This window comes from Rhizobium sp. BK060, assembly GCF_014193145.1.
Classification (GTDB): domain Bacteria; phylum Pseudomonadota; class Alphaproteobacteria; order Rhizobiales; family Rhizobiaceae; genus Rhizobium.
In genome coordinates, this window is record NZ_JACHYW010000025.1 from 1 (window position 1) to 56,576 (window position 56,576).

Annotated in this window: 55 protein-coding genes and 1 pseudogene (1 of these 56 running past the window's edge); 34 read left to right on the forward strand and 22 right to left on the reverse strand. The window is 60.0% G+C overall.

Going from position 1 to position 56,576, the window contains the following annotated elements:
* Positions 1-185: 185 nt before the first annotated feature.
* From FHT71_RS23585 to FHT71_RS23595, 3 genes and pseudogenes are all read left to right on the forward strand, one after another.
* A pseudogene (locus FHT71_RS23585) lies at positions 186-341 on the forward strand (polysaccharide deacetylase family protein); the annotation flags it as partial.
* A gap of 96 nt (positions 342-437) precedes the next feature.
* Complete coding sequence (locus FHT71_RS23590) at positions 438-1,364, forward strand: Gfo/Idh/MocA family oxidoreductase (protein ID WP_183722268.1); 927 nt, start codon at positions 438-440, stop codon at positions 1,362-1,364.
* 61 nt (positions 1,365-1,425) lie between these two features.
* Positions 1,426-1,974: a GrpB family protein gene (locus FHT71_RS23595; RefSeq protein WP_132591818.1), complete on the forward strand. Its 549-nt coding sequence runs from the start codon at positions 1,426-1,428 to the stop codon at positions 1,972-1,974.
* 3 nt (positions 1,975-1,977) lie between these two features.
* Here FHT71_RS23595 and FHT71_RS23600 read toward each other — a convergent pair whose 3' ends face one another.
* Positions 1,978-2,427, reverse strand: a complete 450-nt coding sequence (locus FHT71_RS23600) for a DNA polymerase III subunit chi (protein ID WP_132591816.1) — start codon at positions 2,425-2,427, stop codon at positions 1,978-1,980.
* Positions 2,424-3,917, reverse strand: a complete 1,494-nt coding sequence (locus FHT71_RS23605) for a leucyl aminopeptidase (RefSeq protein WP_183722271.1) — start codon at positions 3,915-3,917, stop codon at positions 2,424-2,426. Before FHT71_RS23605 ends, FHT71_RS23600 begins: the two co-directional genes overlap by 4 nt.
* Before the next feature lie 190 nt (positions 3,918-4,107).
* Here FHT71_RS23605 and FHT71_RS23610 point away from each other — a divergent pair, with 190 nt between their 5' ends.
* The 7 genes from FHT71_RS23610 to rsmA all read left to right on the forward strand — a co-directional run bounded on the left by FHT71_RS23610 (position 4,108) and on the right by rsmA (position 12,592).
* Positions 4,108-4,878 (forward strand): phosphatase PAP2 family protein, encoded by a 771-nt coding sequence (locus FHT71_RS23610; protein ID WP_183722337.1) that lies wholly within the window; start codon positions 4,108-4,110, stop codon positions 4,876-4,878.
* Positions 4,879-4,975: 97 nt separating this feature from the next.
* Positions 4,976-6,154: an LPS export ABC transporter permease LptF gene (gene lptF, locus FHT71_RS23615; RefSeq protein ID WP_132591812.1), complete on the forward strand. Its 1,179-nt coding sequence runs from the start codon at positions 4,976-4,978 to the stop codon at positions 6,152-6,154.
* Positions 6,151-7,239 carry an LPS export ABC transporter permease LptG gene (gene lptG / locus FHT71_RS23620; RefSeq protein WP_183722274.1) on the forward strand — a complete coding sequence of 363 codons (1,089 nt, stop codon included), beginning with the start codon at positions 6,151-6,153 and terminating at the stop codon, positions 7,237-7,239. The genes lptF and lptG overlap by 4 nt, the downstream gene beginning before the upstream one ends.
* Entirely contained in the window at positions 7,239-9,596 is a 2,358-nt protein-coding gene (locus FHT71_RS23625; RefSeq protein ID WP_007800945.1) for an LPS-assembly protein LptD, read from the forward strand. Before lptG ends, FHT71_RS23625 begins: the two co-directional genes overlap by 1 nt.
* A 187-nt stretch (positions 9,597-9,783) precedes the next feature.
* Complete coding sequence (locus FHT71_RS23630) at positions 9,784-10,734, forward strand: peptidylprolyl isomerase (protein WP_183722277.1); 951 nt, start codon at positions 9,784-9,786, stop codon at positions 10,732-10,734.
* A 5-nt stretch (positions 10,735-10,739) separates the two neighbouring features.
* Entirely contained in the window at positions 10,740-11,765 is a 1,026-nt protein-coding gene (pdxA, locus tag FHT71_RS23635; RefSeq protein WP_132591806.1) for a 4-hydroxythreonine-4-phosphate dehydrogenase PdxA, read from the forward strand.
* A complete protein-coding gene (gene rsmA / locus FHT71_RS23640) occupies positions 11,765-12,592 on the forward strand; it encodes a 16S rRNA (adenine(1518)-N(6)/adenine(1519)-N(6))-dimethyltransferase RsmA (protein ID WP_132591804.1) in 828 nt (275 codons plus the stop codon). Before pdxA ends, rsmA begins: the two co-directional genes overlap by 1 nt.
* 109 nt (positions 12,593-12,701) lie before the next feature.
* Here the strand turns inward: rsmA and gmk are convergent, their stop codons facing one another.
* The 7 genes from gmk to fabD form a co-directional block, all read right to left on the reverse strand.
* Complete coding sequence (gmk, locus tag FHT71_RS23645; RefSeq protein ID WP_007800937.1) at positions 12,702-13,367, reverse strand: guanylate kinase; 666 nt, start codon at positions 13,365-13,367, stop codon at positions 12,702-12,704.
* Positions 13,368-13,370: 3 nt separating this feature from the next.
* Positions 13,371-14,258 (reverse strand): YicC/YloC family endoribonuclease, encoded by an 888-nt coding sequence (locus FHT71_RS23650; protein ID WP_132591802.1) that lies wholly within the window; start codon positions 14,256-14,258, stop codon positions 13,371-13,373.
* Between the two features lie 15 nt (positions 14,259-14,273).
* A complete protein-coding gene (gene mltG, locus FHT71_RS23655; RefSeq protein WP_007800933.1) occupies positions 14,274-15,509 on the reverse strand; it encodes an endolytic transglycosylase MltG in 1,236 nt (411 codons plus the stop codon).
* Positions 15,510-15,626: 117 nt separating this feature from the next.
* Positions 15,627-16,889, reverse strand: a complete 1,263-nt coding sequence (fabF, locus tag FHT71_RS23660) for a beta-ketoacyl-ACP synthase II (RefSeq protein WP_037084008.1) — start codon at positions 16,887-16,889, stop codon at positions 15,627-15,629.
* Positions 16,890-16,982: 93 nt separating this feature from the next.
* On the reverse strand, positions 16,983-17,219 hold the full coding sequence (locus FHT71_RS23665; protein WP_003547058.1) for an acyl carrier protein: 237 nt from the start codon (positions 17,217-17,219) through the stop codon (positions 16,983-16,985).
* A gap of 290 nt (positions 17,220-17,509) precedes the next feature.
* A complete protein-coding gene (fabG, locus tag FHT71_RS23670; protein ID WP_132591800.1) occupies positions 17,510-18,247 on the reverse strand; it encodes a 3-oxoacyl-[acyl-carrier-protein] reductase in 738 nt (245 codons plus the stop codon).
* Positions 18,248-18,276: 29 nt separating this feature from the next.
* On the reverse strand, positions 18,277-19,221 hold the full coding sequence (gene fabD, locus FHT71_RS23675) for an ACP S-malonyltransferase (protein WP_132591798.1): 945 nt from the start codon (positions 19,219-19,221) through the stop codon (positions 18,277-18,279).
* A gap of 206 nt (positions 19,222-19,427) precedes the next feature.
* Between fabD and FHT71_RS23680 the strand changes: the two genes are divergently transcribed.
* From FHT71_RS23680 to rplI, 6 genes are all read left to right on the forward strand, one after another.
* Positions 19,428-20,471 (forward strand): aldo/keto reductase, encoded by a 1,044-nt coding sequence (locus FHT71_RS23680; protein ID WP_132591794.1) that lies wholly within the window; start codon positions 19,428-19,430, stop codon positions 20,469-20,471.
* A gap of 193 nt (positions 20,472-20,664) precedes the next feature.
* On the forward strand, positions 20,665-22,440 hold the full coding sequence (locus FHT71_RS23685; protein ID WP_132591792.1) for an adenylate/guanylate cyclase domain-containing protein: 1,776 nt from the start codon (positions 20,665-20,667) through the stop codon (positions 22,438-22,440).
* Positions 22,441-22,695: 255 nt separating this feature from the next.
* Positions 22,696-23,154 carry a 30S ribosomal protein S6 gene (gene rpsF, locus FHT71_RS23690; protein WP_007800921.1) on the forward strand — a complete coding sequence of 153 codons (459 nt, stop codon included), beginning with the start codon at positions 22,696-22,698 and terminating at the stop codon, positions 23,152-23,154.
* A gap of 12 nt (positions 23,155-23,166) precedes the next feature.
* Positions 23,167-23,415 (forward strand): 30S ribosomal protein S18, encoded by a 249-nt coding sequence (rpsR, locus tag FHT71_RS23695; protein WP_004680498.1) that lies wholly within the window; start codon positions 23,167-23,169, stop codon positions 23,413-23,415.
* Positions 23,416-23,571: 156 nt separating this feature from the next.
* Positions 23,572-24,555, forward strand: coding sequence for a hypothetical protein (locus tag FHT71_RS23700; protein ID WP_007800918.1), 984 nt, complete (start codon positions 23,572-23,574; stop codon positions 24,553-24,555).
* Between the two features lie 21 nt (positions 24,556-24,576).
* Positions 24,577-25,152: a 50S ribosomal protein L9 gene (gene rplI / locus FHT71_RS23705; RefSeq protein ID WP_007800916.1), complete on the forward strand. Its 576-nt coding sequence runs from the start codon at positions 24,577-24,579 to the stop codon at positions 25,150-25,152.
* 60 nt (positions 25,153-25,212) lie between these two features.
* On the opposite strand, the gene FHT71_RS23710 is transcribed toward rplI, so the two are convergent.
* Genes FHT71_RS23710 through FHT71_RS23720 form a run of 3 tightly spaced genes read right to left on the reverse strand, consistent with a single transcriptional unit; the run spans position 25,213 to position 28,429 of the window.
* A complete protein-coding gene (locus FHT71_RS23710) occupies positions 25,213-26,277 on the reverse strand; it encodes an HlyD family secretion protein (RefSeq protein WP_132591788.1) in 1,065 nt (354 codons plus the stop codon).
* A 15-nt stretch (positions 26,278-26,292) separates the two neighbouring features.
* Entirely contained in the window at positions 26,293-27,975 is a 1,683-nt protein-coding gene (locus FHT71_RS23715) for an MFS transporter (protein ID WP_183722280.1), read from the reverse strand.
* Between the two features lie 10 nt (positions 27,976-27,985).
* A complete protein-coding gene (locus FHT71_RS23720; protein ID WP_007800909.1) occupies positions 27,986-28,429 on the reverse strand; it encodes a MarR family transcriptional regulator in 444 nt (147 codons plus the stop codon).
* Positions 28,430-28,770: 341 nt separating this feature from the next.
* Here FHT71_RS23720 and FHT71_RS23725 point away from each other — a divergent pair, with 341 nt between their 5' ends.
* A complete protein-coding gene (locus tag FHT71_RS23725) occupies positions 28,771-30,267 on the forward strand; it encodes a replicative DNA helicase (RefSeq protein WP_007800907.1) in 1,497 nt (498 codons plus the stop codon).
* Between the two features lie 31 nt (positions 30,268-30,298).
* Here the strand turns inward: FHT71_RS23725 and FHT71_RS23730 are convergent, their stop codons facing one another.
* The 3 genes from FHT71_RS23730 to FHT71_RS23740 form a co-directional block, all read right to left on the reverse strand.
* A complete protein-coding gene (locus FHT71_RS23730; protein ID WP_183722283.1) occupies positions 30,299-30,601 on the reverse strand; it encodes an AzlD domain-containing protein in 303 nt (100 codons plus the stop codon).
* Positions 30,598-31,302, reverse strand: coding sequence for an AzlC family ABC transporter permease (locus FHT71_RS23735; protein ID WP_132591785.1), 705 nt, complete (start codon positions 31,300-31,302; stop codon positions 30,598-30,600). The genes FHT71_RS23730 and FHT71_RS23735 overlap by 4 nt, the downstream gene beginning before the upstream one ends.
* A 70-nt stretch (positions 31,303-31,372) precedes the next feature.
* Positions 31,373-32,194: an AraC family transcriptional regulator gene (locus FHT71_RS23740; RefSeq protein ID WP_132591841.1), complete on the reverse strand. Its 822-nt coding sequence runs from the start codon at positions 32,192-32,194 to the stop codon at positions 31,373-31,375.
* A 180-nt stretch (positions 32,195-32,374) separates the two neighbouring features.
* Here FHT71_RS23740 and alr point away from each other — a divergent pair, with 180 nt between their 5' ends.
* Positions 32,375-33,541: an alanine racemase gene (gene alr, locus FHT71_RS23745; protein ID WP_183722286.1), complete on the forward strand. Its 1,167-nt coding sequence runs from the start codon at positions 32,375-32,377 to the stop codon at positions 33,539-33,541.
* A gap of 4 nt (positions 33,542-33,545) precedes the next feature.
* Here alr and FHT71_RS23750 read toward each other — a convergent pair whose 3' ends face one another.
* Entirely contained in the window at positions 33,546-34,181 is a 636-nt protein-coding gene (locus FHT71_RS23750) for a LysE family translocator (RefSeq protein ID WP_132591781.1), read from the reverse strand.
* A gap of 150 nt (positions 34,182-34,331) precedes the next feature.
* Between FHT71_RS23750 and radA the strand changes: the two genes are divergently transcribed.
* The 4 genes from radA (at position 34,332) to FHT71_RS23770 (ending at position 38,935) form a co-directional block, all read left to right on the forward strand.
* On the forward strand, positions 34,332-35,735 hold the full coding sequence (radA, locus tag FHT71_RS23755) for a DNA repair protein RadA (protein WP_007800895.1): 1,404 nt from the start codon (positions 34,332-34,334) through the stop codon (positions 35,733-35,735).
* Positions 35,736-35,828: 93 nt separating this feature from the next.
* Complete coding sequence (locus tag FHT71_RS23760; protein ID WP_132591779.1) at positions 35,829-36,455, forward strand: CvpA family protein; 627 nt, start codon at positions 35,829-35,831, stop codon at positions 36,453-36,455.
* 170 nt (positions 36,456-36,625) lie between these two features.
* The gene (purF, locus tag FHT71_RS23765; protein ID WP_007800891.1) at positions 36,626-38,116 is read left to right on the forward strand and encodes an amidophosphoribosyltransferase; all 1,491 of its coding nucleotides are present in this window, start codon (positions 36,626-36,628) and stop codon (positions 38,114-38,116) included.
* A gap of 78 nt (positions 38,117-38,194) precedes the next feature.
* Positions 38,195-38,935, forward strand: coding sequence for an SDR family NAD(P)-dependent oxidoreductase (locus tag FHT71_RS23770; protein WP_183722289.1), 741 nt, complete (start codon positions 38,195-38,197; stop codon positions 38,933-38,935).
* A 10-nt stretch (positions 38,936-38,945) separates the two neighbouring features.
* On the opposite strand, the gene FHT71_RS23775 is transcribed toward FHT71_RS23770, so the two are convergent.
* A complete protein-coding gene (locus FHT71_RS23775) occupies positions 38,946-39,695 on the reverse strand; it encodes a GH25 family lysozyme (RefSeq protein ID WP_132591777.1) in 750 nt (249 codons plus the stop codon).
* A gap of 357 nt (positions 39,696-40,052) precedes the next feature.
* Here FHT71_RS23775 and cysS point away from each other — a divergent pair, with 357 nt between their 5' ends.
* From cysS to cimA, 6 genes are read left to right on the forward strand one after another with little or no spacing between them, the layout of a single operon-like run.
* Positions 40,053-41,444: a cysteine--tRNA ligase gene (cysS, locus tag FHT71_RS23780; RefSeq protein WP_132591775.1), complete on the forward strand. Its 1,392-nt coding sequence runs from the start codon at positions 40,053-40,055 to the stop codon at positions 41,442-41,444.
* Positions 41,441-41,917, forward strand: a complete 477-nt coding sequence (locus FHT71_RS23785; RefSeq protein WP_007800882.1) for a GFA family protein — start codon at positions 41,441-41,443, stop codon at positions 41,915-41,917. Before cysS ends, FHT71_RS23785 begins: the two co-directional genes overlap by 4 nt.
* Entirely contained in the window at positions 41,914-42,402 is a 489-nt protein-coding gene (locus FHT71_RS23790; RefSeq protein WP_007800880.1) for a GFA family protein, read from the forward strand. Before FHT71_RS23785 ends, FHT71_RS23790 begins: the two co-directional genes overlap by 4 nt.
* Complete coding sequence (locus FHT71_RS23795; RefSeq protein WP_183722292.1) at positions 42,399-42,875, forward strand: GFA family protein; 477 nt, start codon at positions 42,399-42,401, stop codon at positions 42,873-42,875. The genes FHT71_RS23790 and FHT71_RS23795 overlap by 4 nt, the downstream gene beginning before the upstream one ends.
* On the forward strand, positions 42,872-43,831 hold the full coding sequence (pip, locus tag FHT71_RS23800) for a prolyl aminopeptidase (protein WP_132591771.1): 960 nt from the start codon (positions 42,872-42,874) through the stop codon (positions 43,829-43,831). Before FHT71_RS23795 ends, pip begins: the two co-directional genes overlap by 4 nt.
* A 30-nt stretch (positions 43,832-43,861) precedes the next feature.
* Positions 43,862-45,478: a citramalate synthase gene (gene cimA / locus FHT71_RS23805; protein WP_132591769.1), complete on the forward strand. Its 1,617-nt coding sequence runs from the start codon at positions 43,862-43,864 to the stop codon at positions 45,476-45,478.
* A gap of 3 nt (positions 45,479-45,481) precedes the next feature.
* On the opposite strand, the gene FHT71_RS23810 is transcribed toward cimA, so the two are convergent.
* Positions 45,482-46,345: an rRNA adenine N-6-methyltransferase family protein gene (locus FHT71_RS23810; RefSeq protein WP_132591767.1), complete on the reverse strand. Its 864-nt coding sequence runs from the start codon at positions 46,343-46,345 to the stop codon at positions 45,482-45,484.
* A 108-nt stretch (positions 46,346-46,453) separates the two neighbouring features.
* Between FHT71_RS23810 and rarD the strand changes: the two genes are divergently transcribed.
* A complete protein-coding gene (gene rarD / locus FHT71_RS23815; RefSeq protein ID WP_132591765.1) occupies positions 46,454-47,368 on the forward strand; it encodes an EamA family transporter RarD in 915 nt (304 codons plus the stop codon).
* Between the two features lie 65 nt (positions 47,369-47,433).
* Here rarD and FHT71_RS23820 read toward each other — a convergent pair whose 3' ends face one another.
* On the reverse strand, positions 47,434-48,060 hold the full coding sequence (locus tag FHT71_RS23820) for a TIGR00730 family Rossman fold protein (protein ID WP_132591763.1): 627 nt from the start codon (positions 48,058-48,060) through the stop codon (positions 47,434-47,436).
* Positions 48,061-48,215: 155 nt separating this feature from the next.
* Between FHT71_RS23820 and FHT71_RS23825 the strand changes: the two genes are divergently transcribed.
* The 5 genes from FHT71_RS23825 (at position 48,216) to FHT71_RS23845 (ending at position 54,391) form a co-directional block, all read left to right on the forward strand.
* Positions 48,216-50,213, forward strand: a complete 1,998-nt coding sequence (locus FHT71_RS23825; protein WP_183722295.1) for an Ig-like domain-containing protein — start codon at positions 48,216-48,218, stop codon at positions 50,211-50,213.
* 195 nt (positions 50,214-50,408) lie between these two features.
* Complete coding sequence (locus FHT71_RS23830) at positions 50,409-52,286, forward strand: ABC transporter ATP-binding protein/permease (protein WP_132591759.1); 1,878 nt, start codon at positions 50,409-50,411, stop codon at positions 52,284-52,286.
* 240 nt (positions 52,287-52,526) lie between these two features.
* Positions 52,527-53,225, forward strand: a complete 699-nt coding sequence (locus FHT71_RS23835) for a phosphatidylserine decarboxylase (RefSeq protein ID WP_132591757.1) — start codon at positions 52,527-52,529, stop codon at positions 53,223-53,225.
* A gap of 17 nt (positions 53,226-53,242) precedes the next feature.
* Entirely contained in the window at positions 53,243-54,091 is an 849-nt protein-coding gene (gene pssA, locus FHT71_RS23840) for a CDP-diacylglycerol--serine O-phosphatidyltransferase (protein WP_183722299.1), read from the forward strand.
* A 159-nt stretch (positions 54,092-54,250) separates the two neighbouring features.
* Positions 54,251-54,391: a hypothetical protein gene (locus FHT71_RS23845; protein WP_007792383.1), complete on the forward strand. Its 141-nt coding sequence runs from the start codon at positions 54,251-54,253 to the stop codon at positions 54,389-54,391.
* Positions 54,392-54,860: 469 nt separating this feature from the next.
* Here the strand turns inward: FHT71_RS23845 and FHT71_RS23850 are convergent, their stop codons facing one another.
* The 3 genes in view from FHT71_RS23850 to FHT71_RS23860 are tightly spaced (at most 47 nt apart) and all read right to left on the reverse strand, a layout consistent with a single transcriptional unit that may run on beyond the window.
* Positions 54,861-55,484, reverse strand: a complete 624-nt coding sequence (locus FHT71_RS23850) for a LysE/ArgO family amino acid transporter (RefSeq protein ID WP_183722302.1) — start codon at positions 55,482-55,484, stop codon at positions 54,861-54,863.
* Positions 55,485-55,521: 37 nt separating this feature from the next.
* A complete protein-coding gene (locus FHT71_RS23855; protein ID WP_183722305.1) occupies positions 55,522-56,286 on the reverse strand; it encodes an SOS response-associated peptidase in 765 nt (254 codons plus the stop codon).
* Between the two features lie 47 nt (positions 56,287-56,333).
* Positions 56,334-56,576, reverse strand: partial view of a YnfA family protein gene (locus FHT71_RS23860; protein WP_007792393.1) — the 3' portion only. The gene runs 78 nt beyond the window's last position; 243 of the gene's 321 nt are visible here — the last part of the coding sequence; its start codon lies beyond the right edge, outside the window — the gene reads right to left on this strand; the stop codon is at positions 56,334-56,336.

The window sequence follows — 56,576 nt, forward strand, 5'->3', positions numbered from 1 at the left end:
ATGTGGCTTCCATAACCTGTTCCTTCTGAGCGAGTGCTTTGATGCAGCCTCACTCTGCCAGAGCGTCGGCCGCTGTTCACTCCTCATGGGATCTAGAGCTAGTTGGACACCGCACTATTCTGTGCATTCCCGGACGATCGAAACCGATCGTTGACTATAATCATCAAGGTTGTCTCAACATTTATAAGCCCGGCCGCGGCATCATTCTCATGCACGACATCCACAATCGCACTGCGACAATGCTGCCGACGCTTCTTTCAACGCTCGACGCCGAGGGGTATAAGGTCGTGACGCTGCAGTTCACGAAGCCGACAGCGCCCGCCGAGATGGCGTCTCTCTGATGGGGCTATCGACGCTTGCCCGCCGGTTTCTTTCTGTTAAAACAGGCGCCAAATAAATCATACTTTTGAGTGAAACACCGAACGCGAGCCACCAGCATGTCACCTATCAACCTCGCCATCGTTGGCGTCGGCAAGATCGTCCGCGACCAGCACCTTCCTTCGATCGCAAAGAATTCCGACTTCCAGCTCGTTGCAACGGCGAGCCGCCATGGCACCGTCGAGGGCATCCAGAGCTTCACCACGATCGATGCGATGCTCGATGCAGTCCCGGCGATCGACGCAGTTTCCCTCTGCATGCCACCGCAATACCGCTACGAAGCGGCACACAAGGCGCTTTCCGCCGGCAAGCACGTCTTTCTCGAAAAACCTCCGGGCGCAACGCTGAGCGAAGTGGCCGATCTTGAAAGTCTCGCTGCAAGCAAGGGCGTTTCACTATTTGCGAGCTGGCATTCGCGCTATGCGGCGGCCGTTGAAGCCACGAAGTCCTTCCTCGCGTCGACGACGATCAAGAGCGTTCACGTCATCTGGAAGGAAGATGTTCGCCATTGGCATCCAAACCAGGACTGGATCTGGCAGGCCGGTGGTCTCGGCGTTTTCGACCCGGGCATCAACGCCCTTTCAATCGTCACTCACATCCTGCCGAAAGCGATCTTCCTGACGGGCGCAACGCTCGAATTTCCGGAAAATCGCGACGCACCGATTGCTGCCGATCTGCATTTCAAGAACGCTGACGACGTGCCTGTTTATGCCGAATTCGACTGGCGACAGACCGGCAAGCAGAGCTGGGACATCCTCGCGGAAACGGAAGCCGGCCATGTGCAGCTTGCGGAAGGCGGTTCCAAGCTGTCGATCAATGGCGAGCTGAAGTTCTCGGCGCCGGAAGAGGAATATCCGGCGCTCTACCGTCGCTTCGCGGAAATCGTCAAGGCCGGCAAGTCCGACGTCGATCTCGCGCCTCTTCGCCATGTTGCCGACGCGTTCATGCTCGGCAAGCGCAAATTCGTCGACGCGTTTCACGATTGATAGAAACGTGCCGAACCTCCTAGTATTGTGAAGAGCTCACGGTCTGTCGCGGAGGTTCGGCATGCGAGACGATGCGTCTTATGGTCTTGGCTTGAAGAACATGACGGTTTCTCTCGCCGAACCCAATACCCTGTGGCAACAAGCCTATGCCAACGAGGCGCAAGCCATCCGACAAGTGCTCGGGGACATCGCAATCGACATGCAGCACGTCGGTAGCACCGCCATTCCTGGTATCAAGGCAAAGCCGATCATTGACATACTTGTCGGTGTCAAACACCTGGATGACGGTCCGCGCTGCATCGTCGCCATGGAAGCAATAGGCTACGATTATGCCGGTAGCGACATCGTTCCTGACGATCACATTTTCGGCCGCGGCATCAAGAATGAAAGCCGGACCCATCTGGTCCATGTCGTGGAGTATCGTGGCGACAACTGGAACCGGATGATCGCCTTTCGCGACGCCTTGCGTAGCGATGTCGGGCTCGCACGTGCCTACGAGCAGCTGAAGGTTGGCTTGGCCGGCGAGCATGCAGAAAGCCGCGCACAGTATACCAAGGCAAAGCAGGCTTTCATCGACGAGGTCGTGATGGCTTCCGGCCTGGGCCAATAGAGCTCAGGCCTTCTTCTCCCATCGCCCCTCGGATGTTTGCTGCCAGTATGTCAGGCTGTGCCCCTCACCTTTCAGCTTCTTCCATTGCGCGCGGGCACCTTCCAGCTGCTCTTGGTCGTGACCATCGAACATGAAGACGATCCGCTGATAGGTTTCGACCGGAGGTGGCTCCGCGCCATCGACGATAAACCGGACTGTCGCGGCGTTGGCATTCCCTTCGGAAACCGTGAGGAGAACCGGCTGATTTGCTGCCAGGCCCCGCTCATCAGTGCCATGCGGCAGGAAGCTATCCTCGCGAAATGTCCAGAGATGATGATCGAGCAGGTCGCGCCGCGCCGCGTCTTTCAACTGTACGGCAACCCGCCAGCCGCGCTCGACACTTTTCTCGAGCAGCGGCGGCAGGGCGTCCTCCAATTTGGATTCCGTCAGATGGTAGAACAGAACTTCCGTCATGACTCGTAGTTGGCGCGCACCAGCTCATCGAGCAGGCGCACGCCGTAGCCGGAGCCCCAGGATTGATTGATCTCGTCCTGTGGCGACCCCATCGCAGTTCCCGCGATGTCGAGGTGCGCCCAAGGCGTATCCTGCACAAACCGTTTCAGGAAATGAGCCGCGGTGATCGAGCCTGCGTGGCGGCCGCCGGTGTTCTTCATATCCGCGAACTTGCTGTCGATCAGCTTGTCATATTCTTTACCGAGCGGCATGCGCCAGAGCTTCTCGCTCGTCGTCAGCCCAGCCGCAGTCAGTTGCTCAGAGAGCTCGTCATCATTCGAGAACAAACCAGCATGGACGTTGCCGAGCGCAACAAGAATCGCGCCCGTCAACGTTGCCAAATTGATCATGAATTTGGGCTTGAAGCGGTCGTTGCAATACCAGAGCGCATCACAGAGCACGAGCCGGCCCTCGGCATCAGTATTGATGACCTCGATCGTCTGGCCAGACATCGAGGTGACGATGTCGCCGGGGCGCTGGGCGTTTCCGTCGGGCATGTTCTCGACGAGGCCGATGATGCCCACGGCGTTCACGGCCGCCTTGCGCACCGCGAGGACATGCATCAGGCCGGTGACCGCCGCAGCGCCGCCCATGTCGCCTTTCATTTCCTCCATGCCGGCAGCGGGCTTGATCGAAATGCCACCTGTGTCAAAGACGACGCCCTTGCCGATGAAGGCGATAGGGCTTTCATTGTCCTTGCCGCCCTTCCATTGCATGACAGCAAGTCGCGGAGGTCTGACAGAGCCTTGCGCAACGCCCAATAGGGCGCCCATGCCAAGCTTCTGCATCTCCTTCTCGGTCAGGATTTCCACCTCGACGCCGAGCTTCGCCAGTTCGCTCGCCTTGGCGGCAAACTCCACCGGGCCCAGAACATTCGGCGGCTCGTTCACGAGATCGCGCGCCAGATTGACCCCTGCCGCAACGGCTTCCGAGACCTTGATGGCTTCTGCGGCATCAGTGGCATTTGCGGTAACGATCGTCACCGCCACCCGTCCATTGCGGTTATTGCCGTCCTCGTCCTTCTTCTTGGTTTTGTAAGTGTCGAAGCTGTAGGCGCGCAGAAGCATTCCAAGCGCAAAATCCGCCGCCTCTTTCGCGCCGACGCTGGCGCCCGGCGCATCGACGAAGATCGCAACCTTTTCGGCCTTCTTGATCTTGGACGCCGCGACACCACCGGCCTTGAGCCAATCGTGAGCGGTCTGATCCTCCTGCTTGCCAAGGCCAACGACGATAAGCCGCTCGGCTGCCGAACCCTCCGGAGCGACAAGATCCAATACAGTCGTCGCCTTGGCGGAGAAGCCAGCGATCTTTGCCGCTCTCGAGATCACCCCAGCTGGGTCCGCGACCTTGGCCCCGGCGGCAAAATCGGCACCGCTTGCCTGCAGAAGGACCGCGTAGGCACCGGCGATCTCGGCGGAGGTTGCAAATGAAATATCGAACTTGGTTGACATATCTTCTCCAGTGGGATTGTCCTAAATCCGCTTTACCCGATCATTTCGGGTTTCACCCCCGAAGACAAGTCTTCGGACCGAAGACGTGGCCGCTTGACTAGCCGCCAACTCGTTAACGGGATGTCATCTTCGGCGCATATTCCTCCCGTGGAACTAAGTCCACAGGAATTCCAAATTGCTCTCTCTTCTGATGTTGGCAAAGACAAGGGCGTCTTGGCGCGTACGGCAGCCTGACAGCGATACCACACATGCGTTCGTAGGCCTCTTCTGTCTGTGGTGGTTGCTGCTCCTGCTGTTCAATGCCTTTCCGCAGATCGATATCGACGTGTCGGCGCATTTTTTTGTGCGCGAGACATGCAGCGCTCCCGCGACTCTCGGGGAGAACTGCGGTTATTTTCCCTACCGGCATGAGACGTACCTTGGGCTCCTGAGAACGCTCTTTTTCCGGCTTCCGTATCTCATCGCCATCGTGTTGCTGTGGAAACTGGTGGAGTGCTATTGGCACTGTGGAACCACTTTCAATGTCACACGCGCCCGCGCGTTCAAGATCGCTCTCGGCTCGCTGATTATCGGCCCCGTGATCCTCACAAATCTCATCCTCAAGACATACTGGGGCAGACCGCGCCCGTCCCAAACGCTGGATTTTGGAGGCTATCTGGACTTCGTGCAGGCAGGCTCCATGGCCGGACGATGCGTGTCGAACTGCTCGTTCATTTCCGGCGAAGCGGCAGGCGCCGGCTGGATTTTCTGTCTTATCTTCCTGATACCGCAGCCAGCGCGTTCGGCACTTGCACTGCCACTTGCTGCAATCTCGTTTCTGGCGCCCGCCATGCGGGTTGCTTTCGGCGCCCACTATCTTTCGGACGTGGTCCTCGGATGGCTTTCGTCCGTCGTGGTCTTCGTAGGTCTTCTTGCTCTCACCGATTCGCAACAGCGCAAAAAAAAATTGAAATTTGAATGAATTTTCGACGCCCGCTTGTCGCAAAAGCGAACCAAAGAGCGTAGATGGATTTCGCTGCATAGCGGCATCGGTTCGCAAATGGCGTTCAAGGGCATGAATGAAACTGCTTGAAACATACATACTCCGGCGTGTTGGCCAGATGTTTCTCGTTGCCCTGTTGCCGGTGCTCGCGATCATTTGGACGACTCAGGTTCTGCAGCGCGTCAATCTGGTGACCGATAGCGGCCAGTCGATGGGTTCGTTCGCCAAGCTGGCAACGCTGATCCTTCCGTCGATCATTCCCATCGTACTGCCATTCGCGCTTGTCATCGGCGTCACGCAGACGCTGACAACGATGAACAACGATTCGGAACTGACCGTCATCGATGCGGCAGGCGCCAAGCGCAGTATCATCCTGCGCCCGATTCTTATCCTCGCAGCCGTCATTAGCGCCTTTTCGTTTCTGGTAGACAACGTCGTCGAGCCAAAGGCCAAGACCGGCGTTCGCCAGATGGTGGCGGCTGCCTATGCGGATCTGCTCTCCTCCGTTATTGAGGAGAAGAACTTCCGCCGCATCGATACGGGACTTTACGTGCAGATATCGGAGCGATTGGCCGGTCGTGTGCTCAAGGGCTTGTTTGTCGTTGACGAGCGTGACCCTGCATTCGAGCTTATCTACTACGCACGCGAAGGCGCAGTTGACGAGAAGGGCACGTCACTCATCATGCATGATGGCGAGGTTCACCGCAAAACGCAGACCGGCGACGTCTCCGTTATTCGCTTCGATTCCTACTCTTTCGACCTGTCCGATCTGACACAGAACCGCGGTCAGGCAACGCTTCGTGCATCCGACCGCGAGCTTCCATTCCTGCTTAGTCCGGATCCGAACGACAAGGACTACATCGCCAAGCCCGGCAGTTATCGTGCCGAATTGCACCGCCGTCTGACGGATTGGGCTCTGCCGATGGTGTTTGCGCTGATTTCACTCGCGATTGCCGGCGATGCGCGCTCCCATCGTGAAGCGCGGCTGCATCCGATGGTGGCGGCGCTCATCTTTGCATTCGCGATTCGTTGGGCCTCATTTTATGCAGCAAATCAGATCGACACCGATCCGGAGTATATCGGTGTGCTGTATGCGATTCCCGTGATCGCCAGCCTCCTCGCAATCGCATCCCTGTCGCATCACAAGCGTCTGTCGGTCGTGTCCGCAATGAGCGACCGCATCGCCGCATCTTGGCAGAGCTTGCTGCAACGCTTCGGCCGGTCGGCGGACCCCTCCGCGGGAGGCAGTGCATGATCTTCGGGACGCTCGGCCGTTATTTCTTCCGTCGCTATGTGCTGACCACAATGTGGTTCTTTCTCGGCGTGATTGGCATTGTCTACCTCGTGGATTTCAGCGAGACGGCCGGCCGCCTTTCGGGCCTTCCCGGCTATACCGTGACCGGGGGCCTCGTCATGACAGCCGTGCGCCTGCCGCTCATCCTGCAGCAGACCGTTCCCTTCATTGCCCTCTTTGTGGGCATGACGGTTTTGATCGGCCTCAACAGAAAATACGAACTGGTCGTGACGCGCGCTGCCGGCATCTCGGTTTGGCAGTTCATGTCGCCCTTCCTTATCGGCGCCTTTTTGCTCGGCATCCTGGTCATGACTGTCCTCAATCCGCTGGCAGCATGGGGGCAACGCCAGGCCGCCATCGTGGAGAGCAACTGGCGCGGAGAAGGCTCAGGGCCGAATACCGCAACGCAAGTTCCGTGGCTTCGGCAGATCAGCGGTGGCGACGATGCGATCATAGGTGCGCATACGGTTCTCGAGAACGGCACGCGACTGATGGATGCGGTATTCGTGCATTTCGATTCGACCGACCACATCATCCTGAGACAGGACGCCGCGTCGGCAAAATTGGAAGATGGTTACTGGCTTCTAAAGAACGTTGTCGAGCGCCGTCCCGGCGAAGTCGCGGCGCGCAAGGATGAGGTGCGTGTCCGCACCAATTTGAAACAGGATTTCGTCCAGCAGAGGCTAACAGCCCCTGAAAGTATTGGATTTTTTGATCTTTCGAGCCGAATCGACGCCGCGAAATCCTTTGGGATTCCGACCAAGGCTCTCGAGACGCAATTTCATTCGTTGTTGTCCCAACCACTGCTACTTGTCGCCATGACTCTCATTGCTGCAACAGTGTCCCTAAAATTTAGCCGGTTCAACCAATCGAGGTCAGTGATTCTGGGTGGAATCCTGTCAGGCTTCGTGCTTTATGTGGTCACCGTGCTTGTAAAAGCATTCGGAAGCAGTGGGGTTGTCCCGCCTTTCGTGGCGACGTGGATTCCGGTCACCGTTGCCTTGGCTTTGGGTGCAACAATTCTGCTTCATCAGGAGGATGGCTAGTGGCGGCAGGCGACCGCAAGACTCTTAGTAAACAGTTGGTTGCCCTGTTCGTAGGCGCAGCTCTGTCTACCTATTCCAATGGCTTTCCTGCTGCCTTCGCGCAGGATGCCCTGCAAGGTTTGAAGCCGAACGTATCGGACGACCAGAAGCTGATTCTGTCGGCAAACGAACTCGTCTATAACAAGGACGCGCAGATCGTTTCGGCCATCGGCGGCGTGCAGATTAACTACGGCGGCTACAGGATGGTGGCGCAGCGCGTAGAGTATAATCAGCAGACTGGGCGCCTGATGGCGCTAGGCAACGTCGAACTCATCGGCCCCGATGGCAACCGCATGTACGCCGACAAGCTTGATGTCACAGACGACTTTGGAAACGGCTTCGTAAACGCACTCAGAATCGAGACCGCCGACAATACGCGCCTGGTTGCTGAAACCGGCGAGCGTGTTGGCGGCACGCAAATGATCCTGAACAAGGGCGTCTATACTGCCTGTTTGCCTTGCGCCGAGAAACCGGAACGGCCTCCCTTCTGGCAGGTCAAGGCTGAGCGTGTCATTCAGGACGGCGTCAAGCACACGATTCGCCTCGAAAAAGCGCGCTTTGAGCTCCTTGGTCATCCACTTGCCTACGTGCCGTGGATCGAAGTCCCCGACAACACCGTGAAGCGGAAGTCTGGCTTCCTCTTTCCTAGCTTTGTCACCGCTCAAAATCTCGGCTTCGGTCTTTCCGTCCCGTATTACTACGTTATTTCGCCAAGCAGCGATATAACGGTGACGGGCACAGGTTATACGACCCAGGGCTTCCTGCTGGACGCGGAATATCGTCAGCGATTCGAAAACGGCACGCACATATTGCGCATGGCTGGTATCAATCAGCTCAGCCCGGAGACCTTTACGCCCGGCACCAGTGATGCCGAAAATGACTTCCGCGGCGTTGTAGCGTCCAAGGGAGATTTCAGGATCAATCCGCGCTGGGCGTTCGGCTGGGACGTTATGGCGCAGAGCGACAATAACTTTTCTCGGACCTATAGTCTAAAAGGGCTGGACAACTCAACGCAGACAAATCAGGTCTACCTGACCGGTCTCGGCAAACGGAATTACTTCGATCTGCGTTCGTTCTATTTCGACGTTCAGGACGCCGATCCGAACGACGTTAAGGAGAAGCAACAGGCGATCGTCTATCCGGTGATGGACTATCACTTCGTGGCGCCGCAGCCGCTAGCCGGGGGCGAACTTTCCGCCGACGTCAACTTCACGAACCTGTCGCGCACCCATGACGACTTCTACAGTGTCGCGGGCTTCGACCGGTTCCGTGGCCTTGAGGGCCAGACGTCCCGCCTGACGGGCGAACTGGAATGGAAGCGGACGTTTGTCACGCCTGAGGGTTTCCTGATCACGCCGTTGCTCGCTGCCCGTGGCGATGCCTTGGCACTGAACATGACGCCACCGCCTACTTCCGGTACGTTTGTCTATGATGGCAATTATGATGACAGCAATGCGGCGACGCGTTCGATGTTTACTGCCGGACTGGAGATGCGCTATCCGATCCTCGGGACGACCGAAAACAGCACGCACCTGTTCGAACCCATCGTTCAAATCTACGCACGGCCTGACGAACGCCTTGCTGGCGGTCTTCCGAATGAAGACGCACAGAGCTTCGTGTTCGATGCGACCAATCTCTTCGAGCGTGACAAGTTCTCGGGCTATGATCGCATCGAAGGCGGCACACGCGCTAATGTCGGCTTCCAGTACACCGGCACGTTCGACAATGGCTACAAGCTGCACGGCATTTTCGGGCAATCCTACCAGCTGGGCGGCCAGAACTCTTTCGACACAGCCGATCTGGTGAATGTCGGTGCGGATTCCGGTCTGGAAAGTGACGTGTCCGACTTTGTCGGTCTCGGCGGCATCGAAACGCCGCAGGGCCTCGCCCTTGCAGCCTCCTATCGGCTTGACGAAAAGAGCTTGGGTTTCCGTCGCGGCGATTTCACGGCTGGCTTCCAGAACGACAATCTCCAAAGCCAGCTGATTTACACGCATGTCTCAGCACAGCCAGAGTATGGCTTTGCTGAAGACAACGATGAGATCCAGGCCAAGGGAACTGTTAAGTTCAAGGATTATTGGTCGGTATTTGGCGGCATAGCCTGGGATCTTCAGGACAACAGCATCGTCAGGAAAACATTCGGTCTGACCTATGAGGACGAATGCACGATCTTTACGATCGCATATAGCGAGAAGCGTGATACCACCGCCGAAACCGCTAGCGACTGGAGTATCGGCGCCAGGTTGACCTTCCGCACGCTCGGCGACATCAACCTCGGCGGCGCGGTGGATACCAACACAACCATCTACCAGAATTGACGGCGAGTTCAGTCTTACGGCGAAAGAAAGGGCCTTTCTTTCGCCGTAAGACTATGCAGGACATTGTCGCCAGTTGATATCTGGGGCATATGCTGAATTTTCAATTTAGAGCGGCAGTGCCCGTTTGTCTCGAGAAGGTATGCGCGCCGCGACGTAAATGCGCGGCGTCAATGGGAAGGGTCGATAGATGATTGGCGCAAGAAAAATCGTAACGACGATGATTGCCGGCGCGGCTTTCGCGATGCTGGCGGCTTTTGCCTCGCCTCGGACCGGCTCAGCTTTCGCTGCAAGCGAAGTCAGGGTGGTCGTCAACGGCACAGCAATTACCAGCGGTGATGTTGCCAAGCGTCAGGCATTCCTCCGGCTGCAGCACCAGAAGGCAGATGCCAAGGCTGCAGAAGAGCAACTGATCGACCAGACGCTGAAGCAGCAGGAAATTGCGCGCGTGCGCATGTCGGTTTCCAAGGACGACGTCGATGCATCGTTCGCGCGGTTTGCGACCGGCAACAAGCTGACGACCGATCAGATGACGCAGATTCTCGAGCGCGCCGGCGTCGGTGTCGTGCATTTCAAGGCTTTTATTGCCGTGCAGATGAGCTGGCCGCGTCTTGTCAATGCACGCTACGGCTCAAGCACCCGTATGTCGAATTCCGACCTTGTTGCGCGCATGATGGAGAACAAACAGAAGCCGGAAACCACGGAATATATTCTGCAGCAGATGATCTTCGTCGTCCCCGCCAGCAAGAAGGGCATCGTAGGCAAGCGCAAGAGCGAGGCCGAAGCATCCCGGTCGAAGTATCCAGGTTGCGAGCAGGCCAAGGTGTTTGCCGCAACGATGCGCGACGTATCGGTGCGCGAGCTCGGTCGTGTTCTCGCGCCGGAACTTCCGGCCGAATGGAAGCCGCTTGTCGAGCAGGCTAAGGGCAACACGACAGCCACGCGCGTAACGGACAGGGGTGTTGAATACATTGCCATCTGCAGCCAGCGCCAGGTTTCCGATGACCAGGCTGCGGAAATGGTGTTCCGCCAGGAAGATCTCGATAAGGCGAAGGCGGGGAAGAACGCACCTCCGGAGAATCCGAACGCCCAGAAATACATGGAAGAACTGCGCAAGAAGGCGCAGATCATGCGTCCCTGAGCAAAATGACGATCTCGTTCTCGCGCCCGCTTGCTCTGAGTCAGGGGGATCCGGCTGGTGTCGGCCCTGACATTACATTGCTGGCCTGGATGCGACGTAGGGAGCTTGGTCTTCCTCCGTTCGTGTTTATTGGCGATCCTGATGTGTTGGCGTTGCGTGCCAAGCTGCTGGGCCTGACGGTTGCCATTCGCGAGACCGATTGCGCCAACGCCAATGACGTCTTTGTCGACGCCCTCCCCGTGCTTCCCATATCTGCAGGTATTGAGGTGGTTGCGGGTGAGCCCCATGTCGCGACAGCCAAGGCCACGATCGCCGCGATCGAAAAAGCCGTATCGCTGACGATATCAGGTGGGGCCCTTGGCGTCGTCACCAATCCAATCGCCAAGTCGGTGCTCTATGAGTCCGGCTTCCCCTTCCCCGGGCACACCGAGTTTCTGGCAGATCTCGCCGCACGAGCGACTGGACAAGCGGCCATGCCGGTGATGATGCTCGCTGGTCCAAAGCTCCGCACCATTCCGGTCACGATCCATATTCCCCTTAAGGATGTGCCTCAAGCACTCAATGCGGAACTCATCATCAAGACCTGCCGAATTGCCGATGCCGATCTCAGGTCTCGCTTCGGGATCGCGAGTCCCCGCCTCGCAATTGCCGGTCTCAATCCGCACGCGGGGGAAGATGGTACCATCGGCAAAGAGGATGAAGCGGTCATCAAGCCGGCCATTCAATTTCTGAGGTCCAAGGGCATCAACGCAATTGGGCCGCTGCCCGCCGATACCATGTTCCACGATGAGGCCAGGGCGCGCTACGACGTTGCGATCTGCATGTACCACGACCAGGCCCTGATACCGGCCAAGGCGCTTGGTTTCGACGACTCGGTCAACGTGACACTTGGATTGCCCTTCGTGCGCACCTCGCCTGATCATGGCACCGCCTTCGGCATTGCCGGCAAAGGGCTTGCCCGCGAAAGCAGCCTCGTCGCGGCCCTAAAGCTCGCAGGCCACCTCGGACGCACCGCGGAAGGGCGCATTTGATGGCTGCCTTGGATGGGCTTCCGCCTCTTCGCGACGTCATTCAACGCCATGGCCTCGATGCACGAAAGGCCCTCGGCCAGAACTTCCTGCTCGATCTCAACCTGACGCAGAAGGTTGCTCGAACAGCCGGCTCGCTGGAGGGGGTCACGGTCTTCGAAGTCGGCCCGGGTCCGGGCGGTTTGACGCGCGCCATTCTGGCACTTGGCGCAAAGAAAGTGGTCGCCGTCGAGCGCGACTCTCGCTGCCTACCGGCCCTCGCCGAAATTGCGGACCACTATCCTAGGCGGCTCGAGGTCATCGAAGGCGACGCATTGAAGACGGACTTCGAAGCTTTGGCACCCGATGGCCGTGTGAAGATCATCGCCAATCTTCCCTACAACGTCGGGACGCAGTTGCTGGTCAATTGGATCCTCCCGAAGCAGTGGCCGCCTTTCTGGGAATCGCTGACGCTGATGTTCCAGAAGGAAGTGGGAGAGCGCGTCGTCGCGACCGAAGACGACGACCACTATGGACGTCTCGGCGTGCTCTGCGGCTGGCGTACGAACGCGCGTATGGCGTTTGATATACCGCCGCAGGCATTTACGCCGCCGCCGAAAGTCACGTCGACGGTCGTCCATCTGACGCCGAACGAGAACCCCATCCCCTGCTCGGTCACCGATTTGGAAAAGGTGACCCATGCAGCCTTCGGCCAGCGCCGAAAAATGCTGCGGCAAAGCCTCAAACCCCTCGGGGGCGAAGCCTTGCTCAATAAGGCGGACGTAGATCCTCAGCGCCGCGCCGAAACGCTTTCGGTCGCCGAGTTCGTTCGACTGGCGAATTGCCTCTAGGTAACGTGCAGGCGATCTCTCACGCAGAGCGATAGCTTAGACCCTTGGAGACAGGTGGTAACGTCGAGCGGACCGGCTCGCAAATGCCTTCGCTTCAAACTTGCTGAACTTAGAGCTTCGGCTCTTCCGTCAACAGGCCGTTAACAAAGTCGAACAAGCCGTGGCGTCGGTCCCGGCGGACGCGCTCGGCATTGACGATGCAGCTCACGTTGCGAAACGCTTCGTCGAGATCGTCGTTGACGATGACATAGTCATATTCGCGCCAGCGTTCGATCTCGGCGCGAGAATTCAGAAGCCGCGTACGAATGACCTCTTCCGAATCCTCTGCGCGACGATGCAAGCGCGACTGCAGTTCGGTCATGGTGGGCGGCAGCACGAAGATCGAGACGATATCAGCCTTCATCTTGTCCTGAAGCTGCAGAGCACCCTGCCAGTCGATATCGAACAGCATATCGCGACCTTCGGCCATCGCGGATTCCACGGGTTCCCGCGGCGTACCGTAGAAATTACCGTGCACCTCCGCCCATTCGAGCAGGTCGCCTGCGTCTCGCATCCTCTCGAACTGCGGGACAGTGATGAAGTGGTAGTGCTTACCGGCAATTTCGCTGGGCCGCTTGGCTCTGGTCGTAACGCTGACAGAGATTTCGAGGCTATGGTCGTCCCTGAGGAGGTTGCCGGCAATCGTCGACTTGCCTGCACCAGACGGCGAGGACAGGACAAGCATCAGCCCGCGCCGGGCAATTTTAGTTGGTGTGCTCGAGTGGGCCGGGCTCATGTATCACTCCAGATTCTGGACCTGCTCGCGGAACTGGTCGATGACCACTTTCAGCTCGATGCCGGCGGCGGTAACGGCGGCCGAATTCGACTTCGAACAGATAGTATTCGATTCTCGGTTAAATTCCTGTGCAAGGAAATCAAGCTTGCGCCCGACCGGGCCGCCCTTGCTGAGCAGGTCGCGAGCGGCAACCACATGCGCCTTCAGGCGATCGATCTCTTCACGAAGATCCGCCTTCGTGGCGAGCAGAGCAGCTTCCGCATGCAACCTCTCGCGATCCAGCTTTCCCGACCCGTCCATGAGCATTGCGACCTGCGCGGCCAACCGGCCAGCGATCTCTTGCGGAGAGCGGGAAGGATCACGCTCGATCACCTGCGTCAGTCCCTCAATTGTCGAGACATGGTCCAGCAGTACGCGCGACAATGCGGCGCCCTCCAATTCCCGCATCTGCCGCAAATCGACAAGGGCGGCAATCAAGCCATCGACAATGTCGGAATCGCGCGCTGCAATCGCTTCATCGCCGTCTTCCCTGTCCCGGAATTCGATAATGCCTCGAATAGCGAGCAAAGTATCGAGTTGCAACGGCGCGGGATCGATGATGCCGCCAAGCTGGTCCCGCAGAGCGAGCACTGCGGAGAGAGCTTCCTGATTGAGAACGGTTTCGATGCGGCTCTCACCGGCAGAGACGGACAGCGACGCCTGCATATTGCCGCGGCTAAAGCGCTCGCCGGCAAGCCGACGCACGTCATTCTCCATGCGCTCCAGCCCCGGCGGGAGGCGCAAGCGCAGATCCAGGCCTTTGCCGTTGACCGAACGCAGTTCCCAGGCCCAACGCCAGCGGCCACTCGTGCCCTCACGCCGCGCAAAACCGGTCATGGACTGCAAAGCCATGCGAGCCTCCGAAAATCAGTTCGTCTTCTTTTTCTTCTGGGGAGCCGGAGCGGCAGGTGCGTCCGACTGCGTCTGGCTTTCAGGCTGTCCATCAACGACAATATTGGGGTCGGCACCCTTGGCCGCTTCCAGCTGACGCCAGCGTTTGACGTTGGCATTGTGTTCCTCGAGCGTGGCCGCGAACACATGCCCGCCGGAACCATCGGCAACGAAATAAAGATCCTGCGTCTTCCAGGGATTGGCGACAGCCTCCAGCGCATCACGACCCGGATTGGCAATCGGCGTCGGGGGAAGGCCCTTGACCACATAAGTGTTGTAGGGCGTTTCCTTCTTGAGGTCCGATTGATAGATCGGGCGATCCGCCGGTTTTCCGTCACCGCCGAAGAGGCCATAGATGATGGTCGGATCGGACTGAAGGCGCATCCCCTTGCCCAGCCGGTTAAGGAAGACCGAGGCCACATGGGCTCGCTCGTCGGGAACGCCGGTTTCCTTTTCGACGATCGAAGCAAGGATGATCAGTTCGTCCTTTGACTTGAGCTGCAGCGACGTATCGCGCTTGTCCCACACCTGGTCGACAAGCTTCTGCTGTGCCGCAGCCATCTGCTCGATGATCTCTGCCCGCTTTGTGCCGCGCGAGAACTTGTAGGTATCCGGACGCAGGCTTCCTTCGGCAGGCACGACGGTCGGCAGGTCGCCTTCCAGCACGGCATCCTCGTTCAGACGATTGAACATCTGGCGGACAGTGAGGCCTTCCGGAAACGCGACGGAATACAGGATCGACTTTCCCGATTTCAGCAGTTCCATGATGTCGTTCATGGAGGCATGCGCCTTGATTTCGTACTCGCCCGCCTTGAGGCTCTCGCCGTCATCAAGATGCGTCGTGGTGAGGTAACGGAAGATACGCGCGTCCGACACGATGTTGTTGCGTTCGAGGCTTGCGGCGATCTCAGCAACGCCGGCGCCGCTTCGCACGATGAAATTCGTGTTTGTCTCCAGCGGACCGGGATTCTGGTAGGCAGAGATCGTGTAATAGAAAAGGAAGACGGCCGCTGCGCAGCCGAGCACGACAAGCGTCATCAGGAAGTTCAGGAAAATGATAACTTGGCTGCGCGCCTTCTTCGAGCGCTTCGGCGGCTCGGGTACGCGTTCCGGCCGAAGCGCCTCGCTCGGCGACTTGGGAATGATCGGCCCGCTCTGCGTCTGCTGGCTTTCCTCGCCGATCGTCCCGTTGCTCTGGTTCGTATCGCTCACCGGCAATCCTCTAAACTTGGCCTCAAGTCCCGCTTCTTGCTAAGCAATGCGGCAAAATGCAGGTGGGGCCGCGCCGCGCAAGGTGCAGCCCCACTGTCAGGACGTCAACGCCTGCAGTCAGGCGACGTAGCGGCGCAGCACCAATGATGCATTCGTACCGCCGAATCCGAAAGAATTCGACAGCGCGACGTTGATTTCCCGCTGGCGCGCCTTGTGCGGAACGAGATCGATTGCGGTCTCGCGCTCAGGATTGTCGAGATTGAGCGTCGGAGGCGCAACGTTGTCGCGGATGGCAAGCGTTGCGAAGATCGCCTCGATCGCACCAGCCGCACCGAGCAGATGGCCCGTCGCAGACTTCGTCGACGACATCGAGATCTTGGAGGCTGCATTGCCGACCAAGCGCTCGACGGCACCGAGTTCGATCGTGTCAGCCATCGTCGACGTGCCATGCGCGTTGATGTAGTCGATATCGGCGGGCGTCAAGCCGGCGCGCTTCAACGCCATCGTCATGCAGCGCTGCGCGCCTTCGCCGTCCTCTGACGGCGCAGTGATGTGATAGGCGTCACCGGAAAGACCATAGCCCACGACCTCGGCATAGATCTTGGCGCCGCGCGCCTTGGCGTGTTCCAGTTCTTCGAGAACGACGATGCCGGCGCCCTCACCCATGACGAAGCCGTCACGATCCTTGTCGTAGGGGCGCGATGCCTTGGTCGGATTATCGTTGTGCTGGGTGGACAATGCCTTGCAGGCGGCGAAGCCGGCCAGCGAGATGCGGCTGACCGGGGACTCCGTGCCGCCGGCGACCATGACGTCGGCATCGCCGAATGCGATGAGACGGGCGGCGTCGCCGATTGCGTGCGCGCCAGTCGAGCATGCCGTGACCACCGAGTGGTTCGGCCCACGCAGCTTGTGACGGATCGATACCTGGCCGGACACGAGGTTGATCAGACGGCCCGGAATGAAGAAAGGAGAAATACGGCGCGGGCCCTTGTCGCGCAGCGTGTAGCCGGCTTCGACGATGCCTTCGATGCCGCCGATGCCCGAACCGATCAGGACACCCGTCGAAACTTGGTCTTCATCGCTTTCTGGGTGCCAGTTCGCATCGTTCAGCGCCATGTCAGCGGCTGCCATGCCGTAGATGATAAAAGGATCGACCTTGCGCTGTTCCTTGGGCTCCATCCAGTCATCGACATTGAAGGTGCCGTCGCTGCCATCGCCAACCGGAATGCGGCAAGCAATCTTTGCGGAAAGGTCGTCGATTTCGAATTCAGTGACCAGGCGGGCGCCGTTTTGACCCGCAAGCAAGCGGGACCACGTCACTTCCGTTCCGCATCCCAAGGGCGAGACCATACCGGTACCTGTTATAACGACCCGTCTCATCGACTGTATTCCCCTGCCTTTTATGTTCTTGGAGAACCATGCCAGAAATAAAAAGGGCGGACTCCGGGTCCGCCCTTTCATAAATGCTCAGGATTAAGCCTGGGCCTTTTCGATAAACTTTACGGCATCGCCGACCGTCAGGATCGAGTCAGCAGCGTCATCCGGAATCTCGACGCCGAATTCTTCTTCGAACGCCATAACCAGTTCGACGGTATCGAGCGAGTCAGCGCCCAGATCGTCGATAAAGCTGGCGCTTTCGACAACCTTGTCGGCATCGACGCCAAGATGATCAATAACAATTTTCTTTACGCGTTCTGCGATATCGCTCATGTCGGTTTCCTCGACCTTATGTCCTGATCAGAATGCCTTGTGACATCCCTACCCTGTTTCAGCCTGCGGCGCCCCTTAAAGCCACCTCGGCAAACTCTTTGAACCCGGCTACCAGAAATGTCCCAGGCTTGCACAAAAGCCCGCCGGTCCGTCTGCTTTCTCGGGAGACTGTTCACAGTCATGGCCCGCTTAACACGGTTTAAGTCTGCCGCAAAGCCAGAAAATCAACCCCATCGGGTTGGTCAACACGCTATTGCGGGGAAAATCTGCCCGAAAGGCAGTTTCCCGTTTCAGATCATGGCCATGCCGCCGTTTACGTGCAGCGTCTGGCCTGTCATATACGCAGCTTCCGACGAGGCGAGATAGGCGACGGCGGAGGCAACTTCGGCGCCCGTGCCCATGCGCTTCATCGGGATCGCTCCCATGATCGCTTCCTTCTGCTTGTCGTTCAGTTTGCCAGTCATCGCGGACTCGATGAAGCCCGGCGCCACGCAGTTGACCGTGACGTTGCGGGTTGCAATCTCCTGAGCCAGCGATTTCGTGAAGCCGATCATGCCGGCCTTGGAGGCGCAGTAATTGGCCTGGCCTGGGTTACCGGTGACGCCAACGACTGACGTGATGTTGATGATGCGGCCATAACGGCGGCGCATCATCGGATGCGTCAACTCGCGCGTCAGGCGGAACATCGCCGTCAGGTTCACTTCAATGACGTTATCCCAATCCTCGTCGCTCATGCGAACAAAGAGGCCGTCCTTGGTGATGCCGGCATTGTTGACAAGAATGTCGACGCCTTCGAGATCGGCTTCGGCCTTGACGCCGAGCGCCTTGACTTCGTCGCGGTCTGCGAGGTTAGCCGGGAAAATCTTGACGCGATCTCCAAGCTCGTTCGCCAGCGCCTCAAGCTTATCTACGCGCGTGCCGTGCAGGCCCACGATGGCCCCTTGCTTGTGCAGGATGCGGGCGATTTCTTCGCCGATGCCGCCGGAGGCGCCGGTAACCACAGCCTTGCGGCCGGAAAGATCGAGCATGGAAGTGTTCCTTGTATTCGTTAAATCTATCAGGCCATCAGGGCGGCAACGGCCGCATCGATATCAGCAGGCGTGTTAACGGCGATGCCGTTCACGGTCTTGTCGATACGGCGTGCAAGGCCGGTCAGGACCTTGCCGGAGCCGATCTCGTAGAGCGTCGTCGCGCCGTTGGCCGCGAACCACTCCACCGTCTCTCGCCAGCGGACCTGGCCTGTCACCTGCTCGACGAGCAGCTTTGCAATCTCGTCTGCGTTGGTCACCGGTGCAGCGCGCACGTTGGCGACCAAAGGCACGACCGGGTTCGACTTCTTCACGCCCGCCAGCGCCTCGCGCATTGCTTCGGCAGCAGGCGCCATCAGCGAAGAATGGAAAGGAGCGGAGACCGGCAGCAGGATCGCGCGCTTCGCGCCCTTTTCGGTCGCGATCGCTGCACCGTTCTCAACGGCCGCCTTCTGCCCCGAAATGACGATCTGGCCGCCGCCATTATCGTTGGCGATCTGGCAGGAGCCGACGGCAGAGGCTTCTTCGCAGACGGCGACGACATCGTCATGTTCAAGGCCAATGATGGCAGCCATCGCGCCGACGCCAACCGGCACGGCAGCCTGCATGGCATTGCCGCGAATGCGCAGCAGGCGCGCAGTGTCGGCAAGCGAGAAGGTGCCTGCGGCACACAGAGCGGAGTATTCGCCGAGCGAATGACCGGCAACGTAGGAGACCTTCGCCTTCAGATCGACGCCCCTGGCCTCGAGAACACGGATGACCGCCATCGAGACCGCCATCAAGGCCGGCTGCGCATTCGCCGTCAGCGTCAGCTTGTCTTCCGGGCCGTTGAACATGGTCTCCGACAACTTTTCGCCCAGAGCTTCGTCGACTTCGTGGAAGACGGCGCGTGCCTCGGCGAAGTTTTCGGCGAGATCCTTGCCCATGCCGACAGCCTGGCTGCCCTGACCCGGGAATGTAAAAGCAATGGTCATGCTATGTCCCTTTTATACGGACCTCTGGTTATTTCGCCTCCAATTGACATTCTTTCCTGCAGAGTCAAGTGCCGGACGCCCGCGTTCCAAGGCTTTTGCGGCTGCGAGAAAGCCCGGTTTTGCCTCTTGCGCTTGCTCAATTCCAGTCTAGATTTGCGCCGTCCTTCCAGACCATTCCTTTTCCAGATTACCTTCAGGGCTTTCAGATGAAAAATAAGAAACTTGGCCGCACGGATATTTCCGTGTCCGAAATCTGCCTCGGCACCATGACCTGGGGCACGCAAAACACGGAGGCCGAGGCGCATGAGCAGATGGACTATTGCGTCGAGAAAGGCGTCAACTTCTTCGACACGGCCGAGCTCTATCCGACTACTCCTGTCTCCGCCGAGACGCAGGGGCTGACCGAAGACTATATCGGCAGTTGGTTCCAGAAGACGGGCAAGCGCAAGGATATCGTGCTCGCCACGAAGGTCGCGGGTCCCGGCCGTTCCTATATTCGCGGCGGCGACGGGGCCGATGCCAAGAACATTCGCCTGGCGATCGAGGCAAGCCTGAAGCGCCTAAAGACGGACTATATCGACCTCTACCAGATTCACTGGCCGAGCCGAGGGCATTTCCATTTCCGCCAGGCTTGGCACTACGATCCCTTCAAGCAGGACCACGCCAAGGCCATCGCGAATATCACCGAAATACTGGAAACGATGGGCGCCCTTGTGAAAGAGGGCAAGGTTCGCGCCTTCGGCCTCTCCAACGAGACGACATGGGGTACGCAAAAATATCTGGCGCTTTCCGAACAGCTCGACCTGCCGCGCGCCGCCACGATCCAGAACGAATACAATCTGCTGTACCGTCACTACGATCTCGACATGGCGGAGCTGTCGCATCATGAGGACGTCGGTCTGCTCGCCTATTCGCCCCTCGCCGGCGGCATCCTCAGCGGCAAGTATGTCGACGGCGCCAAGCCGGATGGCTCGCGCGGGTCGATCAACGGCGACATCGGCGGTCGTTTGCAGCCCTTGCAGGAAGCGCCGACGAAGGCCTACCTCGATATCGCTGCACGGCACGGGCTCGACCCTTGCGTGATGGCGCTCGCCTTCTGCCTGAGCCGCCGCTTCATGGCGTCCGTGATCATCGGCGCAACGACGATGCAGCAGCTCGAGACGGACCTGAGCTCGGTCAGTCTCAAGCTGTCACACGAGGTTCTGGCTGAGATCGAGCAAGTTCACCGCCAGTATCCGATGCCGATCTAGGGCAGTCAGCGACGCATAGCGATCTGACCTTCCCTGGCCAGGTCGTTCGCCGCATGGAAGCCATGCGGCCTTCGCCAGCACTTACAACGACAAGTTTCGGCGACTTCGCCCGGGCATCAATTTCTGCTTCTCCGTTCCGCGCATTTCAGCTAGGTTCATAAGGCTCTGGCAGCGCCGCAGGAGCGCTCATACTGTGGAACGGAAGCTCGCAGTCATCCTTGCCGGCGACGTTGCTGGCTACAGCCGCCTCGTTGCAACCAACGAGGAAGACGCGCTTGCGACGCTGAGCATCTACACCGCCACGATCGGCGATTTCGTGCGAGAGCACGGAGGACGCGTCTTCGGCAGCGCCGGGGACAGCGTCGTTGCGGAATTCCCAAGTGCCGTACAAGGTGTTCGCGCAGCTGTTGCCATTCAACGTGCGCTGCATCGACGCAATGCCGACCTGCCGGCGGACCGGCGGATGGAGTTCCGTCTCGGGCTCAATCTCGGCGATGTCGTCGTCTCCGGGGAGAACCTGCTTGGCGACGGCGTGAACGTCGCAGCCCGTCTCCAGGAGGTGGCGCTGCCGTCCGGTATCTGCATCTCTGGTGCGCTACGCGAACAAATCGAGGGGAAGCTCGACTTCCCCCTCGTGCCGATGGGCGACCGCACGCTGAAGAATATTCCTCGCCCGGTGCCGGTGCATCGGGTTCATTGGAGCCGGGAGGATCCCGTGGAGGCGGGTGCGCTCGGTGGACCGCTCAGGCTGCCTGACAAACCCTCGATCGCAGTACTGCCCTTCGTCAACATGTCCGACGACCCCGAGCAGGAGTTCTTCGCGGACGGGCTGACAGAGGACATCATCACCGCGTTATCGCTCTACCGCTGGTTTTTCGTCATCGCCCAGAACTCATCCTTTGCGTATAAGGGGCGCGCGGTCGATGTAAAGCAAATCGGGCGCGATCTCGGCGTGCGCTATCTCGTCGAAGGAAGTGTCCGCAGGTCCGGGACGCGCGTCCGTGTCACCGGGCAGCTGATCGAAGCCGAAAGCGGCGTTCACCTGTGGGCGCAACGCTACGACAGGGAAATATCCGATATCTTCGCCATTCAGGACGAACTGACGCAGAATGTCGTCGGCGCAATCGAGCCGGAAATCCTAATCGGTGAAAGCCGGCGTGCGTTGATAAGGACAACCGACAATCTGGACGCCTATGAGAGCCATATGCGCGGCACCTGGCTCCATAACGCGCAGGATACGGTCGAGCATTTCATCGAGGCCATTGCCTGGCATCGCCGCGCGATCGAGCTCGATCCCGATTTCGCACGCGCCCATATGATGCTTGCCCGCTCACTCTACGCCCGATGCTTCCATGGTTTCAGCGACGACGTGGACCGGGATAGCGCAGAGCTGCGAATAGAGGCCGAGCGCGCTGTCGCGCTCGATCCGCGTGACCCCTACTCGCACTACGCAATGTGCCTTGCGCATTTCGTAGCCGATAACGCGCCGGCGGCGATTGAGGCCGCCCAGCAGGCGATTGACCTCAATCCCAATTTTGCCCTCGCGCATATGGGTCTTGGCTGGGCGCGGATATTCAACGGTCACTTTGTCGAAGCTCTGGACCCCCTTTATATGGCGACAAGGCTAAGCCCGCACGATCCGCTGGCCTACCTCATTCTCGACCGTATTGCGCTATCGCACTATCACTTGGGCAACTACGAAGAGGCTGTGCATTACTCCGAGCGAGGTCTTTCGCTCCGCCGCGCCTATTTCAATCGCGTTGTGCTTCTTGCCAGCCTGGGGCAGCTCGGACGCCAGGAGGAAGCGCAGAGGCTGATACCGGAAATCCTGGCAAACGTACCGGCCGATCTCGAGCATTATTGGAAGATGCTGACACCCTATGTGGCGCACAGCCATTACGACCACTTCGTCGACGGCCTGCGCAAGGCGGGGCTGCCTTCGCTGGACTCACAGCAAGAACATTGCTGAGTGTCCCTTGCGTTTCCGCCAAAAATCCGTATAAGCCGCCCTGTTCGCAAACCCGGTCTTCTGGCTGGTGGCTGAACGGAGGGCCGGTTTTCGCAAGAGAATCGTCGGAACGGAAGCGTTCCAGCCTCCCGTGTCTCCGCTCTCGACCGTCTCGGAACGCTTTTCTTGCTTGGCGCTTGCCGCCTCTCAGGAGCAGTCGTTGAGGCTTAGCCGCCGATTATCGGGTTGAACCAACGCAAGAAAGGCAAAGCTGTCATGGCTCTTTATGAACATGTATTCCTTGCCCGACAGGATATTTCCGCTCAGCAGGTCGATGCCCTCGTAGAACAGTACAAGGGCGTGATCGAAGCTAACGGCGGCAAGGTCGGGCGCATCGAGAACTGGGGCCTTAAGTCCCTTACCTACCGCATCAAGAAGAACCGCAAGGCACATTACGTCCTCGTGGACATCGATGCACCGGCAGCTGCCGTCCAGGAAATGGAACGCCAGATGCGCATCAGCGAAGACGTCCTGCGCTACATGACGATCGCTGTCGAAGCACACGAAGAAGGCCCGTCTGCCATGATGCAGAAGCGCGACCGCGACGACCGCGGTCCGCGTGATGGTGCCGACCGTGGCCCGCGCCGCGAATTCGGTGACCGTCCGCCGCGCCGTGACGGCGACTTCCAGCGTGGCCCGCGTCCGGACCGCGCTCCCCGCGAAGACCGTGCATAAGGAGATCTAAGAATGTCTGAAGCTTCCTCCGCTCCGGTTCGTCGCCCGTTCCATCGTCGTCGCAAGACTTGCCCGTTCTCCGGCGCAAACGCTCCGCGCATCGACTACAAGGACGTTCGTCTCCTGCAGCGCTACATTTCCGAGCGCGGCAAGATCGTTCCTTCCCGTATCACTGCTGTTTCGCAGAAGAAGCAGCGCGAACTCGCTCAGGCGATCAAGCGCGCTCGTTTCCTCGGCCTGCTGCCGTACGTCGTCGCTTAATCAGCTGACGAGACCAAATCGAGGGAAGGCAGCGATGCCTTCCCTTCTCCCTTTCGCGATGGGCGCGGATCGGAACTCTTAAAACCCATGTTGAGGCCTTTCTGAAACCGATTCAGGAAAGTCCCTCTAACTGCTTGATGAAGCAGGACAGCGACCGTGACGCAACTGAACGCAAAAACGCTAGGCATCGGCGCGCTCGCCGGAATGACCGCCGCACTTCTGGTGCTCGGCGCAAGCATGCAGCCGTCGTTCAGTGCTGTTCTCTACGCGGCCTCCGCCCTTCCCATTCTTCTCGTCGGCCTCGGCTGGGGCAACATGGCGGCAATTTCCGCCGTCGTCACCGCCGCTGCGGTTGGCGCGATCGCCATCTCGCCGTCCTTCGCGTTGATGATGACGCTGGTCACGCTGCTGCCGGCCGGCTGGCTCAGCCACCTTGCAAACCTTGCCCGCCCCGCCTCCGAACTCGGCGGTCCCGAGCATCTGATGGCCTGGTATCCGCTTTCGGACATTCTGCTACACCTCTGCGGTCTGGTGACGATCGCCGTCATCGTGGTCGGCGTGATGATCGGTTACGGTCCGGATCTCATCGATCGGCTCGTGGACGTGATGTTTGGCTCGCTTGCACAGCAGCAGCCCGAGTTTTCGCCCGATCCGGCGGTGACGGCGCAGACCAAATCGCTGGTGCTCCTCATGCTGCCCGCCATTCAGGGCGGCATGTGGGTCGTCATGTTGTTTGCCGCCTATTACATCGCGACCCGGATCGTCAGCGCATCCGGCCGCGGCCTGCGTCCCCGCGAGGACATTGCCTCGGCGCTGCGCATGAACCGCAATTCGATCTTCGTTTTTCTCGTCGGTCTTGCCGCCACCTTCTTCGGCGGCATGCCGGCGATGATCGGAGCAACCGTGGTCGGCACCTTCGGCGCCGGCTTCCTGCTTTCCGGCTTTGCCGCGCTGCATTTCCGCACGCGCGGCAAGGATTGGCGCCTGCCAGCGCTTATCCTCTGCTACCTGGCATCGCTCATCCTGATGGTGCCAGCCTTTTTCATCCTCGTGGTGGGCTTGAGCGATACCCGCAAGGCAATCGCACTTACCCCGAACAAGGATGTCGATGCCCCCAAACAGACAGACACGAAAATCTAAAGACACGAAAGGAACACGAACATGGAAGTCATTCTTCTTGAACGCATCTCCAAGCTCGGCCAGATGGGCGAAACCGTAAAGGTTCGCGACGGCTTTGCTCGCAACTACCTCCTGCCGCTCGGCAAGGCGATGCGCGCCAACGAAGCCAACAAGAAGCGCTTCGAATCCGAGCGCGCAACGCTCGAAGCTCGGAACCTCGAGCGCAAGTCGGAAGCACAGAAGGTCGCCGACGCTCTCGACGGCAAGTCGTTCATCGTCGTCCGTTCTGCTGGCGAAACCGGCCAGATGTACGGCTCGGTCGCTGCTCGCGACGTCGTTGAAATTCTCGCTGCGGAAGGCTTCAACATCGGCCGCAACCAGGTTCACCTGAACACGCCGATCAAGTCGATCGGCCTGCACAAGGTTGAGCTGCAGCTCCACGCTGAAGTCGAAATCCACGTCGAACTTAACGTTGCTCGTTCGGCTGAAGAAGCCGGGCGTCAGGCCAAGGGCGAAACCCTCAACTCCGTCGATGCCATCTACGGCGTTGACGAAGACGCTCTGCGTCCGGAAGACTTCTTCGATCCGGAAGCCGACCTCGAAGGCGACGAAGCTTAATTTTCCCGAGAGATCCTCTCTGGAAATGGACGAAAGCCCGACTCGCGCCGGGCTTTCTGCTTATTTGGCGGCTGTATTCTGCTGCGGCGGAGCGTTCTTGTCGACGTCGACGACGACGGAGAGCCCCGGCCCCAGATCCTTGACGACCGGCTGGTCGGGATCAAAGCCGATGCGCACGCCGACGCGCTGTGCAATCTTCACGAAATTGCCTGTCGCATTGTCCGCCTTGATGACCGCGAATTCCGACCCGGCTGCGGGCGAGAAGCGCTCGATGTATCCCTTCAGACGCTGCTTGCCGAGCGCATCGACCGTGATGGTCACCGGCTGCCCGACCTGCATGCCGTACAACTGCGTCTCCTTGAAATTAGCCACGACCCACACATCCTCCGGCACGACGGCCATGAGCTGTGTACCCGCCGCCACATACTGCCCGACGCGTACGCCGACTTCGCCGAGATGACCGTCGCGCGGTGCGACGATCTTGGTGTTCTGCAGGTCGATTTCCGCAAGGCGCACGACGGCTTCGGCGCTTGCCACATTGGCTTCCAGAAGCGAGCGATTGACGATGATCGTTGCAAGGTTTTGCTTGGAAACTTCCAGCGCGGCCTTTGCCTGGTTCAGGGCAGCCTTGGCCTGGTCAAGTGTGGCCTGCGCGGCCTCTGTCTCACTCTGCGATGCAATGCCGCGATTACTGAGATTGTTGACGCGATCCCAGGCCTGCTGCGCGCGCGTCAGCGCTGCATTTGCGCTATCGATCTGCGCCTCGCTGGAGGCGATGCTCGCCTTTGCCGCAAGCTCTGACTGGCGGGAATTCTCCAGCGACGCCTTCTGCCCGTCGAGCGCCGCACGTGCCTGGGCAAGCTTCTGGGCGTAGATGCGGTCATCGATCTGAGCAAGCGTATCGCCCTGCTTGACCTGCTGATAGTCCTTCACGGGCACATCGACGACATAGCCGCTCACCTGCGGGCTCATGATCGTGACATAGCCGCGAACATAGGCATTGTCGGTCGTCTCCACCGATGTCACGAACGGCGGCAGCCGCCACGCATAGAGAACGAGAAGGACGCCGGCGACGCCGGCGAGCACTGCGATGATAGTCGAGGGAGAGCGAGGGAACTTCAACATACTGGGACCCTGAGATCACGATTGAGCGGGGATTGCATCGGGCTGGCTTATCCTGGGCCAGGGCAGCCGGCGCCACGCTTGATGGAAAAGAATGACGATCAGGCCGAAGACAGAGGAGTAGCCGATGACGAGGAAGGTGTCGTTGTAGGCGAGAATATAGGCCTCGCGGCTGACCTGCTGGGCGAGCAGCACCAAACCTTCAGCGTTGAGCAGCATCTTGTCGCCAAGCACCTTGCCGTAAGCGGCGCTCAGCTGAGAGACGCGCTGCGCCACGATCGGATCCTGCAGCAGGATGTGCTCGACGAGCACGTTCGAGTGGAACTTCTCCCGGATTGTCACGAAAGTCCCGAGCATCGCCGAGGCGAAGAGCGAGCCAATGCTCTGCGTGAAGACGAAGATCATCAGGAAGTTGACGATGTATTGCCCGCCCCGCGAGATCGCGGCCTTGAAGCCGTTCGCCATGACAGGAGGCAGGAACATCGCGGCGCCCGCGGCGACCATCGCCTGGCTCAAATACATCTGAGGTGGCCGTGTCAGGCTTGTCGACTGGCTATCCAGAAAGGCGCCGGCTGCAATGAGTGCGAGCGCCAGCACGTGGGCTGTTTCGACGTAGCGCGTCGTCATCAGAAACGCGCAGAAAAGCCCGCCAACCAAGGAGGCGAGAAGAATGATCGCATAGAGTGTCACTGTCTGATCGTTCAGAAGCCCGAGCTGCTGATAGAAGTTGGCGGCAGTTGACGACTGCTCCGAGGAGACGAAGCGGAAGAGAAGCAGGACGCCTGCCATTCGCATGTTGGCGCCCGAAAACAGCCAGCGGAAATCGATCAGCGGATTGGTGCGCGGCAGCTCAATGGCCAGCATCAGAGCAAGAGAGCCGACCGACACCGCCAGTAGAACGCCGATCCAGGGCGCCTCGAACCACCAATAGAGCCGGCCGAGCGTCAGCGCGACGGCAAGACACCCGAAGCTGACCGCCAGGAGGAGATAGCTTAGTATGTCATGTCGTTGAATGACGTTCGCCCGAGGCGGCGCCGTAAGCGGCAGCAGATAGATGATCGGAAACACGGCGAGCGCGAGGCCCATCTCGAACATATAGAGCGCCTGATACCCGCCGAACTGAAGCAGCGAAGGTGAGACGATGCGCGCGACGGGAGACGCAAACAGCGTGCACATCAGGGCAAGGCTGATCCCGAGCGAGAGCTTCTTTTCCTGCGGGAAAGGCTCCAGCATATATAGGAAGCCGAGCGTCGAAAGGGGAGCTGCGGCCATGCCGCTCAGGGTGCGCACAACGATCGCGGAATGCAGGTCAGTGATGAGGAGATTGAGCACCGCCGCAACGACGAAACAGATAATGCCAAGTTCGGCGAAACGACGAAGACCGTATTGGGTACGAATCTTGAAAAGTGCAATCGACATGCTGGCGTAAGGTGCCATATAGGCCGCCGAGAGCCAGGAAACTTCAGTGGTGGTCGCGGAAAACGAGCCCTGCAGCTGATAGATGTTGGCAGTCAGCAGGTTCATGCCGAGGCCCTGCGTCAGAAACAGCAGGACCGACGCCGCCATGTAGAGCGGTACCCTCCAGGCCGGCATCGGCACGCCCGCTGCGGGTGGCGGCGACGGCATCTGTTGTGTGCCCGGCTTCGCCTCCTCGGCGGGCCGTGGCGCCACATTGTCGTTGGCGGTCTCGGCCAGGCTCATCGGCAGGACCTCAAATTCCGCGAATGCCCTGCAGGTTGGCTTGCATGGCCCGGATCACTTCCAAAGTAGTCTTCAGATCATTTTCGGGAATACCGGCGATAACCTGCGCCCGCACTTTTACGGCAATGTCATCGATTTCGCCGGCCACGACCTTGCCGGTCTCGGTGATGTAGATTTCCTTGGCACGGCGATCGGAGCCGGCCACGCGCCGCTGGACGAAACCCTGCCCTTCCATGGCATCGAGAATCCTGACGAGCGTTGGCGTCTCCAGCTCCAGCCGTTCGGCAAGTTCACGCTGGTTGATTCCGTCCTTTTTATTAAGCGTGAAGAAGACACGGGCGCGCGGCAGCGTCATGTTGCGCTCCCGCACTATCTTGTCGAAGACGGCCCTTAGCTTACGATTGAAAGCGGCAAGGTCTTCGATAAGCTCACGCCCGAGAACGGGATTTCCCATATATTTCAGTCCTATTTTGTTAGCGCACTAATTATATTGTTGCTATCTATATTGTTTTCCGATCTTTTTCAAGAGCCGACGGCCTCTGTTTGGATGCAAGTCTCCCCCGACAGGCTTAGACTACCACGCAAGCCGCGATGGAAGTGAGTCGTTTCTGGCCGTGTTCTGGAGGTGACACTTTCGGTATTTTTGCACTGACCGCAAGTGCGACTGTGGAGAAGTCGAACAACGGGCAAAGCCTTCCCGTATCGACGGCGGCACAGGAGCCTTCTCGCTTCCGCGCTTGATTTTGCCGCTTGCGCGCGCCACACCCGAAGCTGAAGAAGACAGAACGGATCAAGATGAACGACGTCGCTCGAAAGATTGCCGCCGTTGCTCCAGCGGAGCAGCACTACCGGGAAGCCCCCAACAATATCGAAGCCGAACAGGCGCTTCTCGGCGCGATCCTGATGAACAACGACGCCTATTATCGGGTGTCGGACTTCCTGAAGCCGATCCATCTCTACGAACCGCTGCACCGCAAGATCTTCGAAGTCGCGGGCGACATCATCCGCATGGGCAAGATCGCCAATCCGGTGACGATCAAGACGTTCCTCAAGGCCGAGGAAAAGGTCGGCGACATGACGGTCTCCGAATACCTCGCCCGTCTCGCCCGCGAAGCGGTCACCATCATCAATGCAGAAGACTACGGCCGCGCCATCTATGATCTGGCGCTTCGCCGCGCGCTGATCACCATCGGTGAAGATGTCGTCAATATCGCTTACGACGCGCCGCTCGACATGCCGCCGCAGACACAGATCGAGGACACCGAGCGCCGTTTGTTCGAACTCGCTGAGAACGGCCGTTACGACGGTGGCTTTCAGTCATTCAACGACGCGGTAGCACTTGCGATCGACATGGCGGCAGTCGCCAAGGAACGTGATGGGGGGCTTTCCGGCATCTCCACCGGGATCCATTCACTGGACGGCAAGATGGGCGGCCTGCAGCGCTCTGACTTGATCGTGCTCGCCGGTCGTCCGGGCATGGGCAAGACCTCGCTCGCCACCAACATCGCCTACAACATTGCCGCCGCCTACGAGGGCGAAGTGCAGCCGGACGGCAGCATGAAGGCGAAGCAAGGCGGCGTCGTCGGCTTCTACTCGCTCGAAATGTCGTCCGAACAGCTCGCCACGCGTATCATCTCCGAGCAGACGGAAGTCTCTTCCTCGAAGATCCGCCGCGGCGACATCAACGATGCCGACTTCGAAAAGCTGGTCGCCTGCTCGATGATGATGCAGAAGGTGCCGCTCTACATCGACCAGACCGGTGGTATCTCGATCGCACAGCTTTCGGCGCGCGCCCGCCGCCTGAAGCGCCAGCGCGGCCTCGATTGCCTGGTGGTCGACTACATCCAGCTGATGACCGGCTCGGGCAAGTCAGGCGAAAATCGCGTGCAGGAAATCACCCAGATCACGACCGGCCTGAAGGCGCTCGGCAAGGAACTGAACGTTCCGATCATTGCCCTCTCCCAGCTCTCGCGTCAGGTCGAAAGCCGAGACGACAAGCGCCCGCAGCTCTCCGACCTTCGTGAATCGGGCTCGATCGAGCAGGACGCCGACGTCGTACTCTTCGTGTTCCGTGAGGAATACTACGTCAAGAATCTCGAGCCTCGCGATCCTAACGATCCGAAATATGCCGAATGGGAAGCGCTGTTCGACAAGGTAAAGGGCACGGCTGACGTTATCATCGCCAAGCAGCGCCATGGACCGACCGGCACGGTGAAGCTCGCCTTCCAGTCGGAATTCACGCGTTTCGCAGATCTCGCCGATCCCTCCTTCATCCAATACGAGGAGCACTGACGAGATCCTTCTCGTCAGCACGCTGCCCGGCCTACAAGCCGACGGCTCGCAAAATGGCAACGGTTGCCACGCCAACGGCAACGCTTGCCAGCATCGGCAGCCGGCGCGCTGCGAGGGCTGTAACCAGGCAGGCAGCCGTCTCGGCCCAGCCTGTCGCAAAGGCGGTGGGCGCAATTACTGCCATTAGAACCGCCGGCGGTATCGCCTCGATGGCCGTTCGGGTCTGCTCGGTCATTTCGACCTGGCGAATGAGAAGCAGGCCGCTCATGCGGGTCAGCACCGTTGCAGCCGCCATGGCGAGAATCGCAAGAAGCGTGTGTATCTCCAGGGTCATGCCGTCACCGCCTTTGCCTTGCCTGTCAACAGTGCCGCGGCAAGCCCGGCGAGCGCGCCGGCTGCGATGTACCAGACACCCGGTACGACCTGGTGAACCAGGACGGCGGCCAGAGCGCTCGCAGCCAATACCGAACCCGTCTCACGGCCTTTCCAGAACCCCATCGCCAGCACGACAAAGACTGCGGGAAAGGCGAAGTCGAGTCCTATGGCAGCGGGATCGCCTAGAAACGCGCCGAGAGAGGCGCCAATCAGCGTGGAGCCGACCCAGGCCACATAGAACGGCATGGCGATGCCGGCGAACCATGAAGGTGTCAGCCGCGCCACGCCTGCGCGGAATTCCGCAATCGCCCATATCTCATCAGCCAGGAACAGCATGGCGGCATATTTTCGCAAGCCCGAGAAGGCCTGCATCTTCGTGCCGAGGGACGCGCTCATCAGGACGTGGCGGATATTGACGAGCAGCGCGGCAAAGCCGACGCCCGCCCAGCTTGCGGGGTGCGTCCAGATATCCATGGCGACAAACTGTGAGCCACCGGCAAAGACGAGCGCGCTCATCAGGGTCGCTTCGAGAGGAGACAGACCTTTCGTGGCCGAAACCGCACCGAAGACGAGACCAATTGGAATGACGGCGACGATGAGCGGAAGGATTGCCCGCGCTCCGGCCAAAAAGTCGCCGATCGATCGCCTTTGAGTAAGCATTGGAACCTCCAGAACTGCTAAGGTCGGAGGTGTTAAGCTGCTGCGCAGTGACCGTCTTGAACGAAAGTGATCAGCCCGCGCGATACTGTCCCGGCGTGACGCCGGTGCGTGCCTTGAAGTGGCGGGTGAAGTGCGCCTGGTCGGCGAAGCCGCACTGGATTGCCACATCGGCTGGCGCCTGTCCTGACCGCAATAGCTTGCGCGCCTCGCGCACACGCTTGTCGGTCAGAAAGGCATGCGGGGTGATGTGGTATTCGCGGCGGAACGCCCGGATGAGATGCGCGCGGCTCAAGCCTGCGACCTCGGCCAATTCGTCAAGCCCGATATCGCTGTCGAAATTTTCGGTCAGATAGTCGCGAGCGCGGCCGACTGCGGTGCGCTCCTTGGTATCCACCGGCACGACAATCGTGCTGCCGTAGCGTTGGAAGATTGCCGCGAGCACGCGAAACATGCCCTCTTCTGATTCCAGCGCTCCGGCACCGCTCTCCAGCACGCGATGGGCGGTATGGAAAGCGGCGGCCATCTCGGGATCATTGAGAAGCTCCTTCGGGAAGGACGGCGTGGCGTTGAAAGCCTTGCCGGTCACGTCTTCGAGAATATCGACGAAGAGCTTGGTATCGGGATAGATCATCCGGTAGCGATACCCCTCGCCGCCGGGAACGCCGTCATGCACGACGCCGGGGTCGATGAGATAGAGATCGCCCGCGCCGGTCTCCTCGCGAACACCCTTCATCGTTGCGATCTGCGTGCCACTTTCGATGGCGCCGATCGAGAAGGTGTCGTGGGCATGAGGCGCATATTCGTGCGTCAGGAAGCTCGCGCTCAGGCATTCCATGTTGCGGAATCGGCGGTCGCGCCAGAAACACGCCCGTTCGAGACCTGCAAGCGGCATCGCCTCGGCCGCCTCTTTCTGCGATACATTCTCCATCAAACCAGACTACTTCACGCGCGACCCCTGCGTCTTGAACAAAAGTGATCGCAAGATCGATATCTCCTCGGCTTGCTTTCACTTTGCCTTATTGATCTCTAGACTACCACGCGACAAGCACTCTCCCTACTTTTGTGAAGCACCATGACTGATTTTGTTGATAGTTTCGAAGATGAAGACCCATTCGACTGCGCTGGCCTGCGCCTGACCGTCGACCTGACGGCACTGACGGAAAACTGGAAGGACATGGCGCGACGCTCCGGCAAGGCTCGGGCCGCGGCTGTCGTGAAGGCTGACGCCTACGGCACTGGCATCGAAGACGCTGGCGAAGCGCTCTTTATGGCCGGCGCGCGTGATTTCTTCGTCGCCACCGTCGATGAAGGCGTGACGCTGCGGCCCTACGCGCCCGACGCTCGCATTTTCGTGCTCGCGGGCGTCTGGCCCGGCACAGAGCGACGGCTCTTCGAAAACGACCTCGTGCCGGTGATCTCGTCGGAAGAACAACTCGCCTTCTGGATGGCGGTGCTCGCCGAATACGGCGACTACCCCTGCGCCCTCAATGTCGATACAGGCTTCAACAGGCTGGGCCTTTCCATGGACGAGGCGATCGCGCTTGCCGACGACGTTTCGCGCCCGGCAAGTTTTGCGCCGGTGCTCGTCATGAGCCATCTCGCCTGCAGCGACGACCATTCCTCGGAGATGAACAAGCAACAGCTTGAATCGTTCCGGCGGGTTAGCGCAGCCTATGAAGGTATCGAGTCAAGCCTAGCGGCATCGGGTGGCATCTTCCTCGGCAGTGACTATCACTTCGATCTCACGCGTCCCGGCATCGCGGTCTATGGCGGCGAAGCCGTCAACGGCGTGGCGAACCCGATGCGGCCGGTCGTGACCGCCGAGGCGCGGATCATTCAGGTTCGTAGGGCCAAGGCAGGCGACACCGTCGGCTACGGCCGCGCCATGCGATTGACACGTGACAGCAGGCTCGCCGTGGTGTCGGCCGGATACGCCGATGGGTACCTGCGAAGCCAGTCGAGCGGCGGCGTGCCTCTGCGCCAGGTCGTGCCGCAGGCAGGCCAGGGTTTTCTGGCCGGGCGAAAGGTTCCGGTTGCCGGCCGCATCACCATGGATCTGACGATTTTCGATGTCACCGATCTTCCGGAAAATGCAGTGCTCGCAGGCGACTACGTCGAACTGTTCGGAAAGAACGTGCTCGTCGACGACGTGGCGAGGTCGGCAGGTACGATCGGCTACGAGATCCTGACCAGCATCGGCCTTCGGCACGAGCGACGCTACCTGTACGAGGAAGACTAAGGACCTACCGCGTCGTCAGGGCCAACCGCACGCCGAGCGCCACCAGTAGCGCGCCAAGGCCGCGATCGAGCCAGAGGCCGATGCTTCTCTTACGCTTGACGAGATCGGCAAGCCGTCCTCCCGCAAGGATGAGCGGCGGCTCGATGAAGGCTGCAACCGCAATGATGAATAGGCCATGGACCGCCAGCTGTAGCCAGGTCGGTCCGGCGCCCGCGACCACAAATTGCGGTAGGAAGGCGAGGAAGAAGATCGCGACCTTCGGGTTCAGCAGCGAAACGAGGATGCCCTGCCTGTAGACATGGTTCCAGGGCAGGACGTCCTTCGCCGCACTGACCAGGCCGCCCTCGGATTTCGAGCGCAATGCCTGAATGCCGAGCCAGATGAGGTAGATCGCACCGACCCACTTGACCACCGAAAAGGCCAGTGCGGAGGCGGCGAGAATCGCAGATAGACCGAATGCTGCCATCCCCACATGCAGGCAGGCGCCGGTCCAGATGCCGAACAGCGCGGCAAAGCCGGTCTTCGTCCCGCTTTTGAGGGTGTGGCCGAGAATGAAAGCCATGTCGGGACCCGGCGACAGGTTGAGCAGGACCGCCGCGGTCAAGAACGCGATCCAGTGCGCGAGCGAATAGTCCAGCATCGTCGTGGCCTCCAAGACAGTGGAGAACAAGTGCCACCGTCGCCCCTGATAGGGAAATCATTAGTTTTGATCGGTGCCACGAATGATTATTTGAGCAATCAAACTGATTCGATGTGACGCGCTGGCGGCATCCAACCGAAAGCATAATTGATGGCGAAGGCCAGGACACAATTCATCTGCCAGAGCTGCGGTGCGGTCCATAACCGCTGGGCGGGCAAGTGCGATAGCTGCGGCGAGTGGAATACCATCGTCGAAGAAGACCCCATGGGCGGCATCGGCGGTGGACCGGCAAAGACGCCGAAGAAAGGCCGCCCAGTGGCACTGACGGCACTCTCTGGCGAGATCGAGGAAGCTCCGCGTATCCACACCGGCATTTCGGAACTCGACCGGGCACTCGGCGGCGGCTTCGTGCGCGGTTCGGCGGTGCTGATCGGTGGCGATCCTGGTATCGGCAAGTCGACGCTGCTGATGCAGGGCGCGGCAGCGCTTTCGCGTCGCGGCCATCGGATCATCTACGTTTCGGGCGAAGAGGCGGTGGCCCAGGTAAGGCTGCGGGCGCAACGCCTGCAGGCAGCGGACACTGATGTCCTGCTGGCTGCCGAAACCAATGTCGAGGACATTCTGGCAACGGTGGCGGAAGGCAAGCGGCCCGATCTTGTGATCATCGATTCCATCCAGACGCTCTGGAGCGAACTGGCCGAATCCGCGCCTGGAACCGTGACGCAGGTGCGCACCGGCGTTCAGTCGATGATCCGCTTCGCCAAGCAGACCGGCGCGGCCATGGTTCTCGTCGGCCATGTCACCAAGGACGGCCAGATCGCCGGTCCGCGTGTCGTCGAGCACATGGTCGATGCGGTGCTCTATTTCGAAGGCGATCGCGGCCATCACTATCGCATCCTGCGCACCGTCAAGAACCGCTTCGGACCGACGGACGAGATCGGCGTCTTTGAAATGTCAGACAAGGGGCTGCGCGAGGTCGCCAATCCGTCTGAGCTCTTCCTCGGCGAGCGTAACGAAAAATCGCCGGGAGCTGCCGTCTTCGCCGGCATGGAAGGCACCCGCCCCATCCTGGTCGAAGTGCAGGCGCTCGTTGCCCCGACGTCGCTCGGGACCCCTCGCCGCGCCGTGGTCGGCTGGGACTCCGCACGCCTGTCGATGATCCTTGCCGTACTCGAGGCTCATTGCGGCGTCCGGCTCGGCCAGCACGACGTTTATCTGAACATCGCTGGCGGCTATCGCATCTCCGAACCGGCCGCCGACCTCGCCGTCGCCTCGGCCCTGGTTTCGTCGCTGGCCGGTATTGCCCTGCCGGCCAATTGTGTCTATTTCGGCGAAGTCAGCCTGTCGGGCGCCGTCCGGCCGGTTTCACATACGTCCCAGCGCCTCAAAGAAGCCGAGAAGCTGGGCTTTTCTGCCGCGTTGCTTCCCTCGGCGTCAGCCGACCTGCCGAAGGGTTCGGGCAGTCGCTGGAGCGAGATCGAGAGCCTGCCGGACCTGGTTGCACGTATTGCTGGGTCGAAAGGCGCACTGCGACGTGTGGAAGAAGAGGTTTGATCCTTTCATCGCCAGCATCGGTGATGTTATAGGAAGCACGCAATGAGGCGCGACCAAGCCGTATATAAACGGCGGTCCTGGAGTTGAATTTATATGCCCATTACGATTTTCGACGGTATTGTCATCGGCGTCGTTCTTTTCTCCGCCGTACTTGCAATGGTGCGCGGCTTCTCCCGCGAAGTTCTTTCGATCGCAAGCTGGGGCGGCTCTGCGGCCGCCGCATACTATTTCTACCCCTACCTGGTCCCCTACGCGAAGAGGTACACGGATGACGACCGCATTGCGATCGTCGGCTCGGCCGCGGTGGTGTTCCTGATTGCGCTGATCGTGATCTCGTTCATTACCATGAAGATCGCGGACTTCATCATCGACAGCCGGATCGGCGCTCTCGACCGCACTTTGGGCTTTCTCTTCGGCGCGGCTAGGGGCATACTTCTTCTCGTCGTCGCCGTCGCTTTCTGGAACTGGCTCGTGGACGCGGATCACCGCCCGGCCTGGGTGAACAACGCCAAGTCGAAGCCGTTCCTGGACTCGATGGTCGTGAAGTTGCAGTCCGTACTGCCGGCAGAATTCGCGCAGATGGTGCGGGCGAGCGTGATGGACAAAATTCAGCCGCAGGGCGGCAATACTGAGAGCGGCAACGCGCCGGCATCCGATCAGGCGCCAGCCGAAGACGTAGCGCCCGCTCCTGCGAATGGTGCACAGCAGCCGTCGAATTGACGCAGTGTTCAACAGCTTGACCCGCCACCTGGCAATTGCCATTTGAGCGGAACGTGAATAAAGGTCCGGCCGGGCATCCGCTCTGCCGGGCCTCAGCCGTTTAAAACGCATGATAACGGCGTCATGCTATGGAAGCCGATCCATTCTTGTGAGAGCAAAGGCCCGCATCGATGAACCAGTCTCATTCCTTGACGTTCAATGACGAATTCGATGGAGACACGCTCCACGAAGAATGCGGCGTCTTCGGCATTCTTGGCCATGACGATGCGTCAACGTTGACGGCGCTCGGCCTGCATGCCCTCCAGCATCGCGGGCAGGAAGCGGCCGGTATCGTCTCCTTCGATGGGCTGCGCTTCCACTCCGAACGGCATATGGGCCTGGTCGGCGACCACTACACTGACCCGACTACCCTCGCCCGCCTGCCCGGCAACATCTCGATCGGCCACAACCGATATTCGACAACGGGCGAAGTGGCGCTCCGCAACGTGCAGCCGCTCTTTGCGGAACTCGAAGTCGGCGGCATCGCCATTGCTCATAACGGCAACTTCACGAATGGCCTGACGCTTCGCCGCCAGCTGATTGCCGGTGGCGCTATCTGTCAGTCCACCTCGGATACGGAAGTGGTTCTCCACCTCATCGCCCGCTCGCGCTACAGCTCCACGGCCGACCGTTTCATCGACGCGATCCGCCAGATGGAAGGCGGCTATTCGATGCTCGCCATCACGCGCACGAAGCTGATCGCGGCGCGCGATCCCACCGGTATCCGTCCCCTCGTCATGGGCGAACTCGACGGCAAGCCGATCTTCTGCTCGGAGACCTGCGCGCTCGATATCATCGGCGCCAAGTTCGTCCGCGATGTCGAGAACGGCGAAGTCATCATCTGCGAAATCCAGCCGGACGGCTCGATCTCGATCGACGCCCGCAAGGCGGGCAACGGCCAGCCGGAGCGCCTCTGCCTGTTCGAATATGTCTACTTTGCCCGTCCGGACTCGGTCGTCGGTGGTCGCAGCGTCTATGTCGCGCGCAAGAACATGGGCATCAACCTCGCAAAGGAAGCGCCTGTTGAGGCTGATGTCGTCGTTCCCGTACCGGATGGCGGCACGCCGGCAGCGCTCGGCTACGCTCAGGAAAGCGGTATTCCGTTCGAATACGGCATCATCCGCAACCATTATGTCGGCCGCACCTTCATCGAGCCGACGCAGCAAATCCGCGCCTTCGGCGTCAAGCTGAAGCACTCCGCCAACCGTGCGATGATCGAGGGCAAGCGCGTCGTGCTCGTCGACGATTCGGTTGTACGCGGCACCACCTCGCTGAAGATCGTGCAGATGATCCGCGATGCCGGCGCCAAGGAAGTGCATCTGCGCGTCGCAAGCCCGATGATTTACTATCCTGACTTCTACGGCATCGACACGCCGGATCGCGAGAAGCTGCTGGCCAACCAGTACGACAGCCTCGAGGCCATGTGCAAATATATCGGGGCTGACTCCCTGGAGTTCCTGTCGATCAACGGCCTTTATCGCGCCGTCGGCGGTGAGGACCGTAATGACGCCCGCCCGCAGTTTACCGACCACTACTTCACCGGCGACTATCCGACGCGCCTTCTCGACAAGGACGGCGAAACGATGGGCCGCAAGGTTTCCCTGCTCGCGACCAATGGCTGACTGCCATTGGCTTTGACATTTGACTAGGGGGCGCTTATTGCGCCCCTTAATTTTTCAGCGATGCAGGACCGGGGCACAATGACTATCAACCTTGAAGGCAAGATCGCACTCGTCACCGGCGCATCCCGCGGCATCGGCTATTTCACGGCAATTGAACTGGCAAAGGCCGGTGCGCACGTAATTGCCTGCGCCCGCACGGTCGGCGGTCTCGAGGACCTCGATGATGCAATCAAGGCGGCTGGCGGTTCCGCGACACTGGTTCCTTTCGATCTTGCCGACATGAACGCTATCGATGCACTCGGCGCCTCGATCTTCGAGCGCTGGGGCAAGCTCGACATCCTCGTCGCCAATGCGGGCGTGCTCGGCGTGATCTCGCCGATCGGGCATATCGAGGCGAAGACCTTCGAGAAGGTGATGAACATCAACGTGACCGCGACGTGGCGGCTGATCCGTTCGGTCGACCCGCTGCTGTCGCGCTCGGATGCCGGCCGCGCCGTCATTGTCTCATCCGGTGCCGCGCACAAGTGTCGCCCGTTCTGGGGTCCCTACTCCGCCTCCAAGGCAGCTGTAGAAGCGCTGGCCCGCACCTGGGCAGGTGAAACGCAGCGCACGCCACTTCGTATCACCAGCGTTGATCCAGGCGCCACCCGCACCGCCATGCGCGCGCAGGCCGTTCCGGGCGAAGATCCCGAGACGTTGCCGCATCCTTCCGAGGTCGCCAAGGCGATCCTGCCGCTGGTCGGTCCCGACGTGACCGAGACCGGCAAGCTCTTCATCGTTCGCGAAAACAAGCTGGTCGACTACCGCCTGCCGGAATAGGCGCGTTTACTCAATTGGCCGCGACAGCCGGGAACAGGTGTGAGAAACCAGTTTCCGATGGGCACAGCGCATTGAGATCGACCGGGCCTTGAATGCCATCCAGCGTGCCGTTGTCGGCGAATTGCCAGATCGACCAGTCACGGCAATCGTTCTGGTGTGGCTCTTTGAATACGCTTCGGAGCCACAGGTAGTGTTCGGGGAACCGCGACTCGTTGCCTTTGAGGTATCGATCAAAAAACTCTTGGGTGACGTAGAATATCGGCTTCTCCGGAAAGGTGCTTTTTAGTTCAGCGAAGAATGCGTTCACCTCCGATGCCATTTCCTCCACCGTCGGGACTTTGCTGCAATTGCCGACAAACTCGAGATCTACGGCGATCGGCAACGTTCCCTGCTCCTTTGGGACGGTTGCCAAGACATTCTGTGCCTGATCCTTGCCTGGGCGGCAGAAGGTGAAAAAATGGTATGCGCCGCGTACCAAGCCCGCATCTTTCGCGAGTTGCCAGTTCGTGGCGAACTTGGCATCTCGGTGATCTCCGCCTTCGGTCGCCTTCATTATCGCAAAGCGGACGCTCGGTTGCGCCGCGACCGTCTTCCAATCGATATCGCCTTGGTGGTGACTAACGTCTATCCCTTGGAGCGGATAGTGGCTGAGGGATGGATTGTTGAAGCGAGCCATTCCGAAATCGTAGGCGAAGTATGCAGCGGATGCGACCAAGAAAATTGCTGTCGCTCCGATTGTCGTGTATACCGCCTTGCGCACATATTCCTCCCGGTTTTTCAACATGTTCGCAATTGGCTAGATCAGATTTACGCCGCGAGAATGGCGAACGAATCTCAGATCATCCGCTCAAACCAGCTAGATGTTCGTCGCTGCAATCGATTCACTGGATCGATTGCTCCGGCTGGCGCCGACCGCTTCTCATCCCCCTTGACCAATCCCCGTTCCCGCGCCATAAAACCCGCCATGAAAACGGTTACCTGCATTATCTGCCGGAAGATTATTCGCTAGCGCGCTCGCTGGCCTGGCCGTTTTCGTCTCCCAAAGACCCAAGATGAGAAACGCCCCGGCCCGCCGGTGGAAGTATTTTTCGGATCATTGCATTTTGGGAGAGTAGACATGGCCGGCGCGCCAGACACTAAGAAGCCGGAACTAAAGCTTTACAACACGCTGTCGCGCGAAAAGACGGCGTTTGCGCCGATCGATCCGCTAAACGTCCGCATGTATGTCTGCGGCCCGACTGTTTATGACTACGCCCATATCGGCAACGCGCGTCCCGCTATCGTCTTCGACGTGCTGTTTCGGCTGCTGAACCATGTCTATGGCGCCGAACATGTCACCTACGCGCGCAACATCACCGACGTCGACGACAAGATCAATGCGCGGGCTCTGCGCGACCACCCCGGTTTGCCGCTGAACGAGGCGATCCGGCTGGTCACCGAAAGAACCGAGACGCAATATCTCCAAGACGCCAAGGCCCTCGGCTGCCTTGATCCGACGATCCAGCCGCGGGCGACCGACAACATCGCCCAGATGATCGAGATCATCGAGAAGCTGATTGCCAAGGGTCACGCCTATCAGGCGGCCGGCGAAGTGCTGTTCAACACGAAATCCATGGCAGATTACGGCGCGCTTTCCAGGCGCAACCTCGAGGAACAGCAGGCCGGCGCCCGCGTCGCGGTCGAGGCGCACAAGAAAAACCCCGGCGACTTCGTGCTGTGGAAGCTTTCGAGCGAGAGCGAGCCCGGCTGGGAGAGCCCCTGGGGGCGCGGTCGTCCGGGATGGCATATCGAGTGCTCGGCCATGAGCGAGCGCTACCTCGGCGAGGTCTTCGACATTCACGGCGGCGGTCTCGACCTGATCTTCCCCCACCATGAGAACGAGATCGCCCAATCGCGTTGCGCCCACGGCACCAAGGTCATGGCGAACGTCTGGATGCACAACGGCTTTCTGCAGGTCGAGGGCCGAAAGATGTCGAAGTCGGAAGGCAATTTCGTCACTATCTACGAGTTGCTGCACACCGAGAAGTTCGGCGGCCGGCAGTGGCCCGGCGAAGTCCTGCGTCTTGCCATGCTGATGACCCACTACCGCGAGCCGATCGATTTTTCGGTCAAGCGGCTGGAGGAGGCCGAACGGGTGCTCGCCAAATGGCCGGCAGCAGACGCTGCGGGCGCGCAGCCCGACGCTGCTGTCCTCAGCGCCTTGGCCGACGACCTCAACACGGTGGCAGCCATCCAGGCGTTGCATGCGCTTGCCCAGTCCGGCGATCACGCGACATTCGCCGCCAGCGCGGCTTTGCTCGGCGTTCTGCCTGAGAAGGCCGAGATCGACGAAGCGGTCGCCATCGAAATCGACCGGCGCGTGAAGGCGCGGCTCGAATTGCTTAAGGCGAAGAACTTCGCCGAGGCCGACAAGATCCGCGACACGCTGCTTGCCGAAGGCGTCCAGCTCAAGGACGGCAAGGATCCGGCCACCGGCGAACGAGTGACCAAGTGGGAGGTGAAGAGATGAGCACCTATACCGGCGGCTGCCAGTGCGGGGCGATCCGCTTCCGCGTTCGCGGAATGTTGAAGGATTCGTCCATCTGTCATTGCCGCATGTGTCAGAAGGCGTTCGGTGCCTATTACGCACCGCTGGTCTCCGTGCGTGGCGCCGAGTTCGAATGGACGCGCGGCAAGCGCAAGCGCTTTCGTTCGTCCAACGTGGTCGAGCGCGGCTTCTGCGCCGATTGCGGCACGCCGCTGACTTACGAGGCGCCGGATGGCATGGCGGTCGCAGCAGGCGCCTTCGATGATCCGTCCGCCCTTCCGCCAGTCATCCAGTTTGGCACCGAAGGCAAGATCGGCTTCGTTGACCACCTGCATGAGTTGCCCGCGCGCGAGACCGAAGAGGATGCCGAGGCGGCCCCCTTCGTGCTCGACATCGTCTCCTACCAGCATCCGGACCATGACACGACGACGTGGCCCGAGGAGAGAAATCCATGACACCAGCTGTGGCTCTGAGTGGAGGTTGCCAATGCGGTGCGGTTCGTTACCGGGCCGTCGGCGAACTCGGTTATCCGCACCTCTGCCATTGCCGCATGTGCCAGAAGGCCGCCGGGAACTATTTCATGCCGCTGGCCGCGGCGAAGCGAACGGATTTCGCACTGACGCGCGGCGAGCCCAAATGGTTTCACTCTTCCGATATCGTGCGCCGCGGCTTTTGCGCGGACTGCGGGACACCGCTTTTCTACGATGTTCCAGGTGCGGACTTCATCAACATCGTGCTCGGTTCATTGGACGATCCCGATAGCGTCAAGCCGGTGATGCAATCGAACACCGGACGCAAGATGAGCTGGTTTCACAAACTCGATGCCCTGCCCGTCGAGCCGGAACCAGAAACACCCGAGCGCGAAAACGCGATTGCCGCGAGCAATCATCAGCACCCCGACCACGACACAGCCCATTGGCCAACCGGAGCGTCAGCATGAGCGAACCCATTCGAGCCGGCGGTTGCCAGTGCGGCGCAGTCAGATTCCGCATCAGCGGCAAACTTGGCCGCCCTTCGATCTGCCATTGCCGCATGTGCCAAAAGCAGTTCGGCGGCTTCTTCTCCGCTCTCGTCACCGCACCTGACGAAGGCATGGAGTGGACGCGCGGCGAGCCCAGCTATTTCCAGTCTTCCGTCAATATCGATCGCGGCTTTTGCAAGAACTGCGGCACGCCCATGACCTATCGACACCCCGGCGGGTTGGAGTTGGCGATCGGCACCTTCGACGATCGCAGCGATCTGGCACCGCAAATCCAGGTCAATTACGACGCACGCATTCCGTGGGTCGAGACGATCTTCGATCAGCCTGTTCACACGGACCCCGATTATTGCGCGCGGCAGGAGGCGATCATCTCCTTCCAGCATCCCGATCACGATACTGCAACCTGGCCAGCCGAAGGCGTCAAAATATGACTGAAGTGCTCCGTACCCTCTATCCCGAGATCGAACCCTATGCGTCGGGCCACCTCGACGTCGGTGACGGCCACAAGATCTATTGGGAGCGTTCGGGCACACCGGGTGCAAAACCGGCAGTGTTCCTGCACGGCGGTCCCGGCGGCGGCTTTTCGCCGAGCCACCGCCGCTTGTTCGATCCCGCACTCTACGATGTGCTGCTGTTCGACCAGCGTGGCTGCGGCAAGTCCACGCCACACGCAGACCTCAATGCCAACACGACCTGGCACCTCGTCGCCGACATCGAACGGCTGCGCGAGATGGCAGGCGTCGAGAAATGGCAGGTGTTCGGTGGCTCATGGGGTTCGACGCTGGCGCTCGCCTATGCCGAGAAGCACCCGGAGCGCGTTTCCGAGCTGGTTGTGCGCGGCATCTATACGCTCACCAGAGCCGAGCTCGACTGGTATTATCAGTTCGGCGTGTCGGAGATGTTCCCCGACAAATGGGAGTGCTTCATCGCGCCGATCCCACCGGAAGAACGCCATGAGATGATGCTGGCCTACAATCGCCGACTGACCGGGTCGGACCGGGCCGTTGCCCTTCAAGCGGCCCAAGCCTGGAGCATCTGGGAAGGCGAAACGATCACGCTGCTGCCGGAAAAGTCGACCAGCGGCAAGTTCGAGGAGGCCGACTTCGCCTATGCTTTCGCCCGCATCGAGAACCACTTCTTCGTCAATGCCGGCTGGATGGACGAAGGCCAGCTGCTGCATGATGCCCATAAGCTGAAGGACATTCCCGGCGTCATCGTGCATGGCCGTTACGACATGCCCTGCCCGGCAAAGTATGCCTGGCTGCTGCACAAGGCATGGCCAACGGCGGAGTTCCATCTGATCGAAGGCGCGGGGCATGCGTTTTCGGAGCCCGGCATCCTCGACAAGCTGATCCGCGCCACAGACAAGTTCGCCGGAAAGCAATAACGAGCCCACAAGGCCGACAGGATCACCATCATGACACGCGAAAAGATCTACCTCTTCGACACGACGCTCCGCGACGGGCAGCAGACGCCCGGCATCGACTTCTCCGTCGAGGACAAGATTGCGATCGCGACCATGCTTGATGAGTTCGGACTTGATTATGTCGAAGGCGGCTATCCCGGCGCCAATCCGACGGATACTGCCTTTTTCGCCGAGAAGCGCACGACACAAGCTCGCTTCGTCGCCTTCGGGATGACGAAACGAGCCGGTGTTTCGGCCTCGAACGACCCGGGCCTGGCAAGCCTGCTGCAGGCCAAGAGTGACGCGATCTGTTTTGTCGCCAAGAGCTGGGACTACCATGTGAAGGTGGCGCTCGGTTGCACGAACGAGGAAAACCTCGAAAGCATCGCTGAGAGCGTCAAGGCCGCCGTCGCCGCCGGCAAGGAGGCATTGGTCGACTGCGAACATTTCTTCGACGGCTACAAGGCAAACCCCGCCTATGCTATCGCCTGCGCCAAGATCGCCTATGAGTCCGGCGCACGCTGGGTCGTGCTCTGCGATACCAATGGCGGTACGCAGCCGCCGGAAATCCGGACCATCGTCCAAGCGGTTATTGCGGCGGGCGTTCCCGGTCACTGTCTTGGCATCCACGCGCACAACGACACCGGTCAGGCGGTCGCCAATTCGCTTGCCGCCGTGGAAGCGGGTGTGCGACAGATTCAGGGCACGCTGAACGGCATCGGCGAGCGCTGCGGCAATGCCAACCTCGTGACCCTAATCCCGACGCTGGCGCTGAAGGAAGCGTATTCATCCCGGTTCGAAACCTCGATCGACACCGAGCGATTGTTGAATCTCACACGACTCTCGCACGCTTTCGACGAGCTGTTGAACCGCTCGCCCGATCATCAGATGCCTTATGTCGGCGCGTCTGCCTTTGCGACAAAGGCTGGCATTCATGCTTCGGCTTTGCTCAAGGATCCGCGCACTTATGAGCATGTGACGCCTGAAAGCGTCGGTAATTTCCGCAAGGTCATGGTCTCTGACCAGGGGGGCAAGGCGAACTTCATTAACGCACTGAAGCGGCGCGGCATCGAGGTCGGCAAGGACGATCCGAAGCTCGACCGCCTGATCGCGCTGGTCAAGGAGCGCGAGGCATCGGGCTATGCCTATGAGGGCGCCGATGCGAGCTTCGAGCTGCTTGCTCGGCGGACCCTCGGAACCATCCCGGAATTTTTCTCGATCGAGGGGTTCCGCGTGATGGTCGAGCGCCGCTTCGATTCCCACGGGCGAGTTAAGATCGTCTCGGAAGCGGTGGTGAAGGTCGTCATCGACGGGCAGACGATCATGTCGGTGGCAGAAGGCGACGGTCCGGTCAATGCGCTGGACCTCGCACTGCGCAAGGACTTCGGCAAATACCAGCACGAGATCGACGATCTGGTGCTGGCCGACTTCAAGGTCCGTATCCTCAACGGCGGTACCGAGGCGATCACCCGCGTTCTCATCGAATCTACCGATAGTGACGGCGTTCGCTGGTGGACGGTCGGCGTGTCTGAGAACATCATCGATGCGTCGTTCCAGGCGCTGATGGACTCGGTGATCTACAAGCTCATGAAGAACCGACAACTGGCCGGCAAGATCGCCGCCGAGTAGGCGTCAGGCACCGAAGACGAGGCCCCAATCCGCCTCCGAATACCACTCCCTGCCCTGTCGTGCGGTCTTCCAGCGCAGGGCGCGGACCTGTTCCACACCACCCTTGTAGAAGGCGGCCTCCAGCCGCCGGTAAGTATCGAACCCACCCTTTACGGCCTCCGCCCAGACAAACGCGACGGGCCCAAGATATTCGGCAGCGTAACCAAGGTCTTCGCGGCGGAACAGGAAGAAGCCAGCGCAGGAACCAAGACCGGTCGGCCCCGCCGCATCGACATCAGGGACGCCCAGCGGCAGGATCAGCCGGCCGCCGACACTCAATCGCTCCACCCAGGCTTCGGCTGGGAAGTGGATGGCAAAGTTCACATAGACGGCATCTGTCGGCTCGCGCGGCCATTCGACCCCATTGCCATGGACAACGCGAACATTCGGATAGTCGCGGAGATTTTCTTCTGCCCGCATCGCCAGTTCGCCATCGAATTCGACGGCGGTGACATGACCGCCGCTGCCAACAAGCAGGGACATGATTGCCGTGTAGTAGCCGCTGCCGGCGCCCACATGACAGACGGTATCCCCCTGACGGAGCGCCAACTTGTGGATTCCCCGGGCGTGAAGGCTCGGGCTGCCGTTGTTGATATGCCGTTCATGCTGAAGCGCAAACAGCACGTCCTGATAGACGACAGAGGGATCTCCCGAGGCATCGACATAGCCTCCCCATCCCGCCATCTTCCATGGCGGCGGCCCTAGGAACCGCTCGCGCGGTACCGCTGCAAAGGCCTGTAGCAGCGCGTCGTCGTCTTGCACGCCTTCCTTCGCAAGTACCCGGGAGGCAAATGCTCTGCGGCAGTTCGCAAGAGCTTCTTCGTCCATGGTCTTCACCGTCGCGATGGGCCAGCATCTATTCACCGAAATGAATTGGCCTATTCACGTCCGTTACGTTAAGCGGATCCATAACAAGAACAAATATGGAAACACTCGATGTCCGCCAATGCAAGCGCTCCGATCGTCAAGAACGAAGACAGTCCACGTGGCTTCGCCTTTGCACTGACGGCGTATCTTCTGTGGGGTTTCCTTCCGATCTACATGAAGGCCGTCGCTCATATTTCGCCGGCGGAGGTCATCGCTCATCGCATCCTCTGGTCCTTGCCCTTGGCGGGTCTAGTGCTCATCGTCCTCGGCCGAACGCAAGATATCCGCACTGCCTTGCGGTCGCCGCAGATGCTGGCCATGGCGGCGCTCACTGCTGCGCTGATCACCGTCAATTGGGGCACCTATGTCTGGGCGATCGGCAGTGGCCACGCGATCGATGCGGCGCTCGGCTACTTCATCAACCCGCTGTTCAGCATCTTCCTTGGCGCGGTCGTGCTGAAGGAGCGGCTGCGCCCGGCGCAAATCGCAGCTATTGCGTTGGCTGGCCTTGCGGTCGTCGTACTGGCGCTTGATAGCGGCGGCATTCCCTGGATAGCGCTGACGCTGACGATTTCCTGGGGTCTCTATGCTCTGTTTCGCAAGACGTTGCCGCTCGGCCCGAACCAGGGTTTCTTCCTCGAGGTTTTGATCCTCAGCGTCCCGGCGCTGTTCTACGTTCTCTATCTGGAGCTCGGCAGCGGTGAAGGACACTTCTATCGCACCGGCTGGGCCGATACCGCCCTGCTGCTCGGATGCGGCATCGTCACCGCCGTACCGCTGATGATCTATGCCAATGGCGCCAAGCTGTTGCGGCTTTCGACCATCGGCATCATGCAGTACATCGCGCCGACGATGATCTTCCTCATCGCGATCTTCATGTTCCACGAACCGCTCGGCATCGCGCGCATGATCGCCTTCCCACTGATCTGGGCGGGCTTGTTCCTCTACAGCTGGGCGATGCTCAAGGGGAGCCGGGAGCGCTAGCAGGATCCCGGGTCGTCCAGATTTCAGCCCATCGGGCCTAAAGTCATCCTGATCTAGGGACGGCGTTACATCTTCGAGATCACCGCATCCTCGCCCTCGCGGTCCAGCGATGCGATTTCGGCCGCCTGTGCCATGATGCCGGGGATGATTTCGGATATGTCGTCTATAACGAGCGGCTGGACGCGATGGGCCGTGTGGACGAAACCTTCGTCTGTCATGTGGCGCATGAGCTCCATCATCGGATCCCAGAAGCCGCCGATATTGGCAAACACCATCGGCTTCTCGTGACGGCCGAGCTGCGCCCAGGTCATGATCTCGACGATTTCCTCCAGCGTGCCGATCCCGCCCGGCAGCGCGACGAAGGCATCGGAGCGCTCGAACATGGCATGTTTGCGCGTATGCATATCAGGCGTTACAATCAACTCATTGAGCTGGCCGAGGGAATGGCGCGTAGCCTCCATGTCGATCAGGAACTCGGGGATGATGCCGGTTACCTGACCACCGTTCGAAAGCACGCCGCTCGCCACAGCCCCCATTATGCCCTTGGTGCCTCCACCATAGACGAGGCGCAGGCCATACTCGGCGATTTCCTTACCCAGCGCACGGCCGGCTGCCATATGGCGGGGATCGCTGCCCGGTCGCGAGCCGCAGTAAACACAGATGGAGCGAATGGAATGAGATTGATCTGTCATACGGGCAAACAACTATTCTCTCTGGCTCCAGTCAAGAAAAATGACGGAAAACCTGCGTCTCACATTTGCCCGGCTACTTTGACTGCTTGTGCAAAGCAGCGGGAATCGCTAGCAATTTTAGGAAGTCCGGCAAGATTGCCGCCTGGGGAGACGTGATGATGAGAAACCGTGCCGGCTTGCTGGCCCTTGCAGTGCTTGTAGTCGCAATTCTTTTGATGGTCTTTTTCGTCATGCCCCGCATCGGCGGAGACGCCGCCAAAGTTGGTGACGCAATAAACCAGGCCGGCTCCGAAGTGAAGAAGACGGTTACCGAATCTGCCAAGACTTCACGCCCGTCAGCCCCCGACGATGCCGAAACGACCCGGAAAGTCGGTCGCCTTGCTTCGGAGGCAGGCCAGTCCATTTCGGAACTTAAGGCGCTCTTTGCAGACGGCAATGACCCGACCCAAGAAGTTTTCGAAGCGGCCAAGTCGAAGGCGACGACCTCTTTGCAGACCCTCGCCGATCTTGCAATCCCGGAAGGCACGAACCCGGTGACGGCGGCGGCCGCCACCAAGATCAAGGATGGCGCAGCCAAGGCACTGACCATCATCAAGGCGCTGCCGGAAAACACCGCCGACGCGGCAGCCGCGATCGCGAAAGCCGAAGCAGCGCTGACCGCCTCGCCTGAGCTAACAGCACCCGCCAACCAGCCGCCGTCCGCGGCGTCCCCTGCCGAAAACGCCAACAACCTCCCGACCTTCGACGTGCTGCGCGTAGAACCGGATGGCTCGACGGTTATCGCCGGCTCGGCCGAACCGAACAGCAAGCTTGAAATCATGGACGGGGACAAAGTCGTGACCACGACGGACGTCGGTCCGACCGGCGATTTTGTCGCGGTGCTCGACAATCCGCTTTCCGCCGGCGATCACCAGCTCGTCCTGCGAGCCACCGGCAAGGATGGCAAGGCGTCGACATCGGAAGAGGTCGCAACCGTATCCGTCCCCAAGGATGGCAAGAGCTCCGAGTTGCTGGCGATGGTTTCCAAGCCCGGCACCGCAAGCAGAATCATCACGGCACCCAAGCCGGATGCTGAGGTTGCCTCCACTGCGTCGTCGGGCCAGCCTGCAACTAACGCCAGCCAAGCGCCGGGCTCGACGGATATGGCGAGCGCGCCTGCAGCTGCTGGTGCGCAGCCTGGCCCCGCAACGACTGCCGACGTTATGGTCAGCGCTGTCGAAATTGAAGGCGACAAGATCTTTGTTGCAGGCACGGCGAAGCCCTTGGCGAACGTCGTCGCCTATGCCGATGACAAGCTGATCGGCAAGGCGAAAGCTGGTCCCGACGGTCATTTCGTTGTCGACGGCGTGATGCCGCTCGCAATTGGCGATCACAAGATTCGCGTCGACGTTCTCGATGACGCCGACAAGGTCGCCGTTCGTGCCTTTGTGAACTTCAACCGCCCGGAAGGAAATCAGGTAACGGTTGCCGCGCAGGGCGCGACCCCTCAGGCCGGAGGCCCCACAGCGATGGTGCCGCTTGACGAGAGTGCGCTCGGAAAGCTGAAGAATGATGCCGCCAAGGCCTTCTCTCTTCTTAGCGGGCTCTTTGCCGACGGCAAGGTGCCAGGAGCAGAACAGCTCGCCGCAGCCCGCTCCGCCAACGAGTTTGCCCTCCGCGCCATCGTGGACTTTCGCACCGCAGCCGATGCCGCAGCCGACGTCAAGCAGCAGGCCTCGACGGCAGCAGAAACCGCTGCGGGTGCCCTGAAGACGCTGCAGGCGTTGCCCACGGATGCGAAGTCCGTCGGCGATGCGCTCGGCAAGCTCGGCGGCGATATAGCCCAGCTGACGGGTTCTGCCACTGCGCCGGCCGCGAATGCACCCGCAACCAACGAAATCGCAGGAGCTCAAGGCGGGCCAACGACAATCGAGCAGGCACCGCTCGCTCCGAGCAACGAGACGGTCATCATCCGCCGCGGCGATACACTCTGGCAGATATCGCGGCGCATCTACGGCGCGGGCGTGCGCTATACGACGATCTATGTCGCCAACGAGGACAAGATCACAAACCCGGACCGCATCTTGCCGGGCCAGATTTTCGGCCTTCCCAAGGATGCCCTGCCGAACGCGGAAGAGCTTCATCGCAAGCGGCTTTCGGGCGAGCACCTCTAAGGCGATCATGCCCTAATCGAGCGGCTGGACGGAGATCATGTCCGGCCGCTCTTTTCCTGCGGCGTCCATTTGTTGTATTGCTCCCGCCAACCCCTATATGGCGGTGACGACGATCATGTCCGGCGAGGCCTTTTTGGCATTTCCGCCGCTCCCAAATTTGTCGGCAACGCAGCGCCCTTTCGGCGGGAGATTCGCATGGCAAATGACAAAACAGTCTCTGATTCCAACCTCCTGCAGACACTGTTCAATCTCTGGCCCTACATGTGGCCGACGGGTCGGACGGATCTCAAGATGCGAGTGGTCTGGGCGTCGGTCTATCTCCTTGTTTCCAAGTTCGTGCTGCTGCTCGTCCCCTATTTCTTCAAGTGGTCGACGGATGCGCTGAACGGCAAGATGGACCTGGCCGGCAAGGTGCCGGACCTGCTTGTCGGCGCGACGGCATTGGTCATCGCCTACAACCTCACTCGCCTGCTCCAACTCGGTCTGAACCAGTTGCGCGACGCGCTATTCGCCAGCGTCGGGCAGCACGCGGTTCGGCAATTGGCCTACAAGACCTTCGTGCACATGCATGAATTGTCATTGCGCTTTCACCTCGAGAGAAAGACGGGCGGGCTTTCGCGTGTTATCGAGCGCGGCACAAAGGGAATCGAAACCATCGTGCGGTTTACGATTCTCAACTCTGTCCCGACGCTGATTGAGTTCCTGCTGACGGCCATCGTCTTCTGGTGGGGCTATGGGTTTTCCTACCTCGCGGTCACCGCATTCACAGTCTGGGCCTATATCTGGTTCACGATCCGCGCCAGCGACTGGCGCATCGCCATCCGTCGCACGATGAACGACAGCGATACTGACGCCAATACAAAGGCGATCGATTCTCTCCTCAACTTCGAGACGGTGAAGTATTTCGGCAACGAGGAGATGGAGGCCCGGCGCTTCGACAGGTCGATGGAACGCTACGAAAAAGCGGCCACCGATGTCTGGACCTCGCTCGGCTGGCTCAACTTCGGCCAGGGGGTGATTTTCGGACTTGGCACGACGGTGATGCTCATCCTGTCGGCGCTCGCGGTCCAGCGCGGCGAGCAGACCGTCGGCGACTTCGTCTTCGTCAACGCCATGCTGCTGCAGCTTTCCGTCCCGTTGAACTTCATCGGCTTCGTCTACCGCGAAATCCGCCAGGGCTTGACGGATATCGAGCAGATGTTCGATCTCCTCGAAGTCAAGGCTGAAGTGATGGATGCGCCCGATGCCGCCCCTCTGGACATCAATCAAGGCGCCATCTCCTTCAAGGACGTGCATTTTTCCTACGACCCTGCCCGTCCGATCCTCAAAGGCATTTCCTTCGAGGTGCCGGCCGGTAAGACCGTTGCCGTCGTTGGGCCATCGGGCGCCGGAAAATCGACATTGTCGCGTCTGCTCTACCGTTTCTACGATATCCAGAGCGGTTCGGTTTCGGTTGACGGCCAGGACATCAGGACGGTGACCCAAAAAAGCTTGCGATCGGCAATCGGCATGGTTCCGCAAGACACTGTCCTGTTCAACGATACGGTTGCCTACAACATCCGCTACGGGCGTCCATCGGCGACTGATGCAGACGTAAAGGCTGCGGCCGAGATCGCCCAGATCGCGCACTTCATCGATCTGCTGCCGGAGGGCTTTGATACCAAGGTCGGCGAGCGGGGCCTGAAGCTCTCGGGCGGCGAGAAGCAGCGCGTCGCGATCGCGCGCACGATCCTGAAGGCGCCACCGATTCTGATCCTTGACGAAGCCACGTCCGCTCTCGACACGACCACCGAGCGGGACATCCAGACCGCACTCGATGTCGTATCCAAGAACCGCACGACGCTCGTCATTGCCCACCGCCTGTCCACGGTCATCAGTGCGGACGAAATCATCGTTCTGAAAAGCGGCGAGATCGCTGAACGCGGCACGCACGCCGCGCTTTTGCAAAAGAACGGCCTCTATGCCTCGATGTGGAACCGCCAGCGCGAAGCCACGCAGGCCGAAGAGCATCTGAAGCAGGTCCGCGAGAGCGACGACATGGGCGTCGTGAACAGGCTTGCGCCCGCGAGCTAGCCTGGGTGGACGGCAATCTGGCCGCTTTACTGTTCAGAAGCCTGTCACAGATGTGGGTCATGGAGCCGTAGCATTGCCCCGGCGGCGGTTTCCCTGTAACCAGCGGTGAGAAAAGAATGCTAAAGCACGGCGCGATCTTTGAGATTCGCTTGTCGCGCTTTAGTTCTTTGTTTTCACGCATGTCTTTGGCCCGAAGCCGGCTCCCGCCTTTGGGAGACATGCTTTAGGAGAGCGGTATAAATGAGCTTGTTCAATACGGTACGCAACACGATCGTTCCGGTACACAAGGAAGGTTATCCCTTCATCGCCGCCTTCTTCGTCGCATCGCTGATCCTGGGCTGGATCTTCAAACCGCTGTTCTGGATCGGGCTGCTCCTGACACTGTGGTGCGCTTATTTCTTCCGTGACCCCGAGAGAATGACGCCTCAGGACGACGATCTCGTCATCTCCCCGGCCGATGGCAGGGTGTCGTCCGTCCAGTTGGTCGTGCCGCCTGCCGAACTGAACCTCGGCAGCGAGCCGATGCTGCGCATCTCGGTGTTCATGAACGTCTTCAACTGCCACGTGAACCGCTCCCCGGCGCGCGGGCGGATCGTCAGTGTCAACTACCGGTCGGGCAGCTTCGTGAATGCCGAGCTCGACAAGGCAAGCGAGGACAACGAGCGCAACGGCCTCGTGATCGAAACCAAGCATGGCCAGATCGGCGTTGTTCAAATCGCCGGACTTGTTGCACGGCGTATCCTGTGCTGGGCAAACCCGAACGAACCTCTGGATGCAGGTGAGCGTTTCGGCCTGATTCGCTTCGGCTCGCGCCTGGACGTATTTCTGCCGGCAGGCGCAGCACCCCGCGTGACACTCGGCCAGACGGCAATCGCCGGAGAAACGGTGCTGGCCGAATTTGGCTCAGCCAAGGGTCCGATCGTCAGCCGCCGAAGCTAACAGTACTGGAGAGCGACATGGAAACGCCCTTCCCGCCCTTCGAACCCAATGGCCCTCCCGATGATTCGGGCCGCGGACCGCGGCTTCGCGAAATCCCGCTTCGCCTCATCATCCCCAACCTCATCACGATATTGGCGATCTGCGCCGGCCTCACGGGTATCCGCCTTGCGTTCGAGAACCGGTACGAGCTGGCGGTCGGCATGGTTCTTCTCGCTGCATTCCTCGACGGGATCGATGGCCGCGTTGCGCGCCTGATGAAGGCGACGTCGAAGTTCGGCGCGCAAATGGATTCACTGGCGGACATCGTGAATTTTGGCGTGGCGCCCGCACTGGTCGTCTATGTCTTTGCGCTGGATCAGGCCCGCTCGATCGGCTGGATCGCCGCCCTGATCTATTCCATTGCGGCGGGTCTTCGCCTGGCTCGCTTCAACGTCATGGCCGAGCGCGAAAACAAGGCAACATGGCAGTCCGAATATTTCGTCGGCGTGCCTGCGCCAGCCGGCGCGATGCTGGTTCTGCTGCCCGTCTATCTCGGCTTCCTCGGCCTGACGACGGATCGTACCTTCGCCTATGTCTCCTCCGCCTACACGGTTCTGATCGCGTGCCTGCTCATCAGCCGTCTGCCCGTATGGTCCGGCAAGTCCGAGGGCAGCAGGCTGCGGCGTGATCTGGTGCTTCCTGTCATGCTCGGCGTCGTTCTCTACGTTGCGCTGCTATCGAGTTTTACCTGGGAAGTCATGGTCGTGACCGCGGTTCTTTACCTCCTCACGCTGCCCTTCGGCGCCCGCAAATGGAAGCGCAAATACGGTACACTGACGATCGAGGAACCCGGCGTCGGCGAAGACGATATCGGCCGTCACATCTGATATTTTCCGACTTTCCTTGCGGAAGAATGCCTGACTCAAGCCTCGCGAATTATGCATTGGATACATAATTGCTGATACGCGGCGCCTCTATTTTGTCGCTATTACAGGCAAAAGAGCAATAAAAATAAGAGTCTAGGGACAGCACGTAAGGAGAGTATTGTGACCCCGAAGAAGACAAGCGTCGAACAGCCGGCAAAGTCCGACCTCAGCGCTAACTACCGCCCGCTCGGCCTTAAGGCCGTCCTTGCGGCCGCCCTGATGCTCAAGAGCAAGCCGCCCTTCGTCAAGAAGACTGCCTAGGGCCGGCGCCGCGGGCTGCTACCCTCAGCCCGCTCTACTTATGCGGACTGATTGAAAATCCGACGCGTACCATCATCGCGCGCGACCTGACTGCGCCGATTTGTTAGGACGCGTTTGCATCAGCAAGCTCGGAGCCGCGATGACCGACTAAGGCCAAACAGGCTGGGCGCTCATTGGAACCTTACCGGCCTGGCTCATGTCGAAAATGGTGCGCAGCAATTATGAAGAGGCGCTGGCCTGGGCGCACAAGTCCATGGCGGCCAACGCCTACTACGGTCCATGCTTCTGGATGCTGATTGCAGCCAATGCTCGGCTCGGGCGCATAGAGGACGCCGGCGGTACTTACAGGCCTGCTTGCGTTCTCGCCCGGTGTCACCGTCGCCCGTATCCGCGCCGGCCAAGCCGCCAAGAACGCTGACCGCATCGAGCCGATCCTCGAGGGGTTGTTGCTCGCCGGAATGCCGGAGTCCTAAGCAGGGCTGCAGAAGCGAACGAGCAGGCTGATCGCCAGCAACGCCATGACAATGCCGATTATGACATCGAGAACCCGCCAGGCAGCAGGTTTTGCGAAGACCGGCTGCAGCAGGCGTGCGCCGTAGCCCAATCCGAAGAACCAGACGAACGATGCAGTCGCCGCGCCGAGGCCGTAGGCCAAGCGGTCCGCGCCGCTATAGGCCGCGGACAGGCTGCCGAGCAGAACGACCGTATCCAGGTAGACATGCGGATTCAGAAAGGTGAAGGCCAGGCATGTCGCGACGGCCGCCTTCAGGCCCAGAGCCTGCGGAGAACCCGCCTGCATCGCGGCCGGATGAAATGCACGGCGGAATGCCATAACCGCATATGTGCCGAGGAAGATCGCGCCCCCTATCGTCACGAGCGAGATGAGCGTCGGCGAGCGGGAGACGAGGGTTCCAAGCCCGGCAACGCCGGCGGCAATCAGCACGGCATCTGATAAGGCGCAGATCAGGCACAGGATGAAGACGTGCGAGCGCAGCAGTCCTTGACGCAGAATGAATGCGTTCTGTGCGCCGATTGCGATGATGAGCGAGGCACCAAGGAAGAAGCCCGCAAGCGCGGCCGAGATGGAGATCATGTAATTTTCCGGAAAATGATGCGGTGGGAATGTCGGATTAGAAGAAGCTCAGCTGGCCATCGTCCGGCTTTTTCTTTTCAGGCAGCGACGGCGGCTTCTCGACCATCACTCTGTCCTGCAGATCGGCCCCCATATTGGTCACTTTGTTGACCTTGTCGGAAACGGGGATTGCCTCGAAAAAATCCTCCTCGACCGGTTTCATCAGGTCGGCTACGTCGCGCGGTTCCTGCGTCTTGCAATCCAACCAGCGCGAAAAGTCCTCCGGTTTGATGACGACGGGCATGCGGTCATGGATCGAAGCGATGGCAGCATTTGCCGCAGTCGTCAGGATCGCGCCGGTGTCGACTTCCGAACCATCGGCAGAGGACCAAGTTTCCATCAGGCCCGCGAATGCGACGACGCCGCCGCGCCGTGGCTTGATCCAATAGGCCTGGGACTTTTCGCCGCTCTCCTTACTCGGGCGATGCCATTCATAAAATCCGGAAGCGGGCACGAGCACGCGCCGATGGCGTATGGCCGCGCGAAACGACGCCTTGCCGATCGCTGTCTCGGCGCGGGCATTGATCAAGAGCGGAAACTGCCTGGGGTCTTTTACCCAGCCCGGTGTAAATCCCCAGCGCAAGAGGACCGCGCGCCGCTCCGGAAGGTTGCTGCCCTTCTCCCGCGTTTCATCAGAAACGACCACGAGAATGGGCTGGGTCGGGGCAATGTTGAAGCGCGTGGGAAAGTCCTCGAGATCGATGATTCCGAGGATTTCCTTTAATTCTTCGGGGGATATCGTCAGCGCATAACGTCCACACATAGGGATGTCTTTGCACTCCGACCCGTTGCGGTCAAGGCTAGTCTAACTCAGCCACGCGGCGCGAACAGGATCACTGCCGTGCCGCAGAGGCAGACGAGCGCACCGCCGATGTCCCAGCGGTCGGGCACCCGGCTTTCCACGATCCACAGCCACATCAGGGAAGCCACGATATAGATACCGCCATAGGCGGCGAAGGTGCGGCCGGCGGCCTCGCTTGGCACAAACGTCAGGAGCCATGCAAAAAGCGCCAGGGACACCATGCCCGGTGCCAACCACCAGACGGGCTTTGC

Bases quoted from the DNA above. Each gene is read 5' to 3' on its own strand.
- FHT71_RS23830 (WP_132591759.1), top strand. From the start codon at position 50,409: ATGGCAAATGACAAAACAGTCTCTGATTCCAACCTCCTGCAGACACTG.
- lptG (WP_183722274.1), top strand. From the start codon at position 6,151: ATGATCTTCGGGACGCTCGGCCGTTATTTCTTCCGTCGCTATGTGCTG.
- FHT71_RS23710 (WP_132591788.1), bottom strand. From the start codon at position 26,277: ATGTTGAAGTTCCCTCGCTCTCCCTCGACTATCATCGCAGTGCTCGCC.
- FHT71_RS23785 (WP_007800882.1), top strand. From the start codon at position 41,441: ATGAGCACCTATACCGGCGGCTGCCAGTGCGGGGCGATCCGCTTCCGC.
- rarD (WP_132591765.1), top strand. From the start codon at position 46,454: ATGTCCGCCAATGCAAGCGCTCCGATCGTCAAGAACGAAGACAGTCCA.
- lptF (WP_132591812.1), top strand. From the start codon at position 4,976: ATGAAACTGCTTGAAACATACATACTCCGGCGTGTTGGCCAGATGTTT.
- FHT71_RS23665 (WP_003547058.1), bottom strand. From the start codon at position 17,219: ATGAGCGATATCGCAGAACGCGTAAAGAAAATTGTTATTGATCATCTT.
- fabD (WP_132591798.1), bottom strand. From the start codon at position 19,221: ATGACCATTGCTTTTACATTCCCGGGTCAGGGCAGCCAGGCTGTCGGC.
- FHT71_RS23715 (WP_183722280.1), bottom strand. From the start codon at position 27,975: ATGAGCCTGGCCGAGACCGCCAACGACAATGTGGCGCCACGGCCCGCC.
- FHT71_RS23725 (WP_007800907.1), top strand. From the start codon at position 28,771: ATGAACGACGTCGCTCGAAAGATTGCCGCCGTTGCTCCAGCGGAGCAG.
- FHT71_RS23600 (WP_132591816.1), bottom strand. From the start codon at position 2,427: ATGACGGAAGTTCTGTTCTACCATCTGACGGAATCCAAATTGGAGGAC.
- FHT71_RS23590 (WP_183722268.1), top strand. From the start codon at position 438: ATGTCACCTATCAACCTCGCCATCGTTGGCGTCGGCAAGATCGTCCGC.
- rpsF (WP_007800921.1), top strand. From the start codon at position 22,696: ATGGCTCTTTATGAACATGTATTCCTTGCCCGACAGGATATTTCCGCT.
- FHT71_RS23790 (WP_007800880.1), top strand. From the start codon at position 41,914: ATGACACCAGCTGTGGCTCTGAGTGGAGGTTGCCAATGCGGTGCGGTT.
- FHT71_RS23650 (WP_132591802.1), bottom strand. From the start codon at position 14,258: ATGGCTTTGCAGTCCATGACCGGTTTTGCGCGGCGTGAGGGCACGAGT.
- FHT71_RS23855 (WP_183722305.1), bottom strand. From the start codon at position 56,286: ATGTGTGGACGTTATGCGCTGACGATATCCCCCGAAGAATTAAAGGAA.
- FHT71_RS23605 (WP_183722271.1), bottom strand. From the start codon at position 3,917: ATGTCAACCAAGTTCGATATTTCATTTGCAACCTCCGCCGAGATCGCC.
- FHT71_RS23735 (WP_132591785.1), bottom strand. From the start codon at position 31,302: ATGCTTACTCAAAGGCGATCGATCGGCGACTTTTTGGCCGGAGCGCGG.
- FHT71_RS23680 (WP_132591794.1), top strand. From the start codon at position 19,428: ATGAAAAATAAGAAACTTGGCCGCACGGATATTTCCGTGTCCGAAATC.
- FHT71_RS23795 (WP_183722292.1), top strand. From the start codon at position 42,399: ATGAGCGAACCCATTCGAGCCGGCGGTTGCCAGTGCGGCGCAGTCAGA.
- fabG (WP_132591800.1), bottom strand. From the start codon at position 18,247: ATGCTCGATCTTTCCGGCCGCAAGGCTGTGGTTACCGGCGCCTCCGGC.
- alr (WP_183722286.1), top strand. From the start codon at position 32,375: ATGACTGATTTTGTTGATAGTTTCGAAGATGAAGACCCATTCGACTGC.
- pip (WP_132591771.1), top strand. From the start codon at position 42,872: ATGACTGAAGTGCTCCGTACCCTCTATCCCGAGATCGAACCCTATGCG.
- FHT71_RS23630 (WP_183722277.1), top strand. From the start codon at position 9,784: ATGATTGGCGCAAGAAAAATCGTAACGACGATGATTGCCGGCGCGGCT.
- FHT71_RS23595 (WP_132591818.1), top strand. From the start codon at position 1,426: ATGCGAGACGATGCGTCTTATGGTCTTGGCTTGAAGAACATGACGGTT.
- radA (WP_007800895.1), top strand. From the start codon at position 34,332: ATGGCGAAGGCCAGGACACAATTCATCTGCCAGAGCTGCGGTGCGGTC.
- rplI (WP_007800916.1), top strand. From the start codon at position 24,577: ATGGAAGTCATTCTTCTTGAACGCATCTCCAAGCTCGGCCAGATGGGC.
- rpsR (WP_004680498.1), top strand. From the start codon at position 23,167: ATGTCTGAAGCTTCCTCCGCTCCGGTTCGTCGCCCGTTCCATCGTCGT.
- rsmA (WP_132591804.1), top strand. From the start codon at position 11,765: ATGGCTGCCTTGGATGGGCTTCCGCCTCTTCGCGACGTCATTCAACGC.
- cysS (WP_132591775.1), top strand. From the start codon at position 40,053: ATGGCCGGCGCGCCAGACACTAAGAAGCCGGAACTAAAGCTTTACAAC.
- FHT71_RS23810 (WP_132591767.1), bottom strand. From the start codon at position 46,345: ATGGACGAAGAAGCTCTTGCGAACTGCCGCAGAGCATTTGCCTCCCGG.
- FHT71_RS23610 (WP_183722337.1), top strand. From the start codon at position 4,108: ATGTTGGCAAAGACAAGGGCGTCTTGGCGCGTACGGCAGCCTGACAGC.
- purF (WP_007800891.1), top strand. From the start codon at position 36,626: ATGAACCAGTCTCATTCCTTGACGTTCAATGACGAATTCGATGGAGAC.
- FHT71_RS23750 (WP_132591781.1), bottom strand. From the start codon at position 34,181: ATGCTGGACTATTCGCTCGCGCACTGGATCGCGTTCTTGACCGCGGCG.
- pdxA (WP_132591806.1), top strand. From the start codon at position 10,740: ATGACGATCTCGTTCTCGCGCCCGCTTGCTCTGAGTCAGGGGGATCCG.
- cimA (WP_132591769.1), top strand. From the start codon at position 43,862: ATGACACGCGAAAAGATCTACCTCTTCGACACGACGCTCCGCGACGGG.
- FHT71_RS23770 (WP_183722289.1), top strand. From the start codon at position 38,195: ATGACTATCAACCTTGAAGGCAAGATCGCACTCGTCACCGGCGCATCC.
- FHT71_RS23835 (WP_132591757.1), top strand. From the start codon at position 52,527: ATGAGCTTGTTCAATACGGTACGCAACACGATCGTTCCGGTACACAAG.
- fabF (WP_037084008.1), bottom strand. From the start codon at position 16,889: ATGAGACGGGTCGTTATAACAGGTACCGGTATGGTCTCGCCCTTGGGA.
- FHT71_RS23820 (WP_132591763.1), bottom strand. From the start codon at position 48,060: ATGACAGATCAATCTCATTCCATTCGCTCCATCTGTGTTTACTGCGGC.
- FHT71_RS23825 (WP_183722295.1), top strand. From the start codon at position 48,216: ATGATGAGAAACCGTGCCGGCTTGCTGGCCCTTGCAGTGCTTGTAGTC.
- gmk (WP_007800937.1), bottom strand. From the start codon at position 13,367: ATGAGCCCGGCCCACTCGAGCACACCAACTAAAATTGCCCGGCGCGGG.
- FHT71_RS23730 (WP_183722283.1), bottom strand. From the start codon at position 30,601: ATGACCCTGGAGATACACACGCTTCTTGCGATTCTCGCCATGGCGGCT.
- pssA (WP_183722299.1), top strand. From the start codon at position 53,243: ATGGAAACGCCCTTCCCGCCCTTCGAACCCAATGGCCCTCCCGATGAT.
- FHT71_RS23850 (WP_183722302.1), bottom strand. From the start codon at position 55,484: ATGATCTCCATCTCGGCCGCGCTTGCGGGCTTCTTCCTTGGTGCCTCG.
- FHT71_RS23760 (WP_132591779.1), top strand. From the start codon at position 35,829: ATGCCCATTACGATTTTCGACGGTATTGTCATCGGCGTCGTTCTTTTC.
- FHT71_RS23720 (WP_007800909.1), bottom strand. From the start codon at position 28,429: ATGGGAAATCCCGTTCTCGGGCGTGAGCTTATCGAAGACCTTGCCGCT.
- FHT71_RS23740 (WP_132591841.1), bottom strand. From the start codon at position 32,194: ATGCCGCTTGCAGGTCTCGAACGGGCGTGTTTCTGGCGCGACCGCCGA.